This window comes from Ruegeria sp. ANG-S4, assembly GCF_000814005.1.
Classification (GTDB): Bacteria; Pseudomonadota; Alphaproteobacteria; order Rhodobacterales; family Rhodobacteraceae; genus Ruegeria.
The window spans coordinates 170,685-227,763 of record NZ_JWLK01000005.1; the positions used below are offsets into that span (position 1 = coordinate 170,685).

The 57,079-nt window shown below is 57.8% G+C and carries 52 protein-coding genes (2 of these 52 only partly in view); 28 read left to right on the forward strand and 24 right to left on the reverse strand.

What is annotated here, in order from left to right; genetic code table 11:
• Positions 1-344, forward strand: the 3' portion of a protein-coding gene (locus RA28_RS13865; protein ID WP_039529960.1) for a peptidylprolyl isomerase. Its footprint begins 205 nt before the window's first position; the window shows 344 of its 549 coding nt (coding positions 206-549); its start codon lies off the left edge, out of view; its stop codon occupies positions 342-344.
• 46 nt (positions 345-390) lie between these two features.
• On the opposite strand, the gene aqpZ is transcribed toward RA28_RS13865, so the two are convergent.
• The 7 genes from aqpZ to RA28_RS13900 form a co-directional block, all read right to left on the reverse strand.
• Entirely contained in the window at positions 391-1,080 is a 690-nt protein-coding gene (gene aqpZ / locus RA28_RS13870) for an aquaporin Z (RefSeq protein WP_039529963.1), read from the reverse strand.
• 142 nt (positions 1,081-1,222) lie between these two features.
• On the reverse strand, positions 1,223-1,654 hold the full coding sequence (locus RA28_RS13875) for a hypothetical protein (RefSeq protein WP_193747409.1): 432 nt from the start codon (positions 1,652-1,654) through the stop codon (positions 1,223-1,225).
• A 105-nt stretch (positions 1,655-1,759) separates the two neighbouring features.
• Positions 1,760-2,539 (reverse strand): HalD/BesD family halogenase, encoded by a 780-nt coding sequence (locus RA28_RS13880; protein ID WP_039529969.1) that lies wholly within the window; start codon positions 2,537-2,539, stop codon positions 1,760-1,762.
• Positions 2,540-2,666: 127 nt separating this feature from the next.
• Positions 2,667-3,167 carry a bactofilin family protein gene (locus RA28_RS13885; protein ID WP_039529970.1) on the reverse strand — a complete coding sequence of 167 codons (501 nt, stop codon included), beginning with the start codon at positions 3,165-3,167 and terminating at the stop codon, positions 2,667-2,669.
• Positions 3,157-4,482: a M23 family metallopeptidase gene (locus RA28_RS13890; protein WP_039529973.1), complete on the reverse strand. Its 1,326-nt coding sequence runs from the start codon at positions 4,480-4,482 to the stop codon at positions 3,157-3,159. The genes RA28_RS13885 and RA28_RS13890 overlap by 11 nt, the downstream gene beginning before the upstream one ends.
• 177 nt (positions 4,483-4,659) lie before the next feature.
• Complete coding sequence (locus RA28_RS13895) at positions 4,660-5,499, reverse strand: ferritin-like domain-containing protein (RefSeq protein WP_039529974.1); 840 nt, start codon at positions 5,497-5,499, stop codon at positions 4,660-4,662.
• 69 nt (positions 5,500-5,568) lie between these two features.
• The gene (locus tag RA28_RS13900) at positions 5,569-6,030 is read right to left on the reverse strand and encodes a peroxiredoxin (protein ID WP_039529976.1); all 462 of its coding nucleotides are present in this window, start codon (positions 6,028-6,030) and stop codon (positions 5,569-5,571) included.
• A 68-nt stretch (positions 6,031-6,098) separates the two neighbouring features.
• Here RA28_RS13900 and RA28_RS13905 point away from each other — a divergent pair, with 68 nt between their 5' ends.
• From RA28_RS13905 to RA28_RS13920, 4 genes are all read left to right on the forward strand, one after another.
• Complete coding sequence (locus RA28_RS13905; RefSeq protein WP_241481145.1) at positions 6,099-9,476, forward strand: YhdP family protein; 3,378 nt, start codon at positions 6,099-6,101, stop codon at positions 9,474-9,476.
• A 45-nt stretch (positions 9,477-9,521) separates the two neighbouring features.
• Complete coding sequence (gene queA, locus RA28_RS13910) at positions 9,522-10,568, forward strand: tRNA preQ1(34) S-adenosylmethionine ribosyltransferase-isomerase QueA (protein WP_039531583.1); 1,047 nt, start codon at positions 9,522-9,524, stop codon at positions 10,566-10,568.
• Between the two features lie 113 nt (positions 10,569-10,681).
• Entirely contained in the window at positions 10,682-11,953 is a 1,272-nt protein-coding gene (locus RA28_RS13915) for an MFS transporter (protein WP_039529978.1), read from the forward strand.
• A gap of 107 nt (positions 11,954-12,060) precedes the next feature.
• On the forward strand, positions 12,061-12,639 hold the full coding sequence (locus RA28_RS13920; protein WP_039529982.1) for a DUF924 family protein: 579 nt from the start codon (positions 12,061-12,063) through the stop codon (positions 12,637-12,639).
• On the opposite strand, the gene RA28_RS13925 is transcribed toward RA28_RS13920, so the two are convergent.
• Positions 12,636-13,070, reverse strand: a complete 435-nt coding sequence (locus tag RA28_RS13925) for a hypothetical protein (RefSeq protein ID WP_039529985.1) — start codon at positions 13,068-13,070, stop codon at positions 12,636-12,638. The genes RA28_RS13920 and RA28_RS13925 overlap by 4 nt on opposite strands.
• Before the next feature lie 214 nt (positions 13,071-13,284).
• On the opposite strand from RA28_RS13925, the gene lpdA reads away from it, so the two are divergent.
• The gene (gene lpdA, locus RA28_RS13930; protein ID WP_039529988.1) at positions 13,285-14,679 is read left to right on the forward strand and encodes a dihydrolipoyl dehydrogenase; all 1,395 of its coding nucleotides are present in this window, start codon (positions 13,285-13,287) and stop codon (positions 14,677-14,679) included.
• Between the two features lie 133 nt (positions 14,680-14,812).
• Here the strand turns inward: lpdA and RA28_RS13935 are convergent, their stop codons facing one another.
• Positions 14,813-16,198 carry a dipeptidase gene (locus tag RA28_RS13935; protein WP_039529991.1) on the reverse strand — a complete coding sequence of 462 codons (1,386 nt, stop codon included), beginning with the start codon at positions 16,196-16,198 and terminating at the stop codon, positions 14,813-14,815.
• A gap of 323 nt (positions 16,199-16,521) precedes the next feature.
• Between RA28_RS13935 and hemA the strand changes: the two genes are divergently transcribed.
• From hemA to RA28_RS13955, 4 genes are all read left to right on the forward strand, one after another.
• Positions 16,522-17,745, forward strand: a complete 1,224-nt coding sequence (hemA, locus tag RA28_RS13940) for a 5-aminolevulinate synthase (protein WP_039531585.1) — start codon at positions 16,522-16,524, stop codon at positions 17,743-17,745.
• Between the two features lie 129 nt (positions 17,746-17,874).
• Positions 17,875-19,089 carry a helix-turn-helix domain-containing protein gene (locus RA28_RS13945; RefSeq protein WP_039531587.1) on the forward strand — a complete coding sequence of 405 codons (1,215 nt, stop codon included), beginning with the start codon at positions 17,875-17,877 and terminating at the stop codon, positions 19,087-19,089.
• Positions 19,090-19,161: 72 nt separating this feature from the next.
• The gene (ispG, locus tag RA28_RS13950) at positions 19,162-20,283 is read left to right on the forward strand and encodes a flavodoxin-dependent (E)-4-hydroxy-3-methylbut-2-enyl-diphosphate synthase (protein ID WP_039529995.1); all 1,122 of its coding nucleotides are present in this window, start codon (positions 19,162-19,164) and stop codon (positions 20,281-20,283) included.
• 102 nt (positions 20,284-20,385) lie between these two features.
• On the forward strand, positions 20,386-20,955 hold the full coding sequence (locus RA28_RS13955) for a hypothetical protein (RefSeq protein ID WP_039529997.1): 570 nt from the start codon (positions 20,386-20,388) through the stop codon (positions 20,953-20,955).
• A gap of 52 nt (positions 20,956-21,007) precedes the next feature.
• On the opposite strand, the gene RA28_RS13960 is transcribed toward RA28_RS13955, so the two are convergent.
• Positions 21,008-21,766 (reverse strand): DsbA family protein, encoded by a 759-nt coding sequence (locus RA28_RS13960; protein ID WP_039530000.1) that lies wholly within the window; start codon positions 21,764-21,766, stop codon positions 21,008-21,010.
• Positions 21,763-23,145: a M48 family metalloprotease gene (locus RA28_RS13965; protein WP_039530002.1), complete on the reverse strand. Its 1,383-nt coding sequence runs from the start codon at positions 23,143-23,145 to the stop codon at positions 21,763-21,765. Before RA28_RS13965 ends, RA28_RS13960 begins: the two co-directional genes overlap by 4 nt.
• Here RA28_RS13965 and RA28_RS13970 point away from each other — a divergent pair.
• From RA28_RS13970 to RA28_RS13980, 3 genes are all read left to right on the forward strand, one after another.
• Positions 23,144-24,307 (forward strand): pyridoxal phosphate-dependent aminotransferase, encoded by a 1,164-nt coding sequence (locus RA28_RS13970; RefSeq protein WP_039530005.1) that lies wholly within the window; start codon positions 23,144-23,146, stop codon positions 24,305-24,307. The two genes, RA28_RS13965 and RA28_RS13970, sit on opposite strands and share 2 nt — an antisense overlap.
• 67 nt (positions 24,308-24,374) lie before the next feature.
• Positions 24,375-25,595 (forward strand): N-acetylmuramoyl-L-alanine amidase, encoded by a 1,221-nt coding sequence (locus RA28_RS13975; RefSeq protein WP_039530008.1) that lies wholly within the window; start codon positions 24,375-24,377, stop codon positions 25,593-25,595.
• A gap of 95 nt (positions 25,596-25,690) precedes the next feature.
• Positions 25,691-28,180 carry a penicillin-binding protein 1A gene (locus RA28_RS13980; protein ID WP_039530010.1) on the forward strand — a complete coding sequence of 830 codons (2,490 nt, stop codon included), beginning with the start codon at positions 25,691-25,693 and terminating at the stop codon, positions 28,178-28,180.
• Here the strand turns inward: RA28_RS13980 and RA28_RS22260 are convergent.
• Entirely contained in the window at positions 28,174-29,007 is an 834-nt protein-coding gene (locus RA28_RS22260; protein WP_052261465.1) for an aminoglycoside phosphotransferase family protein, read from the reverse strand. The genes RA28_RS13980 and RA28_RS22260 overlap by 7 nt on opposite strands.
• Positions 29,008-29,084: 77 nt before the next feature.
• Here RA28_RS22260 and prfB point away from each other — a divergent pair, with 77 nt between their 5' ends.
• The 4 genes from prfB (at position 29,085) to RA28_RS14005 (ending at position 33,213) form a co-directional block, all read left to right on the forward strand.
• Entirely contained in the window at positions 29,085-30,212 is a 1,128-nt protein-coding gene (gene prfB / locus RA28_RS13990; protein WP_039530012.1) for a peptide chain release factor 2, read from the forward strand.
• Positions 30,213-30,227: 15 nt separating this feature from the next.
• Positions 30,228-30,920, forward strand: a complete 693-nt coding sequence (locus RA28_RS13995) for a M50 family metallopeptidase (protein WP_039530015.1) — start codon at positions 30,228-30,230, stop codon at positions 30,918-30,920.
• Positions 30,921-31,024: 104 nt separating this feature from the next.
• Positions 31,025-32,422: an amidase gene (locus RA28_RS14000; protein WP_039530019.1), complete on the forward strand. Its 1,398-nt coding sequence runs from the start codon at positions 31,025-31,027 to the stop codon at positions 32,420-32,422.
• A gap of 29 nt (positions 32,423-32,451) precedes the next feature.
• Positions 32,452-33,213: a DUF2189 domain-containing protein gene (locus RA28_RS14005; protein ID WP_039531590.1), complete on the forward strand. Its 762-nt coding sequence runs from the start codon at positions 32,452-32,454 to the stop codon at positions 33,211-33,213.
• Between the two features lie 229 nt (positions 33,214-33,442).
• On the opposite strand, the gene ilvN is transcribed toward RA28_RS14005, so the two are convergent.
• The 3 genes from ilvN to RA28_RS14020 all read right to left on the reverse strand — a co-directional run bounded on the left by ilvN (position 33,443) and on the right by RA28_RS14020 (position 37,088).
• On the reverse strand, positions 33,443-34,003 hold the full coding sequence (ilvN, locus tag RA28_RS14010; RefSeq protein WP_039530021.1) for an acetolactate synthase small subunit: 561 nt from the start codon (positions 34,001-34,003) through the stop codon (positions 33,443-33,445).
• Positions 34,000-35,268: a glycosyltransferase family 87 protein gene (locus tag RA28_RS14015; RefSeq protein WP_039530026.1), complete on the reverse strand. Its 1,269-nt coding sequence runs from the start codon at positions 35,266-35,268 to the stop codon at positions 34,000-34,002. The genes ilvN and RA28_RS14015 overlap by 4 nt, the downstream gene beginning before the upstream one ends.
• A gap of 68 nt (positions 35,269-35,336) precedes the next feature.
• Positions 35,337-37,088 carry an acetolactate synthase 3 large subunit gene (locus RA28_RS14020; protein ID WP_039531592.1) on the reverse strand — a complete coding sequence of 584 codons (1,752 nt, stop codon included), beginning with the start codon at positions 37,086-37,088 and terminating at the stop codon, positions 35,337-35,339.
• A 423-nt stretch (positions 37,089-37,511) separates the two neighbouring features.
• Between RA28_RS14020 and RA28_RS14030 the strand changes: the two genes are divergently transcribed.
• From RA28_RS14030 to RA28_RS14040, 3 genes are all read left to right on the forward strand, one after another.
• Positions 37,512-38,357: a HalD/BesD family halogenase gene (locus RA28_RS14030; RefSeq protein ID WP_039530032.1), complete on the forward strand. Its 846-nt coding sequence runs from the start codon at positions 37,512-37,514 to the stop codon at positions 38,355-38,357.
• 45 nt (positions 38,358-38,402) lie between these two features.
• Positions 38,403-38,795 carry a bleomycin resistance protein gene (locus tag RA28_RS14035; protein WP_039531595.1) on the forward strand — a complete coding sequence of 131 codons (393 nt, stop codon included), beginning with the start codon at positions 38,403-38,405 and terminating at the stop codon, positions 38,793-38,795.
• Positions 38,796-38,943: 148 nt separating this feature from the next.
• A complete protein-coding gene (locus RA28_RS14040; protein WP_052261466.1) occupies positions 38,944-39,741 on the forward strand; it encodes a hypothetical protein in 798 nt (265 codons plus the stop codon).
• 97 nt (positions 39,742-39,838) lie between these two features.
• On the opposite strand, the gene RA28_RS14045 is transcribed toward RA28_RS14040, so the two are convergent.
• Entirely contained in the window at positions 39,839-40,486 is a 648-nt protein-coding gene (locus RA28_RS14045; RefSeq protein ID WP_039530035.1) for a response regulator transcription factor, read from the reverse strand.
• Positions 40,486-41,919 carry a cache domain-containing protein gene (locus RA28_RS14050; RefSeq protein WP_039530038.1) on the reverse strand — a complete coding sequence of 478 codons (1,434 nt, stop codon included), beginning with the start codon at positions 41,917-41,919 and terminating at the stop codon, positions 40,486-40,488. Before RA28_RS14050 ends, RA28_RS14045 begins: the two co-directional genes overlap by 1 nt.
• Before the next feature lie 248 nt (positions 41,920-42,167).
• Here RA28_RS14050 and RA28_RS14055 point away from each other — a divergent pair, with 248 nt between their 5' ends.
• From RA28_RS14055 to RA28_RS14065, 3 genes are all read left to right on the forward strand, one after another.
• Positions 42,168-43,250, forward strand: coding sequence for a TRAP transporter substrate-binding protein (locus RA28_RS14055; RefSeq protein WP_039530041.1), 1,083 nt, complete (start codon positions 42,168-42,170; stop codon positions 43,248-43,250).
• 115 nt (positions 43,251-43,365) lie between these two features.
• Complete coding sequence (locus RA28_RS14060; RefSeq protein ID WP_039530045.1) at positions 43,366-44,292, forward strand: TRAP transporter small permease subunit; 927 nt, start codon at positions 43,366-43,368, stop codon at positions 44,290-44,292.
• A 17-nt stretch (positions 44,293-44,309) separates the two neighbouring features.
• Complete coding sequence (locus RA28_RS14065; RefSeq protein ID WP_039530048.1) at positions 44,310-46,664, forward strand: TRAP transporter large permease subunit; 2,355 nt, start codon at positions 44,310-44,312, stop codon at positions 46,662-46,664.
• Positions 46,665-46,707: 43 nt separating this feature from the next.
• Here RA28_RS14065 and RA28_RS14070 read toward each other — a convergent pair whose 3' ends face one another.
• From RA28_RS14070 to RA28_RS14090, 5 genes are all read right to left on the reverse strand, one after another.
• On the reverse strand, positions 46,708-48,060 hold the full coding sequence (locus tag RA28_RS14070; RefSeq protein WP_039530050.1) for a dicarboxylate/amino acid:cation symporter: 1,353 nt from the start codon (positions 48,058-48,060) through the stop codon (positions 46,708-46,710).
• Between the two features lie 256 nt (positions 48,061-48,316).
• On the reverse strand, positions 48,317-48,709 hold the full coding sequence (locus tag RA28_RS14075) for a VOC family protein (RefSeq protein WP_039530052.1): 393 nt from the start codon (positions 48,707-48,709) through the stop codon (positions 48,317-48,319).
• 3 nt (positions 48,710-48,712) lie between these two features.
• The gene (locus tag RA28_RS14080) at positions 48,713-49,537 is read right to left on the reverse strand and encodes an arginyltransferase (protein WP_039530055.1); all 825 of its coding nucleotides are present in this window, start codon (positions 49,535-49,537) and stop codon (positions 48,713-48,715) included.
• 76 nt (positions 49,538-49,613) lie between these two features.
• The gene (locus RA28_RS14085) at positions 49,614-50,045 is read right to left on the reverse strand and encodes an RDD family protein (RefSeq protein WP_039530057.1); all 432 of its coding nucleotides are present in this window, start codon (positions 50,043-50,045) and stop codon (positions 49,614-49,616) included.
• Between the two features lie 68 nt (positions 50,046-50,113).
• On the reverse strand, positions 50,114-50,536 hold the full coding sequence (locus RA28_RS14090; RefSeq protein WP_039530060.1) for a DUF2852 domain-containing protein: 423 nt from the start codon (positions 50,534-50,536) through the stop codon (positions 50,114-50,116).
• Positions 50,537-50,690: 154 nt separating this feature from the next.
• On the opposite strand from RA28_RS14090, the gene RA28_RS14095 reads away from it, so the two are divergent.
• The 5 genes from RA28_RS14095 to RA28_RS14115 are packed head-to-tail and all read left to right on the forward strand — an operon-like array spanning position 50,691 to position 55,912.
• Positions 50,691-51,080 carry a nuclear transport factor 2 family protein gene (locus RA28_RS14095; RefSeq protein ID WP_039531599.1) on the forward strand — a complete coding sequence of 130 codons (390 nt, stop codon included), beginning with the start codon at positions 50,691-50,693 and terminating at the stop codon, positions 51,078-51,080.
• Entirely contained in the window at positions 51,077-53,869 is a 2,793-nt protein-coding gene (locus tag RA28_RS14100) for a bifunctional [glutamine synthetase] adenylyltransferase/[glutamine synthetase]-adenylyl-L-tyrosine phosphorylase (protein WP_039530062.1), read from the forward strand. The genes RA28_RS14095 and RA28_RS14100 overlap by 4 nt, the downstream gene beginning before the upstream one ends.
• Positions 53,856-54,128: a hypothetical protein gene (locus RA28_RS14105; protein WP_039530066.1), complete on the forward strand. Its 273-nt coding sequence runs from the start codon at positions 53,856-53,858 to the stop codon at positions 54,126-54,128. The genes RA28_RS14100 and RA28_RS14105 overlap by 14 nt, the downstream gene beginning before the upstream one ends.
• 42 nt (positions 54,129-54,170) lie before the next feature.
• Positions 54,171-55,373 carry an RSP_2647 family RNA methyltransferase gene (locus RA28_RS14110; protein WP_039530069.1) on the forward strand — a complete coding sequence of 401 codons (1,203 nt, stop codon included), beginning with the start codon at positions 54,171-54,173 and terminating at the stop codon, positions 55,371-55,373.
• Entirely contained in the window at positions 55,370-55,912 is a 543-nt protein-coding gene (locus RA28_RS14115) for an RSP_2648 family PIN domain-containing protein (RefSeq protein ID WP_039530072.1), read from the forward strand. Before RA28_RS14110 ends, RA28_RS14115 begins: the two co-directional genes overlap by 4 nt.
• Before the next feature lie 69 nt (positions 55,913-55,981).
• On the opposite strand, the gene RA28_RS14120 is transcribed toward RA28_RS14115, so the two are convergent.
• Complete coding sequence (locus tag RA28_RS14120) at positions 55,982-56,671, reverse strand: M48 family metallopeptidase (RefSeq protein WP_039530075.1); 690 nt, start codon at positions 56,669-56,671, stop codon at positions 55,982-55,984.
• A gap of 153 nt (positions 56,672-56,824) precedes the next feature.
• Positions 56,825-57,079, reverse strand: the 3' portion of a protein-coding gene (locus tag RA28_RS14125) for a hypothetical protein (protein WP_039530077.1). Its footprint extends 93 nt past the window's final position; 255 of the gene's 348 nt are visible here — the last part of the coding sequence; its start codon lies off the right edge, out of view; the stop codon is at positions 56,825-56,827.

A 57,079-nucleotide genomic window follows, 5' to 3' on the forward strand; every position in this document is an offset into this window, starting at 1 on the left:
GCTTTATGGCGCAGACCGGAGACGTCGAGCACGGCCGGCTGGGCGCGGATCTACGTCGGGCCGGAACCGGCGGTTCGGACCGTCCCGATCTGCCTGCCGAGTTTTCGGACTACAACTTTGATCGGGGTGTCGTCGGTATGGCACGGGCGCAAGACCCGAACAGCGCCAATTCGCAATTCTTCATCATGTTCGAGCCGGGGCCGTTCCTGAACGGCCAGTATACAGTCGTTGGTCAGGTCACCGGCGGGATGGACGTCGTTGACGCCATCAAACGCGGCGATGGGCCGAACGGTGCCGTGATCGGCCAACCGGACTCGATGAAAAAGGTCACCGTGACCGAGTAATGCACTCCGACCCGGTGCCGGTTTCGGCACCGGGCTTACACTGCGCTTAATCGTCTGGTGACATGACCTTCCAGATGATCGCGCCAAGCGCGCCACCAATCAGCGGCGCGACCCAGAACAGCCACAACTGGGCAAGCGCGGGGCCATCCGCGAACAACGCGACACCGGTCGAACGCGCGGGGTTGACCGAGGTGTTCGTCACCGGGATCGAGATCAGGTGGATCAGCGTCAGGGCCAAACCAATGGCGATTGGTGCAAACCCTGCCGGGGCACCGTCGGACGTGACCCCAAGAATGATCAGAATGAAGAACGCCGTCAGCACGATCTCGATTATCAAGGCGGACATCAGCGAATATCCCTCGGGCGAGGCGTCACCGTAGCCATTCGATGCAAATCCGCCGACACCCTCAAACCCGGGAGCGCCGCTGACGATCATGTAGAGAACCAGCGCCGCGACGATTGCACCGACCACCTGCGCGATCCAATAGGGCAGCAGATCCTTGGCAGGAAAGCGCCCGCCGATCATCAAACCCAGGCTCACCGCCGGGTTGAAATGGCCGCCCGAGATATGGCCGACGGTATAGGCCATGGTCAGAACGGTCAGGCCGAAAGCGAACGAAACGCCCAACCAGCCGATGCCCACATCTGCAACACCCGCCGCCAGAACCGCGCTGCCACAGCCGCCCAGAACCAACCAGAAGGTGCCAAAGAATTCAGCCATGAGTTTTGATGACATGAAAAGTCCTCCAGAAAACAATGCCTTTCACTGTAATTCAAAAAGAGCGTTTTGTGAAACTGTTGGGCACAGCGGCAGATCCCGCAGTCATGGCGCGGGGTAAAAGCGACCTTGGATCTGGGCAAGTGGGTCGTTTGTTCGGCTATTGTTTGGCGTCTTTTTTGACCAGTTGCGCCGCAAAGGCGACACCCGTTCCCGGCCCCGCATATGTCACCATGATCACATCATCCAGATAGACGCCGTGAAAGATACCGGCAGACACGTCGTCACCCGAAATCCCGGCCTCGGCCAGGACAAATCGCGTTGGTTCATCCAGGCTGAACGTTCCCATGGCCTCTTCCACCACCCAGTCGGTGTCGCCGATCCGCCGCCAGCGATTGGTTGCAGTGATCAGGTTGCCGTCAAGCTTGGTGATCTCGAGTTCCATTTCGGTTTTCAGCAGGCCCTTTGCGTGGTTTGGGTTCGATTTCGCAAAGCCAACCAGATAGGTCCCGGTCCATGTTCCGACGATTTGGGGGAACCCGCTGCCTTCGTTCGCATCGGCGGGCGCGGCAATCGCAAGCGTCACGGTCATGGCAAGGCCAAGGAAAAACGTTTTTATCATTGCAAAGGTCTCCGGTGGAAAAGTGGTCCTTTTCCACGCTAACCGAGTGATCCGGTTTCGCAAGCTTTGCGTGTGTCAGCCTGTCCGGCCGTAAAACGTCATACGGGCGCTCTCGGACAAGGCGATGCCCGGTTCGGTGTTGTAGGCCAAAACGGCAAGGATGCGTGTCCTGTCGCCTTGATTTGGCGTTACCCGGTGCATCGAATTTCGTCCCCGAAAGAACACCAAGGTACCTGCCTGCGCGTCCAGCGTACTGACCTGGGTTTTCCCGTCCAGAATATCATCAACCGCAGCGTAATTCATCTCTCCTGCATCCGCATCTCTGACATCTTTGACGTACTCGAACGCGCCGCCGCGTTCGGGGGCCTGTACCATCAACGTGATCGCGAAGGATGAATTGTCGAAATGCCACCCAAGCTCTTGTCCTGTTTTGGCAAAGTGCAGGTTAATGGACGAAAGCGGGTCGGCGTATTCATACAGGCGACTTTCACCCAGGACATCACACAGAAATTCGCGAAACGCCGCTGAATTATACAGCGTGCGCAAGGCCGAGTTTTGAGGCACCTGATCGTCTGTCAAACATCCTTTCGATGACTGCACGAGCCGATTGCGCGCGTGATCCGGCGGCAGTCGCGAGTCCCGCGGGCTGAGGTAAACTGTGTGGTTTTCTGTTTTGGCGTAAACACGGTCTTCGTTCGCCATGCCTTCTGCCTGTATCGCGGCGATGGCGGGGGGCAAGACGAACCCTGGCATTTCAAGCAGCCCGTCGCGATCAATCTTTTGTCTGCAGGCATCGCGAAAATCCGGATCGGTGATCGGATACGCGTTCAGGTCGACGATTTCATGAAATTCCATCGATGCCCTCATCATCCAGAAATGCCTTAAAACATCACTGTATCGCACCATTTCTGCTTGGAAAGTCAAAATAGAAAACGCCGCGAGAAACCTCGCGGCGCTTCATCACTTTGCTTGCGCGGTCGACTTACTGTTTGACCTCTGCTGCCGGATTGGCACCTGACTTGGCGCTGCGTCCGGGATTCAGAGGGTCATCCTGACGCTGAACCGAGCCTTCAAAATGCGCGCCGCTTTCGATCGCGATGGTCTTGTGGATGATGTCGCCTTCGACACGGGCTGTCGACGTCAGGCGCACTTTCAGACCGCGAACGCGGCCAACGATTCGGCCGTTGATGACAACGTCATCAGCCGTGACCTCGCCCTTGATGGTTGCGGTTTCACCGATGGTCAGCAGATGCGCGCGGATGTCGCCTTCGACAGTGCCCTCAACCTGAATGTCGCCAGAGGTCTTGAGGTTGCCTGTGATGTGCAGGTCCGACGACAGGACCGAGGCTGGCGGCTTGGGTTTTGGGGCCGTGCTTGCCTTTGTTTCGGTCGGCGACGGGGATGCCGGTGTCGCCGGTGCAGCCGGTTTTGTTGCCTCAGCCTCTTTGGATCCGGGCTCGTTAATTTTGCTCTTAGAAAACATTTCTCGCAGCCTTGATATAGGTCATAGGGTTCACGGGTTTACCGTTTACGCGCACCTCATAGTGCAGATGCGTGCCGGTCGACCGTCCGGTGCTACCCATATCAGCAATATGATCCCCACGCGAGACTCTTTGTCCCTTTTTCACGCGGTTCTTCGTGTTGTGAGCGTAGACCGTTTCGATGCCAAACGCGTGCTGAATTGTCACCACGCGCCCGTAGCCTGACTTCCACCCCTCGAACGTGACGACACCATCTGCGGTTGCATAGATATCGGTTCCGCGTGCCCCGGCAAAATCAACGCCGCTGTGCATGCGCCGACCGCCGGTGAACGGGTCGCGTCGAAAGCCGAAACCGGATGTCATGCGCACTGCCGACTTCGTTGGATTGGCAAAGGGCGCCTGTTCCGCGGCGATGCGGTACATGTTCAGCTGGTCCATCTGTTCCAGCAGGATGTTCGCGCGGATCTGGTCGGGGGTCAGTTCCTCACCGCGCGTGCTGAAGGACAAAGGGGTCAGCGGACCGCCCATACCGCTGTATCCGCGCCGCACTTCGTCAATGATGCGGTCCGTGGGCATTCCAGCCTTGCGGAACATCTTGTCCAGTGGCTCGACCGAGATCACCATGGCTTCTTCAAGCTGACGGAAAATCTCGTCGCTGCGCTCCTGCATAAGGCGGATTTCCAACTCAAGCTCGTCGCGCTGATCCAATGCGCCTTTGGCGTCGGCCGCAATCTGGTCGCGTTCCTGCGCAGTGCGGGCCAAAGCATCGGTCATGAACGCCATCTGCGCGGGGTTTGCGGATGCCGCTACGTGAGGCGCGTCGCCTTCCGATGTTTTCTGCAATTCGGCCAGTTCGGTTTTGGCGGCTTCACGCTGTTTCATCGTGGCCCGCAGCGTGGTTTGAATAACCTCAATTCCGGTTTCAAGTTCGCGGCGGCGGTTTTCTGATTTCAACAATTCCGATTGCATCGCCGAAACCTGTTCCAGCGCGGCGCTGAACCGCTCGTGAGCGGCCAATGCTTCGGCAGCGCGGGCATCGCGTTCCGCAGACAGGATGTTCAGGCGTTCCTGATAGGTCGCCTGATCCCGCTTGGCCTGTTCACGGAAATTACCTGATCCGATGCTGTCCATCAGCAGGATGGCCGTGGCGACGGCGGTCCAACCGACCATGACGGCGACACCAGCCACGGCTGCAACCTGCGTTTCCGAGCTCAGTCGGATAAACCGCGTATCGTTGTCGGATTTCAAAAAGACCCGGCGTTCAGGAAAGTGCCGCTCGAGCAGTGAGTGTAGTTTGATTGCCAGACGTGTTCGCACGCGTCGTACCTCAATTGTCCCCATATGCGAGGCAGGTTGTGAGTGAGTAGCCGCCTCTTGGGGCGATTGCATAAAGGGGCAGGACGCATTGGGCAACATTCTTGACGTTTTGTGGCGCAACGTCGGGCATTTCAGCCGAGTTATCGGCGGGAAATTGCCGAAAAGGGGCGCTGATCTTCAATCCGGACCTTGTCCCGGCGCAGGCAAATCTTCGGTCAACGGCCAATAAAAGTCAGGCGGCAGACCGGCCTCGGCGCGCTTTTCCTCGTTGAAGGGGGGCTTGAGTGAGCCGTGAAAGTATCGCCGAACCAACGAATGAAATACATCCTTCGGGTCTGCGTTTTCGCGGCCGCACAAGAAATGAAACCACTTGGAGCCATAGGCCACATGCCCGACCTCTTCGGCGTAGATGACCTCTAACGCCGCAACGGCCTGATCTGCCCTGGCCTTTCGGAATATATCTATCATTCCGGGGGTTACATCCAATCCGCGCGCTTCAAGGACCATCGGAACAACGGCCAACCTGCCCATCAGGTCCTCGGTCGTGTCTTCGGCAGCCCGCCACATTCCGGCATGGGCCGGCAGCGCACCATATGACGAGCCCATCTGTTCGAGGCAGTCGCACACCATTTCGAAATGGCGCGATTCCTCTTCGGCGCATTTGACCCAATCGTCGTAGAAACCGATCGGCATGGGCACATGCCCGAACCGGGCGATGATGTCCCAATGCAGGTCCACCGCATTCAGTTCGATATGTGCGACGGCGTGCAGCAGGGCGATGCGTCCGGCCTCGGTTCCCGGTCGCCGTCTGGGCACATCTCGCGGGGAACGCAGTTCCGGCCTTTCAGGGCGCGCCGGAGACAGGGGTGGCGATGCCGTCCCAATGGCGATTTCAGGTGCATCACCCTTGCGCGATGCGAACCATACTTCAGCATGGCGTTTCGACAGCGCAGTCTTTGCGTGACCGTCTGCAGTTGTCAGAACCTCGGTCGCCATCTGGGTCAGGGTTTTGGTCATCGGGTTGATCCGCCTGTCTGGGATTTCAGCGGCACTTAAACCGGATGGCGGCCAAGGTCGAGGGCGCGATTAAAGCGCCTGAACGGCCTCAAGTACCTCTTCGACGTGTCCGGGAACCTTGACCTTGCGCCACACACGAGCGATCCGTCCGTCGGCGTCAATCAGAAAAGTCGAACGTTCGATCCCCATGGACTTGCGCCCGTACATGTTCTTTTCCACCCAAACCCCATAGTCCTCGCAAACGGTCTGGCCTTCGTCAGACAACAGTGGCGTCGTCAATCCATGTTTGGCTACAAATTTGTCGTGCTTGGCAATGCTGTCGCGCGAGATGCCGAAAACCTGTGCCCCGGCATCCGCAAAGGCCGGCAGTTGTTCCGAGAAACCAATGGATTCCTTGGTGCAGCCCGGCGTATCATCACGGGGGTAGAAAAACAAAACGACGGGCTGGCCACGTTGATCCGAAAGGCTTACTTGGCCTCCACCGTCACGAGGCAGGGTGAAATCAGGGGCAGTGTCTGAAACGTCGGGCATGTGTGACCTCTGGCTAAGAAATAAATGGTTGTCCGATATCATAGGGCGCGTTGGGCAGGTTGAAAGACGTGGAACGCAAATTGTTGCAGCCAGAACAGAAGGATGACCCGGCGGCGGGCAGCAAAAAGCGCCGCCGCTCTCGCCGTCGTTCGGCCGGGCTGTGGGCAATGCGCGGAGTCTTTGCTCTGGTTTTGCTTGCGGTCGTTGCCGCCTTCATGGTGATCGGACAAAGAATGCACGCGCCGATCTGGTTGCGCGACCGGGTTGAAGCGCGTCTGGATCAGGCGCTGGGTGGCGTTCGGATCCGGTTTGGCGATGTCAGTTTCATCATCCACGAAGGGTGGCGCCCCCGCCTGCGCTTGACCGATGTTCAAATAAGCGATGCCGCGGGGCAACAGATCGCCGAAGTTTCGGATATGCGCGCCAGCCTGGCCATGCGGCCTTTGCTGCGCGGCCATGTGCGCCCCAAACGCATCGTCCTTAACGGGGCCCAGATCGCGCTGACCCGCGGTCACGACGGAGCGCTGACGATGACTGTCGGATCCGGCAGCGCGCCGATGGGCGAGGCCCCGAATTTTGCACAGTTGATAGAAACCTCGGACGATGTGTTTCTGTCTCCAATCCTCTCAGCGCTCACCTCGGTCGAGCTGGATGCGATTACGTTGGACTACAGCGACCTGCGACAAGGGCGGTCCTGGGTTCTGGACGGTGGCCGCATTCAGATGACCCGCGACGCGCAGGAAGTTCGCCTTGCGACCAGCTTCTCGGTTCTGGCGGGCCGCGACTATGTCAGCGAGATAGAGGCCAACTATACCAGCACGCTGGACAGCGCAGCGGCCCGGTTCGGCGTCTCGATCACCGATTTGCCGGCGGAGGATATCGGCGGGCATTCTCCGGCGTTGGCCTGGATGCAGGTGCTGACCAGCCCGATTTCAGGCGCGTTGCGCGGCAGTGTCGATGCGGATGGCGCGTTGGGACCGGTGTTTGCGACGTTGAACCTGGGGGCAGGGGCCGTACAGCCGACGCCCGAGACAGTGCCGATCAAGTTCGATGCCGCGCGAACGTACTTCACCTATGACCCAACGCGGCAGGAGCTGGACTTTAATGAGGTCTCGGTCAACTCGGCCTGGGGCACCGTGCAGGGGGACGGAAAAGCTTTCTTACAGGGCGTCACTGCCGGGCGATTGGAGAGCATGGATGCGCAGTTCCGCCTCAGCGGTATCCGTGTCAACCCTGCCGATCTGTTCATCGAACCGCTGACACTGACCCATGCCGACATCGATTTCCAGATGAAGCTTGCTCCCTTTCGGCTCAAGCTGGGGCAGATGCGGGTCGAGGATGGTGACCACCGTTTGCGACTCAGCGGGGATTTGGCGGGTCTGGCCGACGGTTGGAAGGCCAGCATAGATGGACAGATCGACCGGATGCGCGTTGATCAGGTTTTGGGATATTGGCCGCCGCGTCTGGCCGTCAAGCCGCGCCGATGGGTGGAGGAGAATATTTTCGACGGGCAAATGTCTGATCTGGAATTTGCTCTGCGCCTCAGACCGGACGAACAGCCTGACGTGTTTGCAAGTTTCGAATTCGATGACGCGAAAGTCCGCTTTGCCAAAACCCTGCCGCCGGTCGAACGGGCTCAGGGGCAGGTCAGCCTGTTGAATGGCCGTTTCACGGTGACCGCACAAGAGGGCACAGTGACAGCAGCGCAGGGCGGCGTCGTCGATGCATCGGGAACGTCCTTCATCATTCCCGATATTGGCATTCGGCAACGGGCCCCCGCGATTGCCCGCATCAAGGCGTCCGGCAGCGTAACGGCGGCTTTGTCACTGCTGGACCAGCCGCCTTTGTTGGTGCTGACCAAGGCCAACCTGCCGGTCGACCTGTCGCAGGGGCAGGTGGCGTTGCAAGGCACCTTGGCGCTGCCATTGGTCAAGGGGTTGAAGCTTGAAGATACCGAGTTCCACTATACGGCCGACTTGCTTGATATTGAGAGCGACAAGCTGGTGCCCGACACCAATGTTCGCGCTGCCGGCCTCAGCCTGACCGGAGATCAGACGCAGGTCAAAATCGACGGGGACGGCTATTTTGGCGAGGTTCCGGTCAGCGCTGCGTGGACCCAGCCGATCGGTGGCAGTGAACCCCAGCGCAGTCAATTGTTGGGGCGGATCGAGATTTCCGATCTATTGATGAACCAAATCGGCGCGGGCCTGCCGCCGGGGATGGTAACCGGTCAGGGTCTCGCCGACTTCACTTTGGGCATTGGCGCGGGTGAACCGCCAGCGCTGACCGCTGACTCTGATCTGGTGGGTGTCGGGCTGGCCATTCCCGAATTGGGCTGGCGCAAACCGGCCCAAACGTCCGGTACGCTGTCGATTGATGCGACGCTGGGTGCAGCGCCTGCCGTTCAATCCCTGCAATTGGCCGCATCAGGACTGCGCAGCGCGGGTTCGATTTCTTTTCGTGATGGCGAATTGGACAGGGTCCGGTTCAGCAGTTTCGAATTGGGCGACTGGTTGGCTGTTCCAGCCGAGTTGATTGGACGCGGCGCAGCGCCGCCGGACATTCGGGTGTTGGGCGGTGTATTGAATCTCGGTAAGTCGACCTTTGGAAAAGGCAGCGGTTCGGGGTCGGGCGCAGGACCTAGGCTTGATGTGGCGTTGGACCGACTTCAAGTGACCGAGTCCGTTGCTCTGACAGGTTTGAAAGGTGCATTTCAAACCACAGGCGGATTGTCCGGGGCGTTTACGGCCTTGGTCAATGGTGGCGCTGCAATCAGTGGTCAGGTCTCGCCCAGCGGGGGTCGCACGGCGGTCAACCTGACATCGGATGACGCGGGGTCCGTTCTGCGGTCTGCCGGGGTTATCACCCAGGCCCGGGGCGGTTCCTTCGCATTGCAGCTGGACCCGATTGCCGAAGAGGGAAATTACGACGTGGGCCTCAGAATCCGTGATACGCGGATCAAGGACGCGCCCGCGATGGCGGCCCTGCTGAATGCAATCAGCCTTGTCGGCCTGCTGGATGAAATGGCCGGGCAGGGCATATATTTCGCGTCAATCGAAAGCCAAATGCGCGTGACACCGACCCAGATCAAGGTCCTCAGCGGCAGCGCCGTGGGCCCGTCCATGGGCCTGTCCTTCGATGGAACGATCGACACAGTTGCCGGGATGCTTGATTTGCGGGGGGCGATCTCTCCGATCTATCTTTTAAATGCCGTCGGCAGTGTTTTGACCCGCAAAGGCGAAGGTGTCTTTGCATTCAATTACACGCTCAGAGGCCCTTTGACCGATCCATCGGTTTCGGTGAACCCGCTATCGGGCCTGGCCCCCCTGTTCTTGCGCAACTTGATGCGTGCGCCGCCCCCAACCGTGTCCGACGGGCCAAATGCCACGCGCGACAGACCGATCAGCGAACATCCGGCGGCGCAATCCCGTGGCGAGGATCGCTGAGCGCGACGTGTGGCCGAATCTGTTTCGCCCATGTATGGCGCGGCCATGAAACTCAGCGATTTTGATTTTGATCTGCCCGAAGACCTGATCGCGACGCGGCCCGCGCAGCCGCGCTCGTCCGCGCGATTGCTGGTTGCGAACAGGGGTGTATTGCAGGACAGGCAGGTCTTGGATCTGCCGGACATACTGCGCCCCGGCGATCGTCTTGTGTTGAACGATACAAAGGTCATTCCGGCGCGATTGAACGGGCGACGCCACCGCAACAGTGCGCAAGGCCCGGTCTCTGCGGCCATCGAAGCCACGTTGCTGGATCCGCAGGCAGATGGCGCTTGGTCCGCGTTGATCAAACCCCTGAAGAAGGTCAAACCGGGCGAAGAGATCGTGTTTTCGGATACTTTGTCCGCACGTTTGGAGCGTATCGAGGATGGGCAGGCGTTTCTGAGGTTCAATCTTTCAGGTGACGACTTTGATCAGGCACTTGACCGGGCGGGGTCGATGCCCCTGCCACCTTACATTGCAGCAAAACGCCCGGCCGATGCGCAGGACAAGACCGACTATCAAACCGTCTGGGCGCGGAATTCCGGTGCTGTCGCGGCTCCGACGGCCTCCTTGCACTTTGACGAACCGTTGTTGCAGGCGTTGTCTGTGCGCGGTGTCGAGTTTTCCCACGTGACCCTGCATGTCGGAGCCGGGACGTTCCTGCCGATCAAGGTTGAAGACGTGACCACGCACAAAATGCATGCCGAGTGGGGTCAGGTCAGCGAACAGGCCGCCGCAGAAATCCGGGCCACAAAGGCTGCCGGTGGGCGTGTCATCCCTGTCGGCACAACCGCACTGCGACTGATCGAAAGCGCCGCGCGGGATGGGGTTATCGAAGCGTGGGAAGGCGAGACGGATATTTTCATCTATCCGGGCTTCGATTTTAATGTGACGGACGCGCTGATGACAAATTTCCACCTGCCCAAATCCACCTTGCTGATGCTGGTGTCTGCACTGATCGGGCAGGACAGGATAAAGTCGGTATACGACCATGCAATTGCACGAAAATACCGGTTCTTTTCGTACGGAGACTCATCGCTGTTGATCCCGTGATCTCACGGATTTTCGGATCAAAACACAACAATGTCGTATACAGGCGCGACCGGGGCGAAAATTGATCGCACCAAGCTGGCAAAAAACGCCGGTAACATCGAAAGGGGCCTTGGATGCTTCAGGTGATTTCAAGCGCATGGGCGCTTTTGCTTGGGATGGGCCTGTTGATGGTGGGCAACGGGTTGCAGGGCACCTTGCTCGGCGTTCGTGGCGAAATCGAGTCGTTCTCGACCCTGCAGATGTCTTTTGTCATGTCGGCTTATTTCCTAGGCTTCCTCGGCGGTTCGAGACTGGCGCCCGAGATGATACGACGTGTCGGGCATGTGCGTGTGTTCGCGGCCCTGGCATCCTTCATCTCTGCCGTCATGATCATGTACCCGTTATTGACAAACCCGATTGCGTGGGCGTTGGGGCGCGTGCTGATCGGATTTTGTTTTTCCGGCGTTTACGTGACGGCGGAAAGCTGGTTGAACAACGCGGCGAACAACGAAAACCGCGGTCAGGCGCTGTCGCTTTACATGATCGTTCAGATGACTGGGGTGGTCAGCGCACAGGCGCTGATGCTGGTCGGTGATCCGGCCGGGTATGAGACATTCGTCATCGCCTCGATCCTTGTTTCCATCTCGTTTGCACCGATCTTGCTGTCGATTTCCCCGACACCGGCTTTTGACACGACCAAACCCATGTCGCTGCGGCAATTGTTCGAAACCTCGCCACTGGGATGCGTGGGAATGTTCCTGCTTGGCGGCGTCTTTTCCGCCCAGTTCGCGATGGCCGCGGTCTACGGCGCGCATGCGGGCCTGTCACTGGCCGAAATCTCGACCTTTGTCGCCGCCTTCTATGTCGGCGCGCTGGTTCTGCAATATCCGCTGGGGTGGCTTTCCGACAGAATGGATCGCCGTCTGCTGATCATGTCGGTGGCCGCAATCGGAGGTGTGGCCGCCGTGATTGGAATGCTGTTCGGGGTGACGTTCCCCGTTCTGCTTGTTTCGGCATTCTGCATTGGTGGTATGTCAAACCCGCTGTATTCCCTGCTGATCGCATACACCAATGACTACCTGGAATACGACGATATGGCCGCGGCCTCGGGCGGGTTGGTCTTCACCAATGGTCTCGGCGCGATAGCGGGGCCGTTGATCACGGGCTGGCTGATGGGGGATGCGGTTTTTGGGCCACAGGGCTTTTTCCTGTTCATCGCGGCCCTGATGTTCGTGACTGCTGCATACGCCGCATATCGCATGACACAGCGCGCCTATGTCCCCGTCGATGAAACCGGAGCGATTGCACCGATTTACCCCACAGCGTCGCCGGTTGCACTTGAAGTGGCGCAAGAAGTGGTCATCGAAGCGGCCCAGGACGAATCGGACGGGCAAGAACCCGCCTAACCTCATGAAATGTGACGTCCGTGTTGCAATATGTTACTGTAACAGTTCTGTAAAACGGCCTTAAATGACGCTACGTCCCTGGGGAGGGCACAAACGGAGTTCAGGGCATGGTTAGTCCCGAAGAAGTACTGAGTTTTTGGTTGGATGAAATTGGCCCCGACGGCTGGTACGTTCAGGATGAAACGCTTGATGCGACCATCCGTGACCGGTTCATGGACACGTGGTCAGCGGCATGTGAGGGAAGGTTCTCGATGTGGCTGACATACCCCAGCGGTGCACTGGCCTACATCATCCTGATGGATCAATTTCCGCGCAACATGTTCCGAGGCGAAAAACGCGCTTTTTCAACCGATCGGGCGGCGTTGACGGCAGCCAAATGTGCGATCGACAAAAGCTGGGACATGAAGATAGATGAACCGGCGCGGCAGTTTTTCTACCTTCCGCTGATGCATTCTGAAAACCTGTGCGATCAGGAACGCTGTGTCCGACTGATGTGCGAACGGATGCCGGAGAACGGTGGCAGCAACCTGCTGCATGCCCGCGCGCATCGCGAAGTGATCCGCCAGTTTGGCCGCTTTCCCTACCGGAATGAAGCGCTGGAACGGCCAACGACCGCGCATGAGGCTGCTTATGTCAGCGAAGGTGGCTACGGATCCACCGTGCGGGCATTACAAACCGCCAATTAAGCCGAGGGCGTGCATCCTCGGACTGCCTGCACCTTTTCGGCGGCTGCCTCGGCAGCCGTTGTAACTGCGTAGTCGATCAATTCTTCTGGATTCTCAACCAGACCGGCCAACCGGGTTTGCGTCTCTGACAGCCGTGTTTCAATTTCGTTCAGGCGATCCAGAGCGGTGTCCAGTTTGGCCTGCGTGGTCGGGCTGATGGCAATTCCCTGATCGCGGATGGACGTCAGGTCGCTGCGCAACCCGGCCAACTCGCCACGAATACCCTGCGCCTCTTCGCGCAATGGCGCAACGACTTGCAGGTTTTCGGCGAATCCTTCGCGGATGTCCTGAACGGATTGCGCCAGCTTCCACCCCAGAAACAGGCACAACGCCAGTAGAATAAGAGTGGCGTTCAGGAGGGCGAGTAATAAGTCCTTTAGCGTTTTGGCCATGACAATACCTTCGAATATCAATCTGTTTTGGGAACCTGACGTGCAGAGGTTGTCTTTTTCTAGCGTCTGGACCGGGGTCGGTATAGGCTGAAACCAGCGCAATAGCGCCGTTCTTACCCTGCGTCATATTTGTCGCGGAAGCGATGATTGATGCGCTGAGAAAAATAGTTTAATGGTAAACTAGTTTTAATCAGACCCGCGCCGAGAGGTACACATGGCTGCACAATCCTTTGATCTGATCGTAATCGGCGCGGGCCCCGGAGGCTATGTCGCCGCCATCCGCGCCGCGCAACTTGGCCTGAAGACCGCTGTCGTAGAACGCGAGCATCTGGGCGGGATTTGCCTGAACTGGGGCTGCATCCCGACCAAGGCGTTGCTGCGGTCATCAGAAGTCTTTCATCTGATGGAACGGGCCAAGGACTTTGGACTGAAGGCGGACAAGGTCGATTACGATCTTGAGGCGGTCGTCAAACGCTCGCGCGGGGTTGCCAAGCAGCTGACCAGCGGCGTGGGTCATCTGCTGAAGAAGAACAAAGTCACTGTCATCATGGGGGAGGCTACGATCCCAGCAAAGGGCAAGGTCAGCGTCAAAACCGAAAAGGGCAGCGACGAACTGACCGCCAAGAATATCATTTTGGCCACGGGTGCCCGCGCACGTGAACTGCCCGGTCTCGAGGCGGACGGGGATCTGGTCTGGACCTACAAACATGCGCTGATGCCCCCTCGGATGCCGAAGAAACTGCTGGTGATCGGTTCGGGCGCCATCGGGATCGAATTTGCAAGCTTTTACAACACACTGGGCGCGGAAACGACCGTGGTTGAGGTGATGGACCGCGTGTTGCCGGTGGAAGATGCCGAAATCAGCGCTTTTGCCAAGAAGGCGTTTACCAAACAAGGCATGACCATCATGGAAAAAGCGATGGTCAAGCAACTGGACCGCGCAAAAGGCAAGGTTACCGCGCATATCGAGGTCAAGGGCAAAGTCGAAAAGCATGATTTCGACACCGTGATATCTGCCGTAGGGATCGTCGGAAATGTCGAAAACCTCGGGCTTGAGGCATTGGGCGTGCAAGTAGACCGAACACACGTCGTCACAGATGAGTTCTGCCGCACAGGCGTTGAAGGGCTCTATGCCATCGGCGACATCGCCGGAGCACCCTGGCTGGCGCACAAGGCGAGCCATGAGGGCGTCATGGTTGCGGAACTGATCGCCGGCAAACATGCACATCCCGTCAAACCGGAAAGCATTGCTGGCTGCACCTATTGCCAGCCTCAGGTCGCGTCGGTGGGCTACACCGAGGCCAGGGCGAAAGAGCTTGGCTACGACATCAAGGTCGGCAAGTTTCCCTTTATCGGCAACGGAAAGGCGATTGCATTGGGCGAGCCTGAAGGCCTGATCAAAACCGTGTTCGACGCCAAAACCGGTGAACTGCTGGGCGCACATATGATCGGGGCAGAGGTGACGGAGCTGATTCAGGGCTATGTGGTCGGCCGCCAACTGGAAACCACGGAAGAAGACCTAATGAACACGGTTTTCCCGCACCCGACCTTGTCGGAAATGATGCACGAAAGCGTGCTGGATGCGTATGGGCGCGTGATACACATGTAGAAAATGGGGGCGCTGCCCCCGCCGCGGCAAGCCGCGTCTCCCCCGGGATATTTACAGCCAGATGAAGCAGGGGATCCGGTCTTCATCTGGCCTCAAATATCCCGGAGCGCGAGGCAGAGCCTCGCAAAATACACTATTTGGTCAACGCTTCCAGAATACGCGCCCAGGACCGGATACCCTTGTGGAAGCTTTTCACGTCATATTTTTCGTTTGGTGAATGGATGGCGTCATCGTCATTGGCATAGCCAACGAGCATCGAGTCCAACCCAAGAACCGAGGCAAAATACCCAACCACCGGTATGGATCCGCCCATTCCGGTGAATACGGCCTCTCGTTTCCACTCATCCGACAGCGCCCCACGTGCAGCTTCAAATTCGGGGCGATCAAGGTTCATGACGGATGCGGGTGACCCTTCGAGGTCGTTGTCCCAAACGACTTTGGCATCCGGAGACAAGCGCGCTTCGACATGTTTGCGGATCTTGTCGCGCAAAGCGTCGGGGTCCATGTCACCGACCAGACGGCAGGTGATCTTACAATGCGCCTCGGAAGGGATCACGGTTTTTGAACCGGCGCCGTTGTAGCCCCCCCACAGCCCGTTCACTTCCAGCGTCGGGCGCGCCCATTGCTGTTCCAGAGTTGAATATTCTTTTTCTCCATGCGGCTGCGAATAACCCACCGAGTTGAGATATTCAGCCTCGTCAAATCCGCAATTTTCCCATTGGCGCAGCTGTTCCGCTGGCACTTCATGAACGCCGTCATAGAAACCTTCCACGGCAATACGTCCGGTTTCATCGTCGTAGAACGACGCGACAATTTTTGACATCTCTCTGAGCGGGTTTAGGCCGGGACCGCCATAGTGGCCCGAGTGCAGGTCGATGCGGGGACCGATAATTGTGAACTCATCCTTGAGCATCCCGCGCAGCTGCGACGCAATCGACGGCACGCCGCGCGAGACCATAGAGGTATCGCAGACCAATGCCAGATCTGCCTTAAGCTCTTCCTTGTTCGCCTCAAGAAACGGAACGAGCGATGGCGAGCCCGACTCCTCTTCGCCTTCAAAGAAAAAGGTGATGCGGCAGGGCAGGGTGCCGTTCACGGCCTTCCAGGCGCGACATGCTTCGACAAAGGTCATCAGCTGGCCTTTGTCGTCCGATGATCCACGGCCGCGAATGACCTGACCATTTTCGGTCTCTTCAAGCGCCGGGTCGAACGGATCGCGGGTCCACAGTTCCAACGGATCAACGGGTTGCACGTCGTAGTGCCCGTAAAACAGAACGTGCGGCCCTTCGTTGCCCTCTCCGACATGGCCAACGACCATAGGGTGGCCGGGCGTGGTGCGTTTTTCGCAAGTGATGCCAATGCTTTGCAGGTCCGAGACCAACCAATCTGCGGCCTGATCCACTTGTTTTTTGTAAGCCGGGTCGGTCGAAATCGACGGGATGCGCAAGAACTCCATCAACCGGTCGATGGAATTTGAAAGGTCGGTGTCGATCCTGTTCAGAACAGCGTCAAGCGACATAGGCTTCTCCTGGATAGTCGTGAATTTTGGCGGAGCCTATCAGCGCGCGCGGTGCCGTCCAGTGCATATCGGTGTGAATTTTGGTACATTAACGGAAACCCCGAGATGCGGCGCACAGGTGCCTGCGTCGTTTCCTCGCGTCTGATGGCCGTAACTTTACTTGTCCGGCGGGCAGATCAGAGATAATTGATGCAAATCAATGCTGCGACTCTGATTTCGCCAATAGTCATGGTAATACAGGGGCGCAAACCTCGGGAATGTTAGCCGGGGGACGAATGGGTCTGGTGGCGGCAATGCAAAGCCAGGCGCTAAAGGAGAATTTGGTGGACTATACTGCTCAGCTCGATACTGCGATCGCCAGGCTTCACGAAGAGGGACGGTATCGGACCTTCATTGATATCGAACGTCGCAACGGGCATTTCCCGCATGCGGTCCGCACCTGTCCCGACGGATCTCAGCAAAACATCACCGTGTGGTGCGGTAATGACTACCTGGGCATGGGGCAAAACCCTGTTGTCCTGAATGCGATGCACGAAGCCGTGGATGCAGCGGGCGCCGGATCAGGGGGCACGCGCAACATCTCGGGCACCACGGTCTATCACAAGCGGCTCGAGGCCGAGTTGGCGGATCTGCATGGCAAAGAGGCCGCGTTGCTGTTCACCAGCGCCTACATTGCCAATGACGCGACGCTTTCAACGCTGCCGAAGCTTTTTCCCGGTCTGATCATCTATTCCGACGAACTGAACCATGCTTCGATGATCGAAGGCGTGCGGCGCAATGGTGGGGCCAAGCGAATTTTCCGGCACAATGATGTGGCCCACCTGCGCGAACTGCTTGAGGCCGATGATCCCGCAGCCCCGAAACTGATCGCGTTCGAATCTGTCTATTCGATGGACGGCGATTTTGGTCCGATCGAAGAAATCTGTGATTTGGCCGACGAATTTGGTGCGTTGACCTATATTGACGAAGTTCACGCGGTTGGCATGTACGGGCCGCGCGGTGGCGGCGTCACCGAACGGGATCGTCTGGCACATCGTATCGACATCATCAACGGAACCTTGGCCAAGGCTTTCGGTGTCATGGGCGGATACATCGCAGCCAGCGCAAAGATGTGCGACGCCATTCGGTCTTATGCGCCCGGTTTCATCTTCACAACGTCTTTGCCGCCCGCAGTTGCCGCCGGAGCAGCGGCGTCGGTTGCGTATCTCAAGGGCGCCTCCGAGCTGCGCGAGCAGCATCAAACCCAGGCCAAGGTGCTCAAGCTCAGGTTGAAAGGGATGGGTCTGCCGTTGATCGATCATGGCAGTCACATCGTTCCGGTGATTGTGGGCAATCCGGTTCACACGAAAATCCTCAGCGACAGGCTGTTGGAGGACTATGGAATCTACGTACAACCGATCAATTTCCCGACGGTTCCGCGAGGCACGGAACGCCTGCGCTTTACGCCGTCGCCGGTTCACGGACCGGGCGAAATGAACCGTTTGATCCACGCGATGGACGAACTTTGGTCACATTGTGCGCTAAATCGCGCCGAACTTGCCGGTTAACCTCACGCCAAAGTGTGCATTACGTTTGACGCGTGTTAAGCTTACGCTAACAAAAGTGGCGGACGAATCGTTTGGGATATGATTCGCCGTTGGCGTGTAACACGCATAGGGCAGAATGGGGCAGCAGGAATGATTGGGCGCAGATCACAGCGCGATTCCGAAGAGGGCACGGACGTCAGGCCAAAGGGCTTTGATGACTACGAAGTGCGGCTCGGCGATGTCATGCGCGGTGAACGCGCGACGATGGGCAAGTCGCTTCTCGACGTTCAGCGCGAATTGCGGATCAAGGCCAACTACATCGCTGCAATAGAAAACGCGGACCCCGACGCCTTTGACACACCCGGCTTCATCGCCGGGTATGTGCGTTCTTACGCACGCTATCTGGGTATGAACCCGGACGAAACGTTTGCGACCTTCTGTGAGGAAAGCGGTTTCGAGGTCGCACACGGTATGTCGGCCCAGGCATCTGTGGTGCGAAAGTCGCCGGGCGATTTGCCGTCGCGCGGACCGATGGGGCGTGATCCGTTTATTTCACCCAATACGCCATACATTCCGGGCAAACAGTCCTTTGTCAGTCAGATCGAACCCCGGGCCATCGGGTCCTCGCTGGTGTTGCTGGCTGTGATCGGCGGCATTGGCTATGGCGGCTGGTCTGTTCTGAATCGCATTCAGCAGGTTCAGGTCAGCCCGGTCGAGCAGGCGCCGGTCGTGTTGACTGACCTCGACCCGTTGGAGGCCGCGCGCACCCAGTCTGACACAGCCGAGATTGCCAGCGTTGATGCTCCGAGCGCCGAGGCCCTTGATCGTCTGTACCGCCCGCAGGCGTTGGATGTCCCGGTGCTGGTTGCGCGGGACGCTCCGATCTCGACCCTTGATCCGCGTTCAGTTGGCACGTTCCGTGCGCCCGAGCCGCCCCAGATCGAAGTCGCTGATGTGCATACGGTCGAGCGTTCGACCTTGCCTCAGGTTGTCGAACAGGTCGACACGACACTGAAGATCGTGGCCGTGAACCCCGCCTGGATGCGTGTGACCGCAGCTGACGGCAGCGTCATTTTTGAAGGTACTTTGGGCACCGTCGAACAGGGCAGCGTGTTCGAAGTCCCACTGACCGAAGAGCCGCCGCAACTGCGCGCAGGTGCCTCGGGCTCTGTCTTCTTTTCGATGAACGGCGAACACTTTGGGCCTGCTGGCGCGCCCGGGACTGTGGCCAAGGGTGTCGTACTGTCCAAGGACGCCGTGGCTGAGCGTTTTGAGGTGGCAGACCTCGAAGCCGAGCAGAACAGCGCCTTGAAACAATTGGTGGCCGAGCTTCAGACTCAGGCAGCGGAAGAACCCACCGAGTGATCTGACCATTGCGAAGCGCCAGTCGTCGGACTATCTAAAGGCGCAAAGCTGGCTATCGCGGACCTCGCCCTTATGTCCCTCAATCACGTGCGCCCTTGGCGCGACATTTATCGCCGCAAGTCCCGCCAGATCATGGTTGGCAACGTGCCCGTGGGGGGGGATGCGCCGATTGCGGTGCAGACGATGACCAACACTCTGACCACGGATGTTGCTGCCACCGTTGCGCAAGTGCAGGCCGCGGCCGAAGCCGGTGCCGATATCGTGCGGGTCTCCGTCCCGGATGAGGCGTCTTCGAAAGCCTTGAAAGAGATCGTGCGCGAAAGCCCGGTGCCGATCGTGGCGGACATTCACTTTCACTACCGGCGCGGCATTGAAGCCGCCGAAGCGGGCGCCGCCTGTTTGCGGATCAACCCCGGAAACATCGGCAGCGAAGATCGCGTGAAAGAGGTCATAAAGGCGGCACGCGACCACAATTGCTCGATCAGGATCGGCGTGAACGCTGGCAGTCTGGAAAAACACCTGCTTGAGAAATACGGCGAACCGTGCCCAGAGGCGATGGTCGAAAGTGGGCTGGAACATATCCGTATCCTGCAAGACAATGATTTCCACGAATTCAAGATCAGCGTGAAGGCCAGCGACGTCTTTTTGTCCGCCGCCGCTTATCAGGGCATTGCCGAGGCGACGGACGCTCCGATCCACCTTGGCATTACTGAAGCCGGAGGATTGGTTTCGGGCACCATCAAATCCGCCATCGGACTTGGCAACCTGCTGTGGATGGGCATCGGTGACACGATCCGTGTCAGCCTGTCCGCGGATCCGGTCGAAGAGGTAAAGGTCGGCTTTGAAATCCTCAAATCACTGGGTCTGCGCCACCGCGGCGTGAACATCATCTCTTGCCCATCGTGCGCCCGGCAGGGGTTTGACGTGATCAAAACGGTCGAGGCGCTGGAACACCGGCTGGAGCATATCAAGACGCCGATGTCCCTGTCGATCATCGGTTGCGTCGTGAACGGCCCGGGTGAGGCGCTGATGACCGATGTCGGCTTTACTGGCGGCGGGGCCGGGTCGGGCATGGTCTATCTGGCGGGCAAGGCCAGCCATAAAATGTCCAACGATCAGATGATCGACCATATCGTGGAAGAGGTCGAGAAGAAGGCGGCGGAACTGGACGCCGCAGCCGAGGCAGCAGAATAGGTTTTCTGCCAGCTATTCACATGCCTTTGCAAAGCGCCATGTTGTGGCCCGATTTGCAATTACTAGTGGCTGCAAAGAAACACGATTCTGGAGCAGTAAACGTTGCAATACAAAGCAATTTTTGCGGGCGTTCTGGCCGCGACTTTGGCCGCTTGCAGCAGCCCTTCTGGCAACTACAATGATCGGCCGAGCTTTATTCATGTCCCGGTTCCGCCAACCCAGGGGACGCAGCTTGGTTACCTATCCGTCGATGTATCGGGTTGGAGCGAAAACGGCACCACCACGCGCGCAGATGTACGGATCAGCCCGGGCGGTACGGGCAAGCCACGGGGGAAATTGACGCCGGTCATGACCGTTGATCCGCAGTTGACCTCTCGGGTCGCACTGTCGCTGCGCGATGGTCAGGATTCAAGCGCAGCTTTTGCGTTTGCCCAACAGATCGCGCGCGCGACCTATTGCCCGTCGGGACCGATTACGAAGAATACCGGGATCCGAAAATACTCCCGTCCCCAAGATTTGCAGGCCATTCTGGCGGAAAGTCATCGGCAGGGCCGTGATGTAATCCCCGCCGGCGTCAAAGGCGAAACAGTCTCTGCCGTCGATTTCAGAACAACCGGTACCCCGACTTGGGTGGTGTCGATGAAATGTGACGCGCCTTATCCATACGACTAGAAAGTAATGGGCGGCAAGGCCGCCCATTATCGGTCGTCAAAAAGGTCTCTCATCAACCCTGTTCTGCGCGCACGCCGTTTGCGATCTGCTGCATCTGGTCGGCGGGCAGGAAGCCGCGCAACATTTCGGTGCCCAGCACGAAAGACGGCGTGCCGGAGATGTTGAGTTTGCGGGCCAAGGCGCGGGTCTTGTTGATCTCTTCGGTGACAGCATCCGTGTCCATCGCCGCAATAATGGCGTCACTGTCCAGCCCCAGCCCGTCCGAAATGCGGCGCAAAGTGACTTCGTTTGGTTCGCCGCTGAATTCAAGCAGCGCGTCGTGCACTTGCTTATAGGCGTCGTCGCCGGCCACCTGTTTGGTTGCCACTGCGAACCGCGATGACTGCACCGACGCATCGCCCAAAATAGGCAGTTCTTTTATGACCAACCGGATGTTGCCGTCGGATTCCAGCAGGCTTGCGACTTCGGGTACGGCGCGACGGCAATAACCGCAGCGGTAGTCCATGAACTCGACCAGCGTGATGTCGCCATCCGGGTTGCCACCGACCCAGCTGTATCCGTCGTTGATCAATTCTTCCAGATTGTCCGCAACCAGTTGCTTGTCAGCCTCGGCCTCGGCCGCTGCATTGCGTTCTTCAAGAATATTGATCGCCTCGATGATCACCTCGGGGTTTTCCAGCAGGTATTCACGGACCTGTGCGCCGAATTCGGCCTTCTCGGCGTCGCTGAGCGCGTTGAGGTCCAGCGCCTGGGCGGGGCCGGTGATTAAGGAAAGCCCCAGCAGGGCGGGTGCAGCATGTCTGAGGATCATTTCCGTCTCCTTTTCTTTTTCTCTGCGCGCTCCGCAGCAATCAGCACATCCTGCGCCCTTTGCCAACCCGGAGACCCAACGGGCAATTGCCCGACGGCGCGTCTTGCGTGGATACCTGCATCGGCCAACCGGCCTTGCAAGGCATATCGTTCTGCTGTCACGGCCGAGGCCATGCCGTTATTTCCGATCTGGGCGTAAGCGACGCCCAGATCCCGCATAAGTCTTAAGTTTCGGTAATCCCTTGCGCGGGCTTTCTCAAGAACTTCCAGAGCCTTTTTTGTCTGACCATTCGCCAAAAGAGCGCGCCCGTATCCAGCCAGTATCAGAGAGTCTCGCGGCGCCATCTCGACCGCTTTGCCGTATGCTTTAACAGCCTCCGATACTCTTCTGTTTTCCAACAAAATTTGCCCCTTTAATTCGTAAAAGAACGGGTCATCGGGGCGGATTTCCAAGGCGGCATCTATAGCGGCACGCGCCTGAGCCAGATCACGATTTTGGTGGTGTGCCGATGCGGTGCGCATCAGGCGGATGTCATTGTGGTCTTCCTCGGCTGCCCGGCGCAAAGTCCAGCCCGGAGCACGCAGAAATGCAGACAGCTTGCCTTTGACGCGCGCAAACCAGTAATCGGCATTGGGGTTTGGCTGTGCCTGATCCCCGAATTCATCCAAAAATGCCTCGGCCGCGCGAAGGCGTTCGCGGCTTGTGGGGTGCGAGCGCATGTATGGGTCTTGGTTCACTTCGCTTAACAATTCTTGTCCTGCGAACTTGCGGTGCAGCTTGACCATTCCGCTGGGCGAGATGTCGGCCCACCGCAGATAGCTGGCGGCGCTGCGATCTGCCGCGGCCTCTTCCGCGCGGGTGTGGCCCAAGAAACTGCGCAGAGCTGACGAGTTTGTCCCCACGGCAATTCCGGCGGCAGCCTCTCCGCCACCCGCCAACCCGACAATCAGGGCCAGCGCAGTGCCAAACTGTGCGTTGCGCTGGGCCGCTCGCAGGTTTTCGGCACGTCGTGCCAAATGACCGTTGGCAATATGCGCGGCCTCGTGGGCAATCACGGCCTGCAGCATCTCGGGGCTTTCCACAGACAGGATCAGCCCGTAATGCAGGTAAATGGCATTGTAATCGATGACAAAGGCGTTGAACGTGCTGTCATTAACCACAAAAATCCGCACTCTGTTGGTATTCAGCCCCGCCGCGCGCAGCAGCGGAAAGGCCAATTCGCGCAGACCGTGCTCGATATCAGGATCGCGAATAAGGCCTTGTGAACTGGCCTGAGACGCGCTTGTGATCCATGTCACTGCCACCAGCAGCAGGGCCGGGATTGACGCCAGCCTGGATACGCGTTCAAAAGCCATGGCTGCAACATGGGAGATGGGCATGAGAAACTCAACCCGGTCCGGGGTCGATCCCTTCATCGTGATGGACGTGATGGAGGCGGCCAGACGCGCCGAAGAGGCAGGCCGCCACATAATCCACATGGAGGTCGGGCAGCCGGGAACCGGTGCACCAAAAGGCGCGACAGCGGCGCTGGCCCGGGCAATGGAGCAGGGGCCCTTGGGCTATACGGTCGCCCTTGGGCTGCCGGCGCTGCGCCAGCGGATCGCGCGGCTGTACGGAGACTGGTACAATGTTGATCTGAATCCCGAAAGGGTTGTTGTCACGCCCGGGTCTTCGGGCGGCTTTTTGTTGGCGTTCACGGCCCTTTTCGACAGTGGCGATCGTGTCGGGATCGGCGCACCGGGGTATCCATCATACCGTCAAATTCTAAAAGCGTTGGGTTTGGTTCCGGTGGACCTGCCGACCGCGCCGGAAAACCGGCTGCAGCCTGTTGCGCAGGACATTGCAGGAATGGGTTTGCAGGGCTTGATGGTGGCCTCTCCGGCCAACCCAACCGGAACCATGCTGGATCACGAGGCCATGCGTGCATTGATCGAGGCGGCGCAAGCCCAAGAGGCGTCGTTCATCAGCGACGAGATTTACCACGGGCTGGAATACGAAGCCAAAGCGGTCACCGCACTTGAATTGATGGATGATTGTTATGTGATCAATTCGTTCTCCAAATACTTTTCGATGACCGGTTGGCGGGTCGGGTGGATGGTTGTGCCCGAAGATCAGGTTCGCGTGGTCGAACGGATTGCGCAGAACATGTTCATCTGCGCGCCTCACGCCAGTCAGGTTGCAGCCTTGGCGGCGATGGAATGCGAAGGTGAATTGCAGGCGAATCTGGATGTCTACCGGGCGAACCGTGACTTGATGCTAACGGGTTTGCCGCAAGCAGGATTTACCAACATCGCGCCCCCGGACGGTGCGTTCTATGTTTACGCCGACGTGTCCGAGCTAACGGATGACAGTCGCGCGTTTGCGGCTGAGATCCTGGAAAAGGCCGGTGTCGCAGTGACGCCCGGGCTGGATTTTGACCCCGAACGCGGACACAAAACGCTGCGCTTTTCCTACGCACGGTCAACTGCGGACATTCAAGAGGGGCTGAGCCGTCTGCGCGAATTCATGATCAACCGGGGTGCGGTTACCACCGTGGCTTAAGGCGTTCACAAAATCGGGCAGGTGCGTTAGGGTCAGATCAAACGATCTCGAAAAAAAACTTGAGGCCATGAGCAGGATTTTCTACGCAATCGCGCTGATATGGGTGCTGAGCAGTGCTGCCCTTGCGCACGACTTCAGTGCGCTGGCACGCGTGTTGCCGGATCAATCGAAGATTACCGATCAAGGGCGTGCGGGCGTTCGCGTCGAACTTGCGCTTACTCAGGGTGTGCCGTATCGGATTTTCACGCTGCAGGACCCCTACCGAATGGTGCTGGATTTTCAAGAAGTTGACTGGACGGGGCTGGACCACGAAACGTTTCTGCAAAGCCGCCGCATCAGCGACGTCCAATACGGCGCCTACGTGCCCGGATGGTCGCGGATGGTTTTGGAACTGGGCGCGCCACTCGCCGTTGACACGGCTGATCTGCGCGTTGATCCCGCAGACGGGAGCGCACGGCTTGCCCTGAACCTCAAAGGCACGGATTTCACCGCGTTTGCCGCTGGTGCGGGTGCGCCGCGTCAACCGGGTTGGGACTTGCCGGAACCCGCCGTCGCACCAGCGAAGCCCGGACACAGCATAGCGCGTACATTGCGCGTGATGCTCGACCCCGGTCATGGCGGCATTGATCCGGGGGCCGAGGTTGGTGGGACCGACGAAAAAACCTTGATGCTGACGTTCGCGCGGGAACTGCGCGAAGTGCTTTTGCGGTCGGGGCACTACGAGGTTGTGATGACCCGCGTCGACGATCACTTCGTTTCGCTGGAACGTCGCATCGCGCTGGCAAACAGGGCGGGTGCCGATATTTTTGTGTCGCTGCACGCTGATATCCTGTCTGACGGGCGGGCCCACGGCGCAGCGGTTTATACGCTGTCCAAGGACGCGTCAGATGTCGCCAGCCTGCGGTTGGCCGAACGGCATGATCGCGGGGATCTGATCTCGGGCATAGACCTGAGCGGATCGGATGATCAGATCGCGGATGTATTGCTGGACATGGCGCGCCGCGAAACGCGTCCTCGGACAACGGCTTTGGCGCGCGCCTTGGCGGATGGCATGGCGCAGCAGGGCGGGCCAATGAACAATAAGCCCATCCGGACAGCGTCGTTTTCCGTGCTCAAAGCCGCCGACATCCCGTCAGTTCTGATCGAGCTTGGGTTCCTGTCCAGCCCGAGAGATTTTGAAAATATCCAGGACCCGGAATGGCGGGCCAAGATGGCAGTCGGAATTTTCAACGGGCTTGAGCAGTGGCGTCAGGACGATCTGGTCATGAGATCCCTGATTGGCCAGTGACCCTGCGGCGCAAACCGGCTATTATTGGCCATCGTGTTTTGACCCTGCGCAAGGCGAACACTATATAGGCGGCACCGCGAGCAAAAGGCAGTAACGTGATCCGTTTCATTCTTTCGATTTTCGGGGCGATCTTCAGCCTCGTGACACTGGGTATATTTATGGCCGCACTGGTGATCGGTGCGATCTTCTGGATGTATGGCCGCGACCTGCCGAGCCATGAATCGCTGGCGCAGTACAAACCGCCGACGATCAGCCGGATTTACTCGGGCGAGGGGCAACTGATCGACGAATTCGCACAGGAACGCCGCCTGTTCACGCCATCCGAGGAAATCCCCGATCTGGTGAAACAGGCGTTTATTTCGGCAGAAGACAAGAATTTCTACACCCATCAGGGCTATGACCCGCGCGGGATCATTGCCGCTGGCGTCGAGGCCGTGCGCACCAAGGGTGAAACCGTGCGCGGCGCGTCAACGATCACGCAGCAGGTTATGAAGAACTTTCTGCTATCGGGCGACCGCCGGGCCGAGCGCAAGATCAAGGAAATCATCCTCGCCACACGGCTTGAGGATACGCTGGACAAGGAACAGATCCTCGAACTTTATATGAACGAGATTTTTCTGGGCCAGAACTCCTATGGCGTGACCGCCGCCGCGCAGACTTATTTCAACAAGACCCTGCAAGAGTTGGAACCGCACGAAGCCGCGATGTTGGCCGCGATGCCCAAGGCGCCGTCAGATTATCACCCGGTCCGCCAGAAAGAGCGTCTGCTGAACCGCCGGAACTATGTTCTGCGGGAAATGCGGCAGAATGGCTATATTGATCAGGCGACTTTCGAAGCTGAGGTCGATATGCCACTGCGCTCGGTTCAGAACGGCGATTTCGAGAGCTTCCGCACCGCGCTTCCTCCCCGTGATTACTTCACCGACGAAATCCGCCGCCAGCTGAGCGAAGATTTCGGCGAGGGCGAATTCTTTACCGGCGGTTTTACCGTACGCGCCTCGGTGGACGAAGAAATGCAGGTCGAAGCGGCGCGCGCGCTGCGCGAGGCCTTGCAGAAATATGACCGCTCGCGTGGTAGATGGCGCGGCACGGGCGAGGTGATCCCCGAGGAAAAGCTGGCTGATGAAACCCAGTGGCGCGAGGCTCTGTCGATCATCGAAATCCCGCGCGATGTGGTGCTGCCGACCCAGTGGTATCCCGCCGTGGTGCTGAACGTGGCCGATCAGTCGCTGACCGTCGGGATCGAGGATGGTCCGGCGGATGGAACCATTCCGCGCGAAGACATCAAGTGGATGCAGGGTAATTTCCAAGACAACTTCAAACGCGGCGATGTCATACTTGTCGTGGCGGGTGAAGAAGGCCAGTGGTCTGCTCGCCAGGTGCCCGAAGTCCAAGGCGGCTTTGTTGCGATGGATGTGAACTCCGGTCGCGTTTTGGCGATGCAGGGCGGGTTCTCGTATCAGGACACCGTGTTCAACCGTGCCACGCAGGCGCAGCGCCAGCCCGGTTCCAGCTTCAAACCCTTTGTCTATGCCGCCGCGCTCGACAGCGGGTACAGCCCGGCAACAATCGTTGTGGATGCGCCGATTGAGGTCAACACGCCGCAGGGCCTGTGGCGACCCAAGAACTCGTCCAACAAGTTCTATGGCCCGACACCGCTGCGCACGGGGATCGAGCAGTCGCGGAACCTGATGACCATCCGTCTGGCACAGGAAATCACCATGCCGGTGGTTGCGGGTTATGCCGAACGCTTTGGCGTCTATGACCGGATGGGCGCGTTCCTTGCGAACTCGCTTGGGTCCGAAGAAACCACACTTTACAAGATGGTTGCGGCCTACGCGATGTTTGCCAATGGTGGTGAGCGGGTAGAACCGACACTGGTTGACCGTATTCAGGACCGGTTCGGCAAGACGATCTATCGCCATGATGACCGGGAATGCCTGGACTGTAATTCCAGCTGGTTGGAGCCGGATGAGTCGCCGACCATCATTACAGACCGCAGCCAGGTCATGGACGCAATCACCGCGTATCAGCTGACATCAATGATGAAGGGTGTGGTGGATCGTGGCACCGCCTCGCGTTACGTGAATCTACCGGTGCCGACAGCCGGCAAGACAGGCACGACGAACGAATCCAAGGATGCTTGGTTCATTGGCTTCACCTCGAACATCGTAGCAGGTTGCTATATCGGGTATGACCGTCCGCGCCCGATGGGGCGGGGCGCTTACGGCGGCACGATGTGCGGCCCGGTGTTCCAGAGCTTTATGGAAAAAGCGGTCGACAAATACGGTGGCGGCCCGTTTGATGTCCCACCCGGCGGTCACTTCATCAAGATTGACCGATTCAGCGGCGCTCGTCTGCCCGATGGTGCAAGCGGTGAATATGTTGTCGCTGAATACTTCCGCGACGGGGTCGACGGCTTTATCGACCGCGTGTTCGACGGTGGCTTTGCGATGGGGTCTGACCTGCCGCTGTTTGAAGAGGCGCGTGGTTCGGCCAGACAGGTCACCACGTCGACCGGTGATCAGATTATCGTCGGCCCCAATGCCAGCCAGGGCGAGTTGCAGGGCGGCGGGCTTTATTGATCCGCAGCGTGCAGGAGCAGGTTGAGAAGATCTGCCTCGGCATCGACGTCAATCGCGCCTCCGGAACGCCAAAAGATCGACAGCGCGCATTTTGCGGCGGCCCATCTCGCCTGTCGCGAACGGTCGACCTTCATTGCCTGCGCGTAAACCGTCAGGCAATTCCTGATATGGTCCGGCTGCCGCAGCAAGTCTGTTAGTTCTTTGGGATTGCGCAGGGCGTTGGCGAGTTCAAAAGCGGGATCGCCCAAGTATCCTTTGGCGTCGATGACTTTCAGTTTGCCACCATCCGCGATGACATTGTCAAAGTGCAGGTCCCCATGCAGCGGAACCGTGGACGGTTGCGAGGCTAATAATTCCCGTGCCATTTCCTGCCCGCGGGTGATGTCTTTTTTCAAACCGGACGGGCATTCCGGTGCGAATATACAGTCGAAGAATGCCTCATACACTTCGTCCAGTGGGGTTAAACCTGCTGTTTCAGGGTTGGGTTCTAAATGCAATCGGGCGGCTGTTTCAGCGAGCAGTTTCGTTGCGCGTTCGTGCTCGCCGCCGCGCGCAATATCACCGAGCGACGGACCGCTCAGCCATTCCATCAATATGGCGGTTTCCTCAGCCGCAAGAATTTCGGCAGCGCCCCGGTCGCGCCAATCCTGCAACAGTTGGATACCCGGCCCTTCGTTCCCCAAGTCGTCACGGTTGTAGAGCTTCAATGCAGCAACCCCACCGCCTGCTGTTTGCACCTTCCAAACCTGCGCATGTGGGGATTCGGCAACCTGTTCGACCGCCACCAGTTGCCATGTTGTCAGAAACTCGCTCAACACATCCGCCATTCGCATCCTGCCCGTCTTGTGGTGGTTCCAAGCTCTTGCTATCACGCAACCCTGATTGAGCAAGTTGGGACCTGACCATGCGCGCCGAAACCCAGAATACCGTGGCGGAGATCGAAAAGTCGCTGGAGCTGCTGGCGCAGCGCATGGACTATGAAACCGCGCCGCATCGGCTGGAAGAGTTCAACGCGCGGGTGGAAGATCCGAACCTGTGGGACAGCCCTGAAAACGCACAGAAGCTGATGCGCGAACGTCAGATGCTGGTGGATGCCATCGAAACCTACGAGTCGATCAAGACCGATTTGAACGACAATGTCGAACTCATCGAATTGGGTGAGATGGAGGAGGACGAGGAGGTCGTCGCCGACGCCGAAGCCGCGATCAGTCAGTTGCAGGAAAAGGCCGCAAAGAAGGAACTTGAGGCACTTTTGGACGGCGAAGCCGACGGCAATGACACCTTCCTTGAAATCAATTCAGGCGCGGGTGGCACAGAAAGCTGCGACTGGGCGTCGATGCTGGCGCGGATGTACGTGCGCTGGGCCGAGAAAAAAGGCTACACGGTCGAGCTGCAATCCGAGACAGCTGGTGAAGAGGCAGGTATCAAATCCGCCGCCTACAAGATATCGGGTCACAATGCCTATGGCTGGCTGAAATCGGAAAGCGGTGTGCATCGTCTGGTGCGGATTTCGCCCTTTGACTCGGCCGCCAAACGGCACACCTCGTTCAGCTCGGTTTGGGTCTACCCCGTGGTGGACGACAATATCGAGATCGAGGTGAACCCGTCGGACATTCGTATTGATACCTATCGTTCGTCTGGTGCCGGCGGGCAGCACGTGAACACGACGGACTCGGCGGTCCGGATTACCCACATTCCGACCGGGATCGTTGTGACAAGCTCGGAAAAGTCTCAGCACCAGAACCGCGACATTGCGATGAAAGCGTTGAAGTCACGCCTTTATCAGCAGGAACTGGACCGTCGCAATGCCGACATAAACGCCGCGCACGAAGCCAAAGGCGATGCAGGCTGGGGCAACCAGATCCGGTCTTATGTCCTGCAGCCTTATCAGATGGTCAAGGACCTGCGAACCAACCATGAAACATCCGACACCAAGGGCGTTCTGGATGGCGATCTGGACGGGTTCATGGCCGCCACCCTTGCGATGAACGTGGCGGGCAAAAGCCGGTCAGAAGCGCAGGGTGAGGGCTGATAACAGCGCCGTGTGATGTCCGCGATCAACCAGATCAAAGGCCATTGGCAACTGATTGCGATCGTCGCACTGGTCTTTGTGTTCTGGAGCACGCCTGTTGTTCTGCCCTTGAAGATCCTGATCGTCTTCCTGCATGAATTGTCACACGCCATCGCGATTGTGCTGACGGGCGGTTCGGTCGAAAGCTTCTCGGTGTCGCCGCAACAAGGTGGCCTTGTGATCGGGCGGGGCGGAAACCGGTTTATCAGCCTGTCTGCGGGCTACCTCGGGTCGCTCGCACTTGGGATGGGTCTGTTGGTTATTGCGTTGCGGACGCACTGGGACAGGGCTGTGTTGGGTGGTTTCGGTTGTGTCATGCTTCTGGTCGCCGCGCTTTACGTCCGCGAGGCTTTTGCGATCGCGTTCTGCGCAGGCGTTGGAGCCGCAATGATTGGCATGGCCTGGTTTCTGAGCCGCCCTGTTTGCGATCTGGTTCTGCGGATCATTGGTCTGACCAGCATGATTTACGTGCCCTATGACATCTTCGACGACACAATCCAGCGCGCGGGAATTCGATCTGACGCGTTTATGCTGGCCGAAGAGTTCGGCGGCACAACGATGATGTGGGGTGGTCTGTGGTTGATGCTCAGCCTCGTCCTGATTGTCTGGTGCCTCCGCCGCTGTCTCGGGCAGGCCAGCAACTTGCGTTTTGAGCGGAAAACACGCTGACTTCTGGTCGCCGCCTGAAAAGATGTATGCAAACTGCGGGTTTAAATGCGTGTTGAGCCCCGCTAGGCTGGGCTGAAACGGCACCGGTACAGGCACTGAAATCTATGAATCTCGCCCGCGCATCTGCTGTCACGTTGCAGGAAGAATTGTCTTCGCGTCGTTTGACAGCAGAAGACTTAATGCAAGCCACGCTTGAACGTATTGACGCGGTCAACGGCACCGTGAATGCCATCGTTGCGCTGCGCAACCCGGATGAGCTGATGGCCGAGGCGCGCAGTATGGATGCGGGCAGCCCGAAAGGGCCCTTGCACGGGATGCCGATGGCCGTGAAAGACCTTGTCAACGCGGCCGGCATCGTTTCGACTGAGGGCTCGCCGATCTTTCGGGACCGCGTACCCACGTCTGACGATCTGCTTGCAGCGCGACTTCGGGCTGCAGGTGCGATCCTGATTGGCAAAACCAACACACCCGAGTTCGGGTTGGGATCGCACACGTTCAACCCGGTCTACGGGGCGACGCGAAACCCGTATGACGCTGCGCTGTCCAGTGGGGGCTCGTCGGGCGGTGCGGCCGTGGCACTGGCCACAGGCATGGTGCCTCTGGCGGATGGGTCCGACATGATGGGCAGCCTGCGCAATCCGGCGGCTTGGAACAACGTGTATGGGTTCAGGCCCAGTTGGGGCCGAATCCCGTCCGAGCCCTTGGGAGACGGGTTTTTGCATCAGCTGTCCACGGCAGGTCCGATGGCCCGTAGCCCGCGGGATCTTGCGCTCTTGTTGGACGTTATGTCCGGGCCAGACCCACGGCAGCCGCACAGCCGCGAGGTCGATCCTGTCAGTCCGCTGATGCCCATTGACATGACGGGTATGCGTGTCGGCTGGCTGGGCGACTGGGGCGGTGCCTTTCCCTGCGAAAGGGGCGTGTTGGAAACTTGCCAGAATGCAGTGCGCGTCATGGCCGACCTTGGTGCGCAAATCGACGAGGTGCCACCGCCCTTCGATGCAGATCTGATCTGGAACAGCTGGATCACCCTGCGATCATGGAGTGTGGCCGCCGGGTTGTTGCCGTATACGGACCGCCGCGCGATGCTGAAAGACAGCGCACAATGGGAACTGTCGCGCGGTCTGGCCATGAGCGCGATGGATGTCCATCAGGCCAGTGTGATCCGTTCGGAATGGTTTCGGCAGTCCGTGAAAGTGTTCGAGGCATATGACGCGCTGATTTTGCCTGCTGCGCAAGTCTGGCCTTTCGAAATCGAAATACCTTACCCGACCGAAATCAATGGTACGATGATGGACACCTATCATCGCTGGATGCAGATCGTCACGCCCGTCAGTTTGCTGGGATTACCTTGTATTTCCCTTCCCGCCGGTTTCGGGACGCAAGGATTGCCAATGGGTGTTCAGTTGTTTGGTCCGCGCGGGGCGGATGCGCGATTGTTGTCGATCGGATCAGCCTATCACGAGGCAACAGAGTGGCCGCAAAACCGTCCGGCCATGTGACATTCGACGAGGGGGAGGAGATAACGAAAATGGATAGACCATTTGGCGTACCGGCACTCAAGCCTGTCAGCGTTGCGATGCTGCGCCAATCCCTTGCGCTGGGATGGAAGGACTTTCGCCGTGCACCTGTTTTTGGGCTGCTGTTTGCCGGGTTCTATGTCCTCGCAGGTTGGCTTATGGCATGGGTCACCTTGTGGACAGGAACGTCTTTCTGGTTGGTTCTGGCCGCGATTGGATTTCCCTTGATCGGGCCTTTTGCAGCCGTTGGCCTTTATGAAGTTTCGCACAGGCTGGGGCAGGGCGAACCCCTTAAATTCGGGGCTATTTTTGGCGTCGTCCTACAACAAGGTCGCCGCCAGCTGCCATCGATCTGCGCGATTATCGTGGTGATGTTTTTGTTCTGGTTCTTTCTGGGCCACATGATTTTTGCACTTTTCATGGGGCTTTCGACGATGACGAACATCTCGTCTTCGCACGAGGTTCTCCTGACAACCAATGGGTTGACCATGCTGGCGTTCGGATCGGCGGTAGGTGCGGTTTTTGCGTTGGTGCTTTATATGATCACTGTACTTTCGATCCCGATGTTGCTGGATCGCGAGCTGGATTTTGTAACCGCGATGATCACCAGCTATTCCTACGTCGCGTCGAATTTCCGCGTCATGGTGATGTGGGGGGCATTTATCGCAGTCACGACATTTCTTGCAATGATACCCTGGTTTCTTGGGCTGTTGGTGGTATTGCCGGTCCTGGGCCATGCAAGCTGGCACCTATACAGGCTCATCTCTGACTGACGCATACCGAGATAAAGGTTACTTCGCGCCGCACCCGGCGCGATGCTCAGCGGGGTGCAATTTTTACCGCAGCCTATGCCTGCCGCGCCAAGTGAACCTGGCGCTGAATCAAGCGCCGTTGATTGCTTTCGTCAGGATGCCCGATCAAGAGTAAAGGCAGCCCGACTTCTTTCGGGCGGCGGTGCCATGGCTCCGACCGGGCTCATCCGTTCACTACGTGAAATGAGGGTCAGTCACCTCGCAACAGCGCCGCGACGCCGGTGCGTGCAACTTCCACCAAGCCCAACGGGCGCATCAGGTCGGCGAAGGCATCAATTTTGTCCGGGGCGCCGGTGATCTCAAAGATGAAGGAGTTCAGAGTGCTATCCACAACATTCGCCCGGAAAATATCTGCGAGTCGAAGCGCTTCGACCCGTTTTTCCCCTTCTCCAACCACCTTGATGATGGCCAGTTCCCGCTCGACCGATGGTCCTTCCACCGTCAGGTCGTGCACGTCGTGCACGGGCACAATCCGACCCAGCTGCGCCTTGATCTGTTCGATCACCTGCGGGGTGCCGGTGGTGACGATGGTAATTCGGCTCAGATGACCGGTGTGGTCCACCTCGGCCACGGTCAGGCTTTCGATGTTATACCCGCGCCCCGAGAACAGACCGATCACGCGGGCAAGCACGCCGGGTTCGTTTTCGACAAGCAGCGCAAGTGTGTGACGCTCCTGCGTGTCTGAAAAAGTAGGACGAAGGTTATAGGCCGAGTGGCGGGTTGAGCCTTTGACGATGTTTAGCGGGGTCATGGATTTTCCTGTGAAGCAAAAGGAGCGGGAAAAGGGGACCGTATGCGGCGGACAAGTGCCGTGACGCAAACGACGATGGCGGCCAACGCGACCGGAGCGAAGAAAAACCTAACGGATAGAAAACTGATATCAGTCAGCAGCAAAATCGCGATAGCGGGGGCAAGCCCCAACCACATAAGCGCGGCCAGTAGAAGCCCAAAGCGGCTCTCTGTCAAAACACCGGCCCTTAGCAAGAACAACGACGCGGGCGCAAGTATGGCCGTTTCGTAGTGCCAGAAGTAAGGGCTTGAAACCATGATCCCCAAAAGCAAGGTTGCGGCCCGTAAGTCGAATTCGATTTTTGGGTTAGACCAGGCAACCGCTATGGTCGCGGCGGCCAAGGCAGTGGTCGTCCACTGAGCAGAGAGCGCCCAAGGCTCTGGGAAGCCGATCCCGGCAAGCACAGAATACACGCTAGTCATCTTATGCGTTTCAATTGCGGCGTCTCGTATGCGCTCAAAGTGGTGCTGAGCGAGGCTATTCATTTCGATCCAATAATCCACACCCATTATGAAGGTGGATATCGCGGCCAACAAAATCGTTGTCACCGCAGCAGAAACGACAGTGCGCCACGCGAAACACGCCAAAAGGGCCACTGGAATCAAGAGACCCAACTGAGGTTTCAAGGTCAGGAAACCAATCAAGACACCTGCCATGACCGGTCGGCCTCCGCGAAGGGCCGCCAGTGCCGCAAGCAGGCAGGCGATCCACAAGACGCTGGTCTGTCCTACGATGAGCGCGGGAAACGTTGCCGGCGCGAAACCAAAACCGATCCAAACTGGGGTGACGCCACCAGCGAAAGGGCGGACGGCAGCAAGCATAGCCAAGCTCGACAGCCCGATAAAAATCACCCACGCGACCGGAAATGAAAAAGCACCAAGAGGCAGAATCGCAAGCATAAAGCCGGGCGGGTAAAGCCAGGGCATCCAAAAGTCGCCTTGTACGCCGTGCACTGCCGCCAGGTTGTCTGGATCAAAGGCGGCCACTGGGTCGCCGGCAAATGCCAATTTTGCTGCAGACCAAAAGACCGTGAAATCAATGGCCAGTGCGTCGTGATCGCCGGTGACAATTTCCCGCCAGCTATTCCCAACCCAGATGATGACCACGATCACAAAAAAGGCGGGAACCAATGCACCCAATTGCCAGCCGCGCCTGGAATCAAAAATCCTTAGGCGCGCATCTGCTGCGGACTGACCCGCATTGGATGGCAAGGTTTCGCGATGCATTGCATTGCCTTTCTTCGTGCACTTACAGCCCTATCGAGTGGTGGGAAATCCGCCTCGGATCGTGGATGTCATACAAGAACCGAACCTTTGGAGTCGATCACGCCTTGGGTTTCGGCCTCGCCCAACAGCATCTCGTTATGCGCTTTGCCTGACGGGATCATGGGGAAGCAGTTTTCGTGTTTTTCCACCACACAGTCGAAGATCACCGGCCCGTCGTAGTTGATCATTTCCATGATTGCGTCGTCCAGATCGGCTGGGTCGGAGCACAGGATACCCTTGGCGCCGAAGGCTTCGGCGAGCTTGACGAAATCCGGCAAGGCCTCGGACCAGGAATGCGAATAGCGTTCACCATGCAGAAGTTCCTGCCATTGGCGCACCATGCCAAGGCGTTCGTTGTTCAGGATGAATTGTTTGACCGGCAAACGATACTGAACGGCGGTTCCCATTTCCTGCATGTTCATCAGCCATGATGCCTCGCCGGCCACGTTGATGACCAGAGCATCAGGATGAGCCATCTGCACGCCCACCGAAGCCGGAAAGCCATACCCCATGGTGCCGAGCCCACCGGATGTCATCCAACGGTTGGGATCTTCAAAACCCAAATACTGCGCGGCCCACATCTGGTGTTGGCCGACCTCGGTCGTGATATAACGGTCATGGTTTTTGGTCAGTTCCTCAAGCCGCTGCAACGCGTGCTGGGGTTTGATCGTCTTTTCGCTGGCGGTGTAAGCCAGACAGTTGACCTTGCGCCAGCCGGCGATTTGGCTTTGCCATTGCTTGACGTTTGCCGCGTCAGTTTTGCGACCACGAGCCTTCCAGACCTTCAGAACATCTTCCAGAACATGGGCCACGTCGCCCACGATGGGAATGTCCACACGGATCACTTTGTTGATCGACGAGGGGTCAATGTCGATATGTGCCTTCTTCGAATTTGGAGAGAAGGCGTCGATCCGGCCGGTGATCCGGTCGTCGAACCGGGCGCCGACATTGATCATCAGGTCGCAGTCATGCATTGCAAGATTGGCCTCATAAAGGCCGTGCATGCCCAGCATTCCCAACCAGTTCTCGCCCGAAGCCGGATAGGCGCCCAGCCCCATCAAGGTCGACGTGATCGGAAATCCGGTCGCATCAACCAGTTCGCGCAGCAATTGGCTGGCTGCCGGACCCGAATTGATGACACCGCCGCCTGTGTAGAAGACCGGCTTTTTGGCGGTTTCTATTGCCGCGACAAGTTCGGTGATCTCTTCCAGATCGCCTTTCAGAACCGGCTGGTAGTGCGAAGTTGACGGCTTGGGGGTGCTGTATTGGCCAGTGGCGAACTGAACGTCCTTTGGAATGTCGATCAACACCGGACCCGGGCGGCCGGATGTGGCGACGTGAAACGCCTCGTGCATTGTGGAGGACAAAGAATCCGTGTCCTTGACCAACCAATTGTGCTTGGTGCAGGGGCGGGTGATGCCAACGGTGTCAGCCTCCTGAAACGCATCCGATCCGATCATGAACGTCGGTACCTGTCCGGTCAGAACAACAATCGGGATCGAGTCCATCAGCGCATCGGTCAACCCGGTTACGGCATTTGTGGCGCCCGGGCCGGATGTCACCAGCGCAACACCGGGTTTGCCGGTCGAGCGGGCATAACCTTCGGCCGCGTGAACCGCGCCTTGTTCGTGGCGCACCAGAATGTGGCGAATATCGTTTTGCAGAAAAATCTCATCGTAGATCGGTAGGACGGCGCCGCCCGGGTATCCGAATACTGTGTCCACGCCCTGATCCTTGAGGGCCTGAACCACCATCTTTGCGCCGGTCATCTCACGTGTCATCTGCTTTGCTCCGTTCGCGACATGTGTCTTGCGTTTAGCATAAAAAAAGCCCCCGATTTTTCGGAGGCGCATGGGTTCGATTATGGTTTACCGTTACCGGCCCATGCGCGTCTTTCCTACGATTACGACTAGCGCTTTCATCGCCAGAGGCTCCTTTTCTGCTTGCAGGCGACATTATGGGCGGCAAGTGGGGGCGTCAACAGGCAATTGGGCCTGTTTTGTGACTGGAAAGTCGATTTTTGCGACATTTTATTGCGCGGCGGGTCGTGCGCCGGGAATTTTCAAGAATCGCGTCCGGCCGAGATTGGCCGCATCGGCGATTATCCGGTCAAAATGCGTCAGGTGGATGTCTGAAACGGGCATGACCGATCTTGTGCGCTGCGACAGGCTTGTTCTGATAGCGGCAATAGGGAGGGTCGGGTCATGTTGCATGATCTGATTGACGTTGGGCGGTATCCAATTGATCGGCCGGACTCGCGGGCGTACGCGCAACTGATCAAGGATGTTCAGCGTGATCTGGGTGCAGAGGGCTGCGCCGTTCTGACCGGGTTCGTTCATGAAAAGGGGTTGGAGCCCATCCTGAAGGAAGCTGATGCGGTTGCCGGCAAAGCGCACCGGTCCTTCAATCGTACAAATCCGTATTTTACGCAGGATGACCCGCGGTTTGGGGTCGGTCACCCCATTCGACGGTTCTATGATCGATCAAACGCATTTGTGCCCGCCGACAATTTTGCCAAATCCGGACCGTTGCGCCGAATATACGAAGACCCGACCTTTATGCCGTTCATACGCGCAGCTTTGGGTGAACCGGCAGAGCGGTTCTTTCGTTACGACGACCCGCTTGCTGATGTCATCGTCAATGTCGTTGAGGCGGGGCAGGGCTTCCCCTGGCACTTCGACACCAATAACTACACTGTAACGCTGGCGATCCAGAACGGCGAAGATGGCGGAGCGTTTCAGTATGTTCCCAACCTCCGAACGCCGGAGGACGAAAACTTTGCCGGGGTCGCGTCAATTCTCGACGGCGATATGAACGCGGTTCGCCAATTGGATTTGCAGCCCGGCGATCTGCAGATTTTCAAAGGACGTTATGCGCTGCATCGGGTTGCTCCGGTTGAAGGGGCGCGCAAACGCTATGTCGGCATATTCTCGTTCGTTGAGGCCGAAGGCATGTGTGGCGGGGTCGAGCGGACCCGCCAATTGTACGGTCGTGTCTTGCCGCATCACTATGAGCGCGAAGGCAATCGCGCAGACCAACTTTTGGACTAAAGCGGTCCGGTGTATTCTGGGTTTGATTATGTTCAGGAGACCCAGATGACCAACATAGTTCAACTGACGCCCTTTGTTTTGTGTTCTTCTTTGGAAAAACAAATTTCCTTCTATTGTGATCGGCTGGGGTTTTCCTGTGGGTTCAAGCAGGACAATTATGCGTTTCTATCCAACGGACCGGTCGCCATTCGTCTTCTGGAGTGCCCTCCGCGCCCGGATGGTCGGCCGTTGGGCGAAAACCAGTCCTTTTACATTGATGTTGCCCGTATTGATGATCTGTACGCCGAACTGGAACCGCGCCTGTCGGATTTGCCGGATGGGCGCGTGCGCGCACCGTTTGATCAACCCTACCAACAGCGCGAGTTTCACGTGATCGACGAAGATGGCACGCTGATTTTTTTCGGCCAGGACATCCGCGCAAGAGTTGACGGCGAATAAGCATCGCGCGCAGGGCAATTATTGCCACAATCTGCTCGGATCGCCCTGCAGTTTTTACGAAATAGCTTCGCTTAAAAGTCTTGATTTCCTCGCTGGAACGGTCCAACCTTTGCGCATTAAAACATTGTTTTTCTAAGGAGATTTGAAGATGCCATTTACGGTTATCAAAGGAAGATTTGCACCCGAATTCGGTCGTCCGGACGGGGATTCAATGCGCTTTGTTCCGGATGATCCATCGCCAATATTCTCGCTTCGCAGACGCGGTAGACCTCCAAAGGTCAATGGCACCAACGGCAGTATTCAGTTGCGTTACGAAGCAATCGACACAATGGAAAGCGCGGCCTTGATGCCGTTTTCCTCTGATGCGACAGAATCGAATATTCAACTGGCTACTGCGGATGGCGGGCGCGGTTACATATGTTCAAACCAATTGGGTCCGAATGGTCGCCCTATCTGCTTTGTTTTCGCCGGTGACACGCCTGCAGCAGACGGCGATGACGTTTTCCTGAGCCCGGATGACATCATGGACAGTATCAATGTCAAACAACTGGAACGCGGGCATGCCTATCCTCTTTTCTATGACACACTTTTTGATGATCTGCGGGATCGCTGTGCACAGGTTTCTGTCGCAGCCAAAGCCGCAAATCTGAATGTTTGGGCGGCAGACGAAACCAATTCGGGCACAGCATGGACCGGCGATGTTGGAACGCTTGCCCCAATCTTCCCGAAGCTTTGGCGTCGTATCGACAAGTTCGTCGACGACGATACATTTTTTGATGAAAACAGACCCTTCGCCAATCTGAAAGACTGGATCGAACAGCAGTCGGACGAACGGGTTAGCATCCCCAGTCAAGGTATTTTCACAGGTCTCGACAACATCATCGAAACCACGGATACGACGGTCAGGATGACATTCGAGCCGCACGAACTGGTTGTTGTTTCCTAAAAGGATGGCCCGCAGGCTTCGGCTTCGGCATCGCCTTTTTTGGTTTGTCTTGGCAAAGATGTGCTGAGTGTATCTGCGCTGAAGGTTAAGGGGCCTTTTAGAACCCCGGGCTGGTGCCCTGAAGGACGCCATGCTCCATTGCGTACCGTGTCAAACCTGCCGTCGACGATATCCCAAGTTTGCGTTTGATATTCTTGCGGTGGGTTTCGACCGTACGCACCGAGATTTCCAGGGTTTTTGCAACCTCTTTGTTCGATTTGCCCTGTGCCAATTCAAGCAGGATCGTTTGTTCGCGTCCGGTCAAAGCCTCTCGGGCATCATCTTCTTTGGGCTCCAAAGATCCGCTTGCGCCGGTGCAAAGGTACTTTTCGCCGCGCATGACCGCGTCGATAGCCTGTTTGATCTCGTCGGTCGGAACATCTTTGAGCACGTAGCCGCGCGCCCCGTGGCTGAGCGCAGTTGAAATGTATTCCGGACTGTCATGCATGGACAGGATCAGGATGCGTGTGTCCGGCAGGCGTTCAAGAATGATTTCGGTTGCATTCAGCCCGCTGAGCCCCGGCATATTGAGATCCATCAGGATCACGTCCGGCTTTAACCGCGTGGCTTGATCGACGGCCTCCTGCCCATTTGAAAGCGTGCCAACCACGTCGATTTCATCAAAGCTTTCGAGCAGCGATTCAATGCCTTCCGCGACCATGGGGTGATCGTCGACAATAAGAACCCGAATGGTTGTGTCGGACATCAGAAACCGGCCTTTCGTTTCGGTGTTGCGTCTTCCTGCGGTGGCAGCAAATGGCTCAGCGGCAGGCTGACCTCAATCACTGTTCCGCTGCCCCCGCCGCGCGAGGACAGGATTCGCAAGGTGCCATCCAGCTGTTCAATACGCTCTTGCATATTGCGTAATCCGATCCCGGCGCTGACGTGCCCCGGCTCGCTGCGCAACCCGCGCCCATTGTCCGTGATCCGCATCGTTGCACCTTTCATGTGGCCCCGCAGGTCGATGGTAACACGCGTGGCACCCGCGTGGCGCTCGATATTGGTCAACGCTTCCTGGGCAATCCGGTAGAGCGCAATCTTGCTGTCCTGATCCAGCCGATTTCGGAACACGACGGTCGAGAACTCGGTCTCGATGCCCGTACGTTCGCTGAAATCGTCGGTCAACGCCTTCAGTGCAGGACCAAGACCCAGATCGTCCAGCACACCGGGACGCAGATCGCGGCTGATGCGGCGGACCTCGGTAATTGCGGTACCCAAGTTGTCGATGCCTTTTTGCAGCGGCACCTGCGCCGCCTGGTCATCACCGCGATCGAGCCGTCTGCGTGCGTTGTCCAGCGCATAACGAACGCCGACGAGTATCTGGCTGATGCCGTCATGCAATTCGCGTGCGACCCGTCCACGCTCTTCTTCCTGCGTGTCCAACACCCGCTGCGTCAGTTCCTTAAGCTTGGCATCCGCCAGCCGGCGTTCGCGGAAATTCAGCAACATACCAGAGGCAAACACGATAAGTACCGCGGCCAGAACGATGCCGCCGATATACATGAATGTTCTTTGAACACGGGCTTCGACATCTGCACGCGCGTTGGCGACCGTTGCAACGATATCGTCGATGAAAACGCCGGTTCCAACCACCCAGCGCCAGTCGTGCAAACCGATGACATAAGCGATCATCTGCGCTTCTTCTCCGGTTGACGGTTTTTCCCAAAGGAAGTTGTGCCACCCCGATCCTTGCCGGGCGATGCGTATGAATTCATCAACCACGGGGGTCCCCTCACTGTCTTTCAGACCAACCCAATTGCGATTGATAAATTCCGTTTGCCTTGGACTGACAAGGTTGTTGCCGTCATAGTCATAGACGAAGAAGAAACCATCCTGACCGTAAATCATCGCGGCAAGTTCTTGCGCCACCAGTTTCTTTGCTTCTTCGTCATCAGGCGCCGCGCGACCGTAAATATAGGCAAATCCATTGCGTGCCTGGGTGACATAGTTGCGAAGCTCATCTTTCTTGGCTTCGATCAACTGCCGTTCAAGCGCTTTGATCTCGCTATCTGCTGTGGCCCGCGATTCGTACGCAACCACGCCCGCGATTGCCGCCACCGCGACAAGCAAGGGAATGGCCGCCACCAATGAGAGCTTTTGCGCGTATGTCAGCGTTATAAGATCGCGAATGGTTTTCATGCGTAACTCGTTAAGCAAGCATAACGCAAATTGCAAAGAACAGAAGATTGCCATGTTCGTCGGGCGCGCGGTTTGCCGTCGCAAAACCCGCAGAGAAAGGGCAATCTGGAAGAAAAACAGCCAAAAAATGTCATTTCCTACGTAGTACTAGGTATTCACATCGCGAAACTCATCAGTAGGGTTGCGACCACTGTAAATGACTGTCGTGAACTTATCTGGACAGGAAATATCAAGGGAGGATGACCTGAATGGATCGTCGTAAGTTTCTAAAAACATCTGCGTTGGGCGGATCGGCAGCTGCCGCAACATCTCTGGCGGCACCAGCCTATGCCCAAGGCAAGCGGACGCTGACCATGGTGACAACATGGGGCAGAGGCGCAGCTGGTGTTTTTGATGCCGCCGCCAAAGCCGGTGAACTTATCACACAGATGTCGGATGGCGATCTTACGATCGACGTAAAGGCCGGTGGCGAGTTGGTTGGCCCGTTCGAAGTGTTCGACGCCGTGACCGCGGGTCAGGCCGACATGTATCACGCAGCCGACTATTACTTCCTCAACCAGTCGCCGGCGTTGGCGTTCTTTACTGCGGTGCCTTTCGGCATGACCGCGACGGAAATGCACAACTGGTGGTATCAGGGCAACGGTATGAAGTTGCACCACGAAGTCGGTGAGATTTTTGGCCTCAAGAGCTTCTTGTGCGGAAACACAGGGTCTCAGATCGGTGGATGGTTCCGCAAGGAAATCAACTCACCGGAAGACTTCCAGGGCTTGAAATTCCGCATGCCGGGAATTGGCGGTCAGGTGCTCGGAAAATTGGGCGCTTCGGTGCAGAACATCCCGGGTGCAGAAACATATCAGGCTTTGGCCTCTGGCGCGATTGACGGAACCGAATGGATCGGACCCTGGGCAGACGAGAAGGCCGGTTTCTTTGAGATCACCAAGATCTACTATACGGTTGCCTTCCACGAGCCCGGTGCGGGCCTGTCGCTTGGCGTCAACAAGGAAGTGTTCGACTCACTGACGCCGGCCCAGCAGGCAATGATCGAAACCGCGGCGGGTTACACCAACGTCTGGAATCTGTCTCAGTACCTGAACAATAACGGCGCGGCCCTTGATCGCCTGAAGGCATCGGGCGTCCAGGTCTATGACTTCCCGGACACCGTTTGGGATGCATTTGGTGCAGCAACCAAAGAAGTATATGAAGAGATGCGTCAGGATGAGCTTTTTGCGAAGATCTATGACGACTACTTTGCTTCGATGCGGGCGTCTGCCGGATGGCTGGAACAGTCAGAAAACGCCTATACCGCTCAGCGCAACCGGGTGATGGGCTAACCTGACACGAAAGATTTCGTTTCCCCTGCTTCGGCAGGGGAAATTCGCCAGTTGCGTATCGGCGATCCGATAAACAGAAAAAAGCCGCGCAACCAAAAAACGACCTGGGGACAACATGCAGGACGAAAACGGTATCTCGTTCTTCGGCGCCCTGTGGAATGGACTGGTTTGGTTCGTTCAAAACATAGCCGAAGCTTTCTTAAATTTCGGATACGCGATCACGCATCCGCAGCTCTGGCTGGACTGGTCGGACAAAGAAGCGATCATGCGCTTTGTTTACTACGGCGGTTCGGTTGAGTTCTTCTTTGTCGTCTTCACCCTTTTCCTGATCCTGACAGCGATAGGCCTTTATTATCGCTCGTTCATGTGGGGAATGGTGCGGGCGCTTGAAGGCTTTGCAAACACAACTGGTCGCTTTTTTGCATGGGCCGGGTTGCTGATGGTGGTTCAGCAAATCGTGATCGTGTTCATGCAGCGGGTCTTCGCGCGTCCCGATATGGCCTTTGGTCTGGGTATTCCGTTCAATCAGGACATCAGCTGGTACTCGGAAGAACTCAAGCTCTACAACGCGATGGTCGTTTGTCTTTGTTGTACCTACACCTTCGTGCAAGGGGGGCATGTGCGTGTGGACCTGATTTATGCCGGGATCAGTCACCGTGCCAAACGTGTCATCGATATGTGTGGCTCAATTGTGTTCATGATGCCGATGGCAGTGCTGACATGGATGTACGGATGGTTTTTCATGTGGCGGCATTTGATTGTTCCTAAGCCCTCGGCCAGCAACTCGCTGGATCAGTTGCTGACCAGATCTAAGGCGCTGCGTTGGAACGTCGAAACCATCGGTTTCAGCCCGAACGGGTTCAACGCTTACTTCCTGTTCAAGATACTTCTGGTGGTTTTCGCGGCCATGGTGTTCCTGCACGCGATTGCATTTCTGTACCGCTCCTATCTGGAATACGTGGAAGGGCCGGAGAGCACCGGAAAATACCTCGACAAGGACAGCCTTGGCGCGGGTGAAGAAGCCTACGAAGGCGCGCATTAGGGACGGAGAACCAGACAATGCTATTCGGACTTGATGGCGTCGAGATAGGCCTCATTATCGTATTTTTCTGCCTTTTCGGAGGCATCCTCTCGGGTTTCCCGGTGGCGTTTGCCATCGGCGGCGCCGGTGTTATTTCCTTCGGAATCATCGCGGCACTGGACAGCGCCGGGTTGCTGATCCATCAGGCGATCGACACAGGATCACAAGCCTACCGCGATCTGGTGAATTCGGGGATCAAACCGGACACCGTATCAGTGTTCCGATACCCCGATTTGCCGAGGATCGCCGAACCGGTCTTTGTGCAGGGCTGGGAAACCGCGCTGGACCGCAACGTTTCCTTCATCGTGAACCGCATGAACGAGCGTGTTCTGGCCGGGCAATCCATCGAAACCCTTTTGGCCGTTTTGATGTTCGTCCTGATGGGTATCACCCTCGAACGCTCGAAGATCGCAAACGACCTGCTGACAACAATGGCGCGCGTCTTTGGCCCGTTGCCGGGTGGTCTGGCCGTGTCGATTGTGGTCGTGGGGGCCTTCCTTGCGGCGTCTACCGGGATCGTGGGGGCGACTGTTGTAACGATGGGCCTGTTGGCTCTGCCGACCATGTTGCGGAACAATTACTCGCCGGAGCTGGCGACAGGTGTGATCGCAGCTTCAGGGACGTTGGGGCAGATCATTCCGCCCTCTATCGTGATCGTTCTGCTTGGCACGCTGGCGGGTGACCTATACTCGGCAGCTCAGGAAACACGGGCAGTTGAGGCGGGCTGCACTGATGCTTTGACCTATTTGGGCGAACCGGCCGTTGTTTCGGTGGGAACGCTGTTCCAGGCTGCACTGCTGCCGGGCATTATGCTTGCTCTGCTTTACGCGCTTTATGCCTTTGGTTACGCGCTTTTGAATCCGGAAAAAGCACCAGCCGTGGAAATCGCCGGAGGTTCGGGGGAGACAATTACGCGGTCAGAAGGCCTGACCTGGTTGTTGGGTGCCCCGGTTGCGTTGATCGTTGGTGCCGTCCTGCTGGGTAACGTGGGTATCATCGGCAGCCAGAACATCTCGGTCTCTGCCTTTTCAGATATTGGGCAAGGGGCATCCTTGCGCACCAACGTGTCTGAAGAGTGTAAGGCGTCGATGATCGAACTGCATGGCCAATCGGCCTGGGATCAGGCCGTGGCCGAGCAGGAAGCGATTGATGCTGCAGGCGGAGTCACAAACGCGGAACGTCTGAGTGAGGAGGAATTGGCCGCCGCGCAGGAGGCCAAGATTGCTGCCGCCCCACCGATTGGAACCGGCGTTGGCGTGCTAGTCGTGCTGCTTGGGTTGTCGCTGATTATGGCGCGGGGCATCGCACCGTCCAGGTCGCCGCAGCCCTTGATTCTGGGCGCAATTGGTTTGCTGCTTATGCTGTTCGTAGATGTGCTGCTGATTGCGCCAACCACGTCGTCCGGCGCGACATTCCTGCTTTTGGCACTTCCGTTTGCGCTTGCGGCATACGGCTGCGCAGAGGCGGCGAAACGCTGTGCAACGAACGATTTGATCCGAGTGGTCTTCCCCCCTCTGGTTCTGATCGTCGCGGTGCTTGGCTCGATCCTCGGCGGAATTACCAACCCGACACCTGCAGCGGCGTTGGGCGCCGGCGGCGCGATCATGCTGGCGGCATACCGAAAACTGCATGATCAGGGACGGTCGGGCAAAGTGATTATCTGGGCTACGTTTGCCGTAATCATCTGCCTTTTGCTGGGAGTGAACTTTGATCTTCGTGTCAATCAGGACAGTGTGGCAGTCGAGACTTGGATTGCGTTCCTATTTGCCTATGCAACCTACCTTTACGCCTTGTTCGGCCTGATCTTTGCCTGCTGGGTGCTGTTCTCTAGCGGTGTTCTGACCCCTGTGGTGCGCGAAACAGCCAAGGTCACATCGATGGTCTTCACCATTCTGATCGGGTCGCAATTGTTGAACCTCGTTGTGATCTCGTTCGGTGGCGAGCACTATATCCAGCAGTTCCTGCGCAGCTTTGACAACGAATTCACGGTCTTCCTGATCGTGATGCTGGTGCTGTTCATTCTGGGATTCGTGCTCGATTTCCTCGAGATCATCTACATCGTGATCCCCATCGTGGGCCCGGTGATCTATGGCGGATCGTTCGATCCGAAATGGGTGACGATCATGGTGGCGGTGAACCTGCAGACATCGTTCCTGACGCCACCTTTCGGGTTTGCGCTGTTCTACCTAAGGGGCGTCGCGCCAAAAGAGGTGACGACCGGGCATATCTATCGCGGCATCATTCCGTTTGTGATCATTCAAGTGGTCGGAATTGCGATCTTGTGGTTCTTCCCGTCGATTGTGACCATTGTTCCGGACCTGATCCCGAACTGACGCGCAAAATCTGACGGAGGCCCCAATGGGGCCTCCGATCTTTCTAGGCTTGCGGGTGGGTCAGGCGTGCAAACTCCTGCTCCGCCTCGTGATCAATCTGGAAATGCGAGGCGTCGATGGTCCCTGCGTCAGGATCATCGAAGACAGTCTTGTCCAGCATCCCGACCTTCTTTCCGACGATGGTGGTCACCACCGCATCCCCGGTCACATTCACAACCGTCCGCATCATATCGAGGATACGGTCGACGGCGAGGATAATGCCAATGCCTTCCAGCGGCATTCCCAGCTGGTTGAGGACCATGGCCAGCATCACGATACCAACACCGGGAACCCCGGCCGTTCCGATTGAAGCCAGAACCGAGATAGAGATCACGGTCAGGTAGCCGCCCAATCCGAGGTCGATGCCATAGACGTTGGCCAAGAACACGGTCGCAACGCCATGCATGATCGCGGTTCCGTCCATGTTGATCGTCGCCCCAAGCGGAATACCGAAGGAGGCTACGGATCGGTCCACCCCAACGCGCTGTGTCACGCACTGCATGCTGGCCGGGATCGTGGCATTCGAGCTGGATGTCGAGAAGGCAAAGACCTGCGCTGCACGCATTTTCCGCAGGAACACGCGCGGGCTTAGTCCGGTAAACAGGTACAACAGCGCCATCAGCGTCACGCATAGGTGGAACACCAAGGTCAGGCTGATCGTGGTCAGGTATCCGATAACCGGTCCGAACAGGCCAAATCCTTCGAGCGCAAAGGTCTTTGCGATCAGGCAGAAGACGCCGATTGGCGCAAAAGCCATGACGATTTCGACGATTTTCATCGCGAGTTCGTTCATGAACTCACAGCCCTGCACAAAGGACTTGGCGCGGCTTCCCATCATCAGAACGGCAATGCCCACAACGATCACATAAAAGATGATCTGCAGCATTTCCCCGTTCGCCAGAGCATGCACTGGGTTCTTGGGCACAATGTTGGCCAAAATCTCCCAGGTCGATTGCGGCGCTGCGACGGTTACGCCATCACCGACTGCCTGCAATCCGCCAAAACCGGTGCCGGGTCCGATGAGATTCGCAAAGATCAATGCCGTCGTGACGGCCAGCGCAGTTGTCGCCAGATAGGTAACAAAAGTCATCCCCCCGACGCGTCCCAACAGCTTGACGTCACCGATACCGACAACGCCACAAAGCAGTGAGAACACGACCAACGGCACAACAAGCATCTGAAGGGCATTCAGGAACATCTGGCCGACCATGGAAAACAATCCATCGACCAGGTTTGTCTGAACAGCGGCGATATCCAGATAGTTCAAAATCAGACCCAAAACCGAGCCCAATGCCAGGGCGATCAAAATCTGAGTCGTCAGATTGGCCGAAACCAATCGGCGTGTGGCTTTTACCATCGCTCCCCCTCCTTCAGTACCCTTGCGACAGGGTGGGGACCTGCCGCAGACACAAAAACAACCACTCCAGAACGATCTGGACCTGATCGCAGGTTTCAAAACTGGAGTGAAAATTCCGAAGTCTGCCTTATTTGGTGACGTTGGGTAACTTTTCAACTGCCTAAAATGTAATCGGTTGCAAAAATATTAACCAAATCGCACTCGGCCTTGAGTGACTTTTGAATATCTTTCTATTTTCAATGCCTTACGTGTTCTTCTAATCCCGGAACTCGATCAGGTCCCACCTGTTTCCGAATGGATCGTTCCAAACAGCGACGGTTCCATAGGGCTCATGTCGTGCGGGCTCTTCGAACGCGACACCGGCTTCAAGCATCGCGGAGTGGTCACGGTTGAAATCATCGGTTTCAAGAAAGAACCCGACACGCCCGCCTGTCTGATTGCCGATCGCAGCCGCTTGCCTGTCACCATCGGCTTTGGCAAGTAAAAGCGAGCCGCTCTTGGCACCTGGTGGCGCCACGCGAACCCACCTTTTTCCATCACCAAGGTCAAGGTCTTGCAAGAGCTTGAAATTCAGGACTTTTGTGTAGAATGCGATGGCTTTGTCATAGTCGGGAATGACAAGCGTGACCGCGTGCAAGTTCTGCCGCATCTCTTATCCCTTGGTCGGGTGACGGTCCGGCAGCTGAATGTTTGCGACTTGCTCGGCAATGGGTGGCGAAGACAGCGGGTGATGCGCCGTGTCGTCAAACTTGCTGGGGTCTTTTACGGCTTGCCAGACCCCGCCCATATAGGCCTGAAAACCAGAAAACTTGGCCTTGTAACCCATTTTAGGGCTGCCTGGGACCCAATACCCCAGATAGACGAAGGGCAGGCCGGCCTCGCGCGCGATCTCGATATGATCAAGGATCATATAGGTGCCCAACGAGTCCTGCTGTTTCAGCGGGTCATAGAAAGAATAAACCATGCTGAGGCCGTCATCCAAAACATCCGTCAGGCTGACAGCGATCAAATCGTCGGTTTCGGGGTCGGCGTATTCCACGACGCGACTGCGGATCGGGGTTTCTTCGATCATCGCGGCGAATTCGAACACATCCATGTCGGCCATGCCGCCGTCTGCGTGACGCGCGTCCAGATATTTGCGAAACAGGTCAAACTGTTCGTCGGTGGCCCAGGGCGATGTGGCCCGCCGTTTCAGGTAGGAATTGCGCCGCAACACGCGCTTTTGGCTTTTGCCCGGGCGAAAAGCAGTCACGTCTATGCGCGCAGACAAACATGCGGAACAATCGGTGCAAGACGGCCGGTACAGGACGTTTTGCGAGCGCCTAAACCCTTGCTGAGACAGGCTGTTGTTCAATTGATCCGCGCCTTCACCCTGCAACGCAGTGAACAATTTACGCTCCATCCTGCCCTCAAGATAAGGGCAGGGTTGGGGTGCCGTCACATAGAATTGTGGCGCGATAGGCAGCGTGTGTCGCATGAAGGTTCCGATTTTCCCGTTGCCGGATGATAGCAACGGTTTTGGGGCCCGCCAAGTGATTCACGCAACGTTGGTTTCAGGCGCGCTGGTTCATCATGACGGTTCCCAGGAAGGCATCGGTCAGACCCTGGCACCGCGCACTTGTCAGCATCATCACGACCGAGATGATCTGGATAACCGGAAAGGCCATGCTGACGAAATAACCGGCGGTGTGCGCCACGGCTTTGCCCATGTCCATACGCTCACCAAACGAATCCCGCAGCTCGATGCCCATAAAGCGCATGCCCAAAGTGGCCGAGCCGTTTGCGATCGTGACAACGCGGTAGACGAAGCTGACCACGGCGTAAATCAATGCGAGAATGAAGAAACCCATGCCAAACGTCAGCAGGATGGCAACGGTGCAAAGCAGCGAAATAAAGGCGATGTCAAACAGCCAGGCAATGAACCGCTTGGTTGCGACGGATTGGTAGAATTCTGGCTGACTGTCTGGGTCGGGCAGGTGGGTCATTTCTGGTTTTTTCCGGGTAACAAACTGGGGTTACCCTGTCCCGAAAGGCGGAACAGGGCAAGTCTGGATCAGGCGCGTTCGCCGTTTTCCGCTTCGTCGTGGTTTTCGCGGGCGCGTTCGTCCATGAATTGGTCGAACTCGGCCTTGTCTTTTGCCTCACGCAGACGGTGCAGGAACGCTTCAAAGTCTTTTTGCTCGCGCTCCAGACGGGCCAGCGTGTCTGCCTTGTAGGCGTCAAACGCGCTGTTGCCCGAAGGCTTCATTGCGCTCATGTGGCTGTTCCAGGATTTGCGGCGACCGCAGGATTTGCTGAACATACGTTTGCTCCAGATCATGTAAGCCAAAAAGGCGAGGCCGATGGGCCAGAAGAAGATAAAGCCAAGGACCATGGCGGCGATCCATGCCCCTTTGCCTTTGCTGTCCAGCCAGGCTTCGGCACGATATAGCCATCCCGGATTTTCAGGGACGGCGGTGTCGGACAATGCGGTCATTTTTTGGTCTCCGGGTTGATGTAAAAACTGTTTACATTCCCTAGATGGGTCAGCGTTGGCCTCGTTGCAAGGGGTCAATGTGAAAAAGATTTACATCACGTTTGATCCGGTCTGAGTGGTTGACGTCCCGCGGGAACGGGCGCACTTTCCGATCATGCAAAATACTGAAAACAAGCCATCTCCGACGCTCGACGAAATCCTCTCGCTGGAAAAGCAGGTTTGGGACGCTTTGGTCGAGGGCGATGCGCAGGCAGACCGTGCATTGCTGGGACCGGACTTCCTGGGTGTTTATCCAACCGGATTTGCCAATCGCGACGACCATGTCGGTCAGTTCGCCGACGCCCCGACAATGGCGAAATACGATTTGAGCGAGGCAAAACTGCGCGTGCTGACCAGTGACATCGTTTTGCTGTCCTACCGCGCCGATTACCAACGCCCCGGGTCAGATATCACGCAGACCATGTTCATCTCGTCGCTGTGGGAACGGCGGAACGATGTTTGGATCAACAGTTTTAGTCAGGACACCCCGTTGGAAGGTCAATGAGTGCGCCCCTGTCCATTCAGCGGCTGCCATGCGCCTTTGATGCCTCGCTGGGTGCCGAAACATGCGCGCTAATTGGTGATCTGACGTCTGAACACTCCGATTTGATTGCCGGGACCGCAGGATCCAGCCCATACCTGAAAGGGTTGATCGAGCGCGAGAAAGAGTGGTTGCCCGAAGCGATTCAAAACCCTGACAGTGCTCTGGTCGACGTGATGAACGCGGCCCGTGCCCTGCCGCCGGATCGGCTAAAGCCCGGATTGCGGATGGCCAAAAGGCGCGTGGCCCTTCTGACCGCTCTGGCTGATCTGGCCGGTGCATGGCCCTTGGAGCGAGTGACAGCCGCCCTGACCGATTTTGGCGCTTTGGCTGTGGATGTGGCCGCAAAAGCCGAGATCGAAGTTTTGATACGCCGCGGCAAGCTGCCGGGTATGGAACCCGATGACGTGGAAACCGCCGCTGGCCTGGTCATTCTTGCGATGGGAAAGATGGGCGCACACGAGCTGAACTACAGCTCTGACATAGATCTAATCGTCCTGTTCGACGAAACGCGTTTTGACCCGGATGACTTCTATGACGCGCGGCATGGCATGGTGCGTGCGACGCGAAATTTCTGCGCGACTCTCAGCGACAAAACAGCAGACGGCTACGTTTTTCGAACCGATCTTCGCTTGCGCCCTGACCCGGCGGTGACACCGGTTTGCATGGCGATGGAGGCGGCCGAACGGTATTACGAAAGCCTCGGCCGAACGTGGGAGAGGGCCGCGTATATCAAGGCGCGCCCTTGCGCGGGTGATATCGCAGCGGGTGACAGGTTTCTGGAGGCCTTGCGACCCTTTGTCTGGCGCCGTCATCTGGATTTTGCCGCGATCCAGGATGCTCATGACATGCGCCTTCGCATACGCGAGAACAAAGGCACCGGTGGCACGTTGGCGATCCCGGGGCATGACATGAAGCTGGGGCAGGGCGGTATCCGAGAGATCGAGTTTTTCACCCAGACGCGGCAACTGATCGCGGGCGGGCGTGACCCCGATTTGCGCCAACGCGGGACCGTGCCGGGTTTGTCGGCCCTGGCCACCAAAGGTTGGGTGCCACAGGATGTTGCAGACAGGCTGACCGATCACTACCGCGCGCATCGCGAGGTCGAACACAGGATTCAGATGGTCCACGATGCGCAAACCCACAAGGTGCCGCAATCCGAGGATGGAATTGAACGCGTCGCCTGCCTGATGGGTATCAGCAGCGCCGATCTTACCGCGGGTCTTACGCGCCGATTGACCGAAGTGCATGCGTTGACCGAAGGGTTCTTTGCGCCCGGCCAGACTGTCCCGGCCCCCAAAGCGCAAGAAGTCGAATTCGACAAGAGTATCCTGGCCCGCTGGCCCACCTATCCCGCACTGCGGTCGCAAAGGGCGCGGCGCATTTTTGAGCGTTTGCGGCCAGAATTGCTTTCGCGTCTGGCTAAAACGGCGAAACCGGCTGAGGCTTTGCTGGCTCTTGACGGGTTTCTTGCAGGGCTGCCTGCAGGCGTGCAATTGTTTTCCCTGTTCGAGGCCAATCCGCAATTGATCGATCTTTTGATTGATATCGTCGGAACCTCGCACGCTTTGGCGTCGCACCTGTCTCGCAATGCGTCGGTCTTCGATGCCGTGATTGGCGGCAGTTTCTTTGTCGATTGGCCCGGGCGCGAAACCTTGCAAGGCGAGTTGACTGCGGTTCTGGAAGCAGAAAATGACTACGAGTCCCAATTAGATCTTGCACGGCGATGGTGCAAAGAGTGGCACTTTCGTATTGGCGTCCACCACCTGCGGGGTCTGATTGATGGCACTGAGGCAGGGCGGCAGTATGCGGATCTGGCGCAGGCCGTTATCGCAGCCATCCTGCCCTGCGTCGCGGCCCAGTTCGCCGAAAAACATGGACCTGCGCCGGGGCGCGGCGCAGCGGTTTTGGGCATGGGATCACTGGGGGCAGGGCGGATCAATTCCCAGTCCGATCTGGACGTCATCGTCATCTATGATCCGCAAGATCAGGACATGTCGGATGGCCCGCGCCCTCTCGCCACGCGCACGTATTACGCACGTTTCACTCAGGCTCTTATCACTGCATTGACTGCACCCATGTCGCAAGGGCGGCTCTACGAGGTCGACATGCGCCTGCGTCCGTCGGGCAATCAGGGGCCCGTGGCGACCAGTTGGGCCAGCTTCACGAACTACCAGCAGAACGAGGCCTGGGTCTGGGAACATCTGGCCCTGACCCGCGCTCTGGTCGTTGCCGGCGATCCCGGCTTGGCGTCGGATATCGAAGCGTTTCGTGCCAAATTCCTGTCTCGCCAACGCGTTCGTGGCAATGTTCTGCGCGAAGTGGCTGACATGCGCGACCGGCTGGCCGCTGCGAAATCTCCTGCCGGTATCTGGGACGCCAAGAACGGACCGGGTCGGATGATGGATATCGAACTGATCGCGGAAACCGGCGCCCTGCTGTCAGGAACGGTGCGGCGTGATGTTCACGCGGGCCTCGACGGTGCCGTCGCTGTCGGTCTGTTGAATGTCGCGCAAGGGCAGACACTCAAAGAGTGCTACGATCTATGCTGGGCCGTGCAATGTGCAGCGCGTCTGCTGTCCGGTAAAGTGATCGAGGCGGACAAGATCGGGGAAGGGGGGGCGGCGTTTCTGTGCCGCGCAACCGGGTTTGACAAAGTCCACGATCTTCAGGCGGCATTGGCAGACACATACGCAACCGCCGGAGCTTTGATCGCGGCGGTGGTCGAGGAGGGCAAAAATGGCGCGCAGTGACGATCCGAACGATCCCAAGGGCTTGATCCGCGAGGCATATCGCATCGACGGCATCGCCTTGCCCGAATGCCGCAGCATTTTTCTTGACTGGGCGTTGGGCTTTCCGCCCGACCGCGATCAACAAGAGGCTCTCACGGTCCTGCACTCCGCCTATTCAGCTCAATACTCCGAACATCCGATGACACAGGTTTTGCGCGAAGGGTTGGAAACCGCCCAAGCGCCAAAGCGGCGCGGCGGCTGGCGCAGTCGCGCCCGGTAAGAGGGGCTTTCCCCAAGGCGCTTTCCTGATTAAGAGGGCGCAATGACACAGACCGCCGATCGTCCCCGTATCCGCCTGAAACCCAAAGCCAATGCGCGTGGCCTGCGTCACGGCTTTCCCTGGGTCTATGCCAACGACATCGTGACCGACCGCCGCACGCGCAAGATCGAACCGGGCGCTTTGGCTGTGCTGGAGGACGACAAGCGCAGCCCGATCGCCCTGGTTGCGGTCAATCCGAATTCAAAAATCATGTGCCGGGTGCTGGACCGTGACCTGAACACCGAGTTGACCCCAGACTGGTTCGAGGACCGCATTCGCGGGGCGCATGAGATGCGCAATCAGCTGTTTGACGCGCCTTACTACCGTCTGGTTCACGCCGAGGCAGACGGGTTTCCCGGTGTCATTGTTGATCGGTTCGGCGAGGTCTGCGTGATCCAACCGAACGCGGCTTGGGCGGAAAAGCACCTTGAGGTGTTGACTGACGCCTTGGTGACAGTGACCGGGGTGCAAACCGTACTGAAAAATGCCGCCGGGCGCACACGCGGGCTTGAAGGTCTCGATGACATCAGCCTGACCCTTCGCGGTGCGGCACCCGATGCACCGGTGCCGGTGCCGATGAATGGCGCAACCTTTATGGCGGACCTGACCGGTGGGCAAAAGACCGGGCTTTTCTATGACCAAAGACCGAACCATGCATTTGCGGCGCGTCTGGTCAAACCCGGCGCGCGGGTTCTGGACGTCTTCAGCCATGTCGGCGGCTTCAGCCTGGCGATGCTGGCGGGCGGGGCGGGGCAAGCGCTCGCAGTCGATGGTTCCGCTGCAGCATTGGATCTGGCTGCGCAAGGGGCGGCGCTTTCGGGCTTTGACGACCGCTTCCAAAGCCGGCAAGGCGATGCGTTTGATGCCCTGACACAATTGAATGAAGAGGGCGCGCAATTCGATGTCGTCATTTGCGATCCGCCCGCGTTTGCGCCATCAAGACAGGCGCTTGATGCCGGTTTGCGGGCCTATGAACGCATTGCCCGACTGGCGGCACCTCTGGTCGGACAGGGCGGATATCTGGGGCTCTGTTCTTGCTCGCATGCGGCCGATCTTGGCCGGTTCCGCGATGCATCCGCGCGTGGTATCGGGCGCGCCGGTCGGCAAGCTCAGGTCATCTACACCGGTTTTGCGGGGCCGGATCATCCTCAACTGCCGCAACTGGCGGAAAGCGGTTACCTCAAGGCCTTGTTTTTCCGGCTATGAAGGCGGTTCTGGACACCTGCGTCATTTATCCAACAGTGATGCGCGAGATGCTGCTCGGGGCCGCCAAACTGGGGCATTTCACCCCGGTCTGGTCGGCGCGCATTCTCGAAGAATGGGCGCGCGCGGCCCGCAAGATCGGCCCGGACGGCGAGGCCCAGGCGCGGGCCGAGATTGCCCTGACCCGTTCAAATTGGCCAAACGCCATTCAACCGCCCGCCCTGGGCCTTGAACAGCGGCTATGGTTGCCGGACACTGCAGACATCCATGTCTTGGCCACCGCCGTGGCGAGTTCGGCGGACGTAATCGTCACAGTCAATGCAAAAGACTTTCCCAAGAACATTCTGGCAGAAGAAGGGGTTGAGCGGCGCGACCCCGATGCATTTTTGCTTGGGTTCTTTCTTGACGACGCAGATGGCATCACCGAAATCGCCGTCAATGTCTTGTCAGAAGCCAATCGTCTGTCGGGCGCGCACTGGACCATGCGCGCTCTGATGAAAAAGGCCCGCCTTCCGCGATTGGGCAAAGCCTTGTCCAACTGAAGGCGGATCCCTTCATCTGGCCAAAAATATCCCGGGGAGCGCGAGGGGCTGGCCCCTCGCTGTGCGGACCTATCCGCTCGTCCCCCAGCGCCGCTCCAGGGCTTCCAGTGCCGCGATCCGTTCGTTGGTTTTGGGGTGGCTCATGAGCCAGGCCGGTACAACACCCGCGCGCTGTTGCGTCAGGTCTTCCAGTTTGTGAAACAACGATTTCTGAGGCCCAATTCCAATCCCGGCCTTGGTCAGCAGGGCCGCGGCATATTCATCCGCCTCGTATTCATCCCCGCGCGACAGTCGCGAGGCGAGCAGTGCAGTCAGCGCATTTGCAATCCAGGCGCCGATAAAGGGAATGAACCGGCTGAGCAGCATCATGAGGGCTGCGCGCATCGCATTCTGGCCCGAGAAGTCAATCATGCGACGGCGTGCGTGACCCAGAGCGACGTGACCCAACTCATGCGCGATCACGCTGGCCATTTCTTCTGCGGACACATCGCCATTTCTGAACTTGCGGTAAAATCCGCGCGTAATGAAAATCCGACCATCCGGCGCGGCCAGTCCGTTCACCGGGTCGATTTCATAGATGTAGACGGGCACACGGTCGATCTCCAACGCTGCGGCCAAGCGGTCGGTCATACGTTTTAACACGGGATCGGCAAGTTCGGTGGATTTTGCATCCAGCTCTCGGTGCGTCCGCCAGACCGAGATCCGGTACATTGCAAGAGCATAGACAACGGCCAGCAGGATCGGGGCGATACGAAGCATAATCTAGATATGGTCGGTTTTGGCCAAATCGCAAGCTGGATTGCCGCCAATTTTAGAAGGCGTTTCATCCGAACAGCCATAACCCTTGGTCGGAACGGCATTCACCTTGGCATTTACAGCAGCGGGTCGCGGATTGCCGCGACCCAACACGTTTCAGGACTGTGTGCAGGTGCCGCGGTCATGAGTTTGCGTCGTGCTTTTCACCATCATGTTGTACTTCAGACTCTCATAGTTCATGACAAACGTAACGACGGTTTCATCTTTGATCAGCACGTAGGTCATCGATTCTCCGGCCGGATAGATATCTGCTTCGCCTTCGATTGTGGGGGTCGTGATATGCCCTTTGTCTGTGCCGGCGGTTCGCGCCAGTGTGACCGTGCTTCCGTCCAGTTCCGACACGCAATTGAC

Excerpts from the sequence above, each read along its gene's own strand:
- aqpZ (WP_039529963.1), bottom strand. The coding sequence starts at position 1,080 with ATGTCATCAAAACTCATGGCTGAATTCTTTGGCACCTTCTGGTTGGTT.
- RA28_RS13875 (WP_193747409.1), bottom strand. The coding sequence starts at position 1,654 with ATGACCGTGACGCTTGCGATTGCCGCGCCCGCCGATGCGAACGAAGGC.
- RA28_RS13880 (WP_039529969.1), bottom strand. The coding sequence starts at position 2,539 with ATGGAATTTCATGAAATCGTCGACCTGAACGCGTATCCGATCACCGAT.
- RA28_RS13885 (WP_039529970.1), bottom strand. The coding sequence starts at position 3,167 with ATGTTTTCTAAGAGCAAAATTAACGAGCCCGGATCCAAAGAGGCTGAG.
- RA28_RS13895 (WP_039529974.1), bottom strand. The coding sequence starts at position 5,499 with ATGACCAAAACCCTGACCCAGATGGCGACCGAGGTTCTGACAACTGCA.
- RA28_RS13900 (WP_039529976.1), bottom strand. The coding sequence starts at position 6,030 with ATGCCCGACGTTTCAGACACTGCCCCTGATTTCACCCTGCCTCGTGAC.
- queA (WP_039531583.1), top strand. The coding sequence starts at position 9,522 with ATGAAACTCAGCGATTTTGATTTTGATCTGCCCGAAGACCTGATCGCG.
- RA28_RS13915 (WP_039529978.1), top strand. The coding sequence starts at position 10,682 with ATGCTTCAGGTGATTTCAAGCGCATGGGCGCTTTTGCTTGGGATGGGC.
- RA28_RS13920 (WP_039529982.1), top strand. The coding sequence starts at position 12,061 with ATGGTTAGTCCCGAAGAAGTACTGAGTTTTTGGTTGGATGAAATTGGC.
- RA28_RS13925 (WP_039529985.1), bottom strand. The coding sequence starts at position 13,070 with ATGGCCAAAACGCTAAAGGACTTATTACTCGCCCTCCTGAACGCCACT.
- lpdA (WP_039529988.1), top strand. The coding sequence starts at position 13,285 with ATGGCTGCACAATCCTTTGATCTGATCGTAATCGGCGCGGGCCCCGGA.
- RA28_RS13935 (WP_039529991.1), bottom strand. The coding sequence starts at position 16,198 with ATGTCGCTTGACGCTGTTCTGAACAGGATCGACACCGACCTTTCAAAT.
- RA28_RS13945 (WP_039531587.1), top strand. The coding sequence starts at position 17,875 with ATGATTGGGCGCAGATCACAGCGCGATTCCGAAGAGGGCACGGACGTC.
- ispG (WP_039529995.1), top strand. The coding sequence starts at position 19,162 with ATGTCCCTCAATCACGTGCGCCCTTGGCGCGACATTTATCGCCGCAAG.
- RA28_RS13960 (WP_039530000.1), bottom strand. The coding sequence starts at position 21,766 with ATGATCCTCAGACATGCTGCACCCGCCCTGCTGGGGCTTTCCTTAATC.
- RA28_RS13970 (WP_039530005.1), top strand. The coding sequence starts at position 23,144 with ATGAGAAACTCAACCCGGTCCGGGGTCGATCCCTTCATCGTGATGGAC.
- RA28_RS13965 (WP_039530002.1), bottom strand. The coding sequence starts at position 23,145 with ATGCCCATCTCCCATGTTGCAGCCATGGCTTTTGAACGCGTATCCAGG.
- RA28_RS13975 (WP_039530008.1), top strand. The coding sequence starts at position 24,375 with ATGAGCAGGATTTTCTACGCAATCGCGCTGATATGGGTGCTGAGCAGT.
- RA28_RS22260 (WP_052261465.1), bottom strand. The coding sequence starts at position 29,007 with ATGGCGGATGTGTTGAGCGAGTTTCTGACAACATGGCAACTGGTGGCG.
- prfB (WP_039530012.1), top strand. The coding sequence starts at position 29,085 with ATGCGCGCCGAAACCCAGAATACCGTGGCGGAGATCGAAAAGTCGCTG.
- RA28_RS13995 (WP_039530015.1), top strand. The coding sequence starts at position 30,228 with ATGTCCGCGATCAACCAGATCAAAGGCCATTGGCAACTGATTGCGATC.
- RA28_RS14000 (WP_039530019.1), top strand. The coding sequence starts at position 31,025 with ATGAATCTCGCCCGCGCATCTGCTGTCACGTTGCAGGAAGAATTGTCT.
- RA28_RS14005 (WP_039531590.1), top strand. The coding sequence starts at position 32,452 with ATGGATAGACCATTTGGCGTACCGGCACTCAAGCCTGTCAGCGTTGCG.
- ilvN (WP_039530021.1), bottom strand. The coding sequence starts at position 34,003 with ATGACCCCGCTAAACATCGTCAAAGGCTCAACCCGCCACTCGGCCTAT.
- RA28_RS14015 (WP_039530026.1), bottom strand. The coding sequence starts at position 35,268 with ATGCATCGCGAAACCTTGCCATCCAATGCGGGTCAGTCCGCAGCAGAT.
- RA28_RS14020 (WP_039531592.1), bottom strand. The coding sequence starts at position 37,088 with ATGACACGTGAGATGACCGGCGCAAAGATGGTGGTTCAGGCCCTCAAG.
- RA28_RS14030 (WP_039530032.1), top strand. The coding sequence starts at position 37,512 with ATGTTGCATGATCTGATTGACGTTGGGCGGTATCCAATTGATCGGCCG.
- RA28_RS14035 (WP_039531595.1), top strand. The coding sequence starts at position 38,403 with ATGACCAACATAGTTCAACTGACGCCCTTTGTTTTGTGTTCTTCTTTG.
- RA28_RS14040 (WP_052261466.1), top strand. The coding sequence starts at position 38,944 with ATGCCATTTACGGTTATCAAAGGAAGATTTGCACCCGAATTCGGTCGT.
- RA28_RS14045 (WP_039530035.1), bottom strand. The coding sequence starts at position 40,486 with ATGTCCGACACAACCATTCGGGTTCTTATTGTCGACGATCACCCCATG.
- RA28_RS14050 (WP_039530038.1), bottom strand. The coding sequence starts at position 41,919 with ATGAAAACCATTCGCGATCTTATAACGCTGACATACGCGCAAAAGCTC.
- RA28_RS14055 (WP_039530041.1), top strand. The coding sequence starts at position 42,168 with ATGGATCGTCGTAAGTTTCTAAAAACATCTGCGTTGGGCGGATCGGCA.
- RA28_RS14060 (WP_039530045.1), top strand. The coding sequence starts at position 43,366 with ATGCAGGACGAAAACGGTATCTCGTTCTTCGGCGCCCTGTGGAATGGA.
- RA28_RS14065 (WP_039530048.1), top strand. The coding sequence starts at position 44,310 with ATGCTATTCGGACTTGATGGCGTCGAGATAGGCCTCATTATCGTATTT.
- RA28_RS14070 (WP_039530050.1), bottom strand. The coding sequence starts at position 48,060 with ATGGTAAAAGCCACACGCCGATTGGTTTCGGCCAATCTGACGACTCAG.
- RA28_RS14075 (WP_039530052.1), bottom strand. The coding sequence starts at position 48,709 with ATGCGGCAGAACTTGCACGCGGTCACGCTTGTCATTCCCGACTATGAC.
- RA28_RS14080 (WP_039530055.1), bottom strand. The coding sequence starts at position 49,537 with ATGCGACACACGCTGCCTATCGCGCCACAATTCTATGTGACGGCACCC.
- RA28_RS14085 (WP_039530057.1), bottom strand. The coding sequence starts at position 50,045 with ATGACCCACCTGCCCGACCCAGACAGTCAGCCAGAATTCTACCAATCC.
- RA28_RS14090 (WP_039530060.1), bottom strand. The coding sequence starts at position 50,536 with ATGACCGCATTGTCCGACACCGCCGTCCCTGAAAATCCGGGATGGCTA.
- RA28_RS14095 (WP_039531599.1), top strand. The coding sequence starts at position 50,691 with ATGCAAAATACTGAAAACAAGCCATCTCCGACGCTCGACGAAATCCTC.
- RA28_RS14100 (WP_039530062.1), top strand. The coding sequence starts at position 51,077 with ATGAGTGCGCCCCTGTCCATTCAGCGGCTGCCATGCGCCTTTGATGCC.
- RA28_RS14105 (WP_039530066.1), top strand. The coding sequence starts at position 53,856 with ATGGCGCGCAGTGACGATCCGAACGATCCCAAGGGCTTGATCCGCGAG.
- RA28_RS14110 (WP_039530069.1), top strand. The coding sequence starts at position 54,171 with ATGACACAGACCGCCGATCGTCCCCGTATCCGCCTGAAACCCAAAGCC.
- RA28_RS14115 (WP_039530072.1), top strand. The coding sequence starts at position 55,370 with ATGAAGGCGGTTCTGGACACCTGCGTCATTTATCCAACAGTGATGCGC.
- RA28_RS14120 (WP_039530075.1), bottom strand. The coding sequence starts at position 56,671 with ATGCTTCGTATCGCCCCGATCCTGCTGGCCGTTGTCTATGCTCTTGCA.